Raw genomic sequence first — 45,426 nt, forward strand, 5'->3', positions numbered from 1 at the left:
GCCGGCCCGGCCGCCGCCGTCGCGGTGGCGGCGGGTGGCGTGCAGGGCCAGCACGACGATCAGCGGCAGCAGGACGGTCCCGACACCGAGCTGGGACATGGCGACGTCGGGCGCCTGCAGGATCAGGAACAGCAGCCCGAGCACCATCCCGTACCCCGACAGGACGATCGCCTGCCGGACGGTGCCGCGGGTCAGCACGACGGCGGTGGCCATCAGCGCGGTCAGCGCGAGGGCGGCGCCGATGAGCGCGTCGGCGAGCGGCCCCGACAGCGCACTCGAGGACAGGGCGTTCGAGGACAGGGCGTCCAGGGAGGAGGTGGTCACGGCGGGTTCACTCCGATCCGCCGGCGGCGCGCTCGACGGCCTGCCCGGCGGTCACCAGCGCGGGCGGGCCGGTCGCGGCGAGCAGCACGGCGATGACGGCGAGCTTGGCGACGTCGTGCCAGGACGACCAGGGCCGCAGCGCCGTCCCGGCGATCAGCAGCGGCGCGGCCAGGACGGTGACGGGCGCGACGGCGTGCAGGCGGGCGGCGGCGCCGCGGGTGAAGGGCAGCCGCAGCCCCGCGGCGACGGCGACGGCGGTCCCGGCCCACGTCAGCGCGTCGGCCAGCACGTCAAGGCTCATCGGGCGTCCTCCTCGACCGTGGGCTTCACAGGGTCCGGCTCAGGAACCGGGCGAACACCAGCGACCCGGCGAACGACAGCAGCGCCAGCACCAGCGCCACGTCCAGGTAGGCGGGGCGTCCGTAGGCGGCGGCCAGCAGCACCAGCACGAGGGCGACCAGCGGCCCGGTGACGATGAGCCCGGCGAGCCTCCCGGCGGGGCGGCCGCGCAGCGTGGCCAGCAGCGCCGGCAGCAGCCCGCCGGCCATGACGGCGAGGGCGGGGACCGCGGTGTTCAGCACGTCGGCCGTCACGGCGCCTCCCCGGGACCGCCGACCAGCCCGGCGGCGCGCAGGCCCCGCTCGAACGGGGACGGGGCGGCGACCAGCCGGTGGACGCGCAGCAGGCCCCGCCCGGGATCGACCCCGCCGGCGTAGGTGCCGGGCGCGACCGACATCAGCAGCGTCGCGGTACCGCGCGCGGTCGGGCCGGGGGCCACCGGCAGCGGCGTCCAGTCCCCGCCGGACGCGCCGCGCACGGTGATCCGGGCGGTGTCGGCGGCGACCTGGCCGGGCAGCCGCGCCATCGCCGCCGCGAGCCGGACGCCGGAGGGCCCGCGTCCGTGCCGGGGTCCGTGCCGGGTTCCGGGTCGGGGGCCGGGTCGGTGGGGGGTGCCGGTGAGCAGGGCGCGGCGCCCGGCCACCGCGGCGGCGGCACCGGCCGCGGCGGCCAGGGCCCCGACGGTGGTCTCGGTGATGGAGATCGTCGACACCAGGCCCAGGTACACCGCCAGCAGCACCGTCCACCAGGCCAGCGGCTCGGCGGCGCGGCGTGCGGGCCGCCGCGGGCGGCCCGGGTGCGGCCGGTCGGCACCGGGCCCGTGGTCGCGTCTTGGGGCGGGCATGACCTTCGCCATACCCGGACCGACGACTTCAACCGTCCCGCCCCGCCACCGTCCCGCCCCGCCGCCGGCGACCGCCCCGGCCATGTTTGCCGGGTTCCGCGCGGGTAGGGCGCGATACGGGCCGGTTCGTCCTCGGCGCCGGGACGGGCGCGTTCCTCGACGAGCACATCTGCCCGCCTGCCGGGCGGGGCCGGGCGGCTGCTGCCGCGGCCGCGCCGGTTCCGGCAGCCGGCCACCGCGACGTGTGACCGCCGGCCCGCACGATTCCCCGATTGGAAGGACGCACCGATGGACACCCCCTCGATCCCCGGCGACGGGCCGGGAAAGGCGAGCGGCGGCGCCGGCAAGGCCGGCCGATCCGCCGGCAAGGCGGCCGGGGCGGCGGCGGAAGGCGCGGAGAGCGCCGGGCGGGACACCGCCGGGGCCGCCGCCGGGACCGCGCAGGCCGGCGGGCACGCCGCCGGGCGGGCCGGCGGGCTGGTCGCGGCGCTGCCGGGACGGGCCACGGCCATGGCCCGGCTGGTGACGCTGCGGCGGTTCCTGCGCGCGGCGCCGGTCGCGGCCGCCGCCGTCGCCGGCGTCGTCGTGGGCCGCCTCACCGCCCGCTCCCGCAAACGCTGACCCCCGGCCACCGCCTCCACCGGCGACCCCGGCGGCGCCCCTCGTCCCACGCGGGGGGCGCCGCCGCATGCCCGCACCCCGCCGCGCCCCTCCCTCGCGCCTTGACCGGCCGGTGACCGAAACCGGGCCGCCCGTTTAGAGAGATCGGTGTGGGTACACCGGGGTGCGTGCCGAACCCCCGGACAAACCCCCTGAACGAGGAGATGACATGACTGGGCCGATCGCCCAGCAGACTGCGGGCAGCAACCAAGTCCAGCGCGGCCGATCCGGCAGCAGCCTCGCCGACGTCGTCGACCTGATCCTGGAAAAGGGACTGGTCATCGACGTGTACGCGCGGGTGTCGCTCGTCGGGATCGAGATCCTCACGGTCGACGTGCGCATCGTCGTGGCCAGCGTCGACACCTACCTGCGGTTCGCCGAGGCCGTGAACCGGCTCGACATCGCCCACGACGGCACCTCCCAGGGCCTGCCGCAGTTCGTGGAGGGCATGCAGGAGTCGGGCGCGAAGAAGAAGACCCGCGGCGCCCTGGAGGGCGCGCAGGAGCGGCTGAAGGAGACCTTCGGCGGCGATTCCGACGATTCGGAGGAGGAGAAGCAGCCCGCGCGGCGCCGCTCGTCCCGCAAGAAGGAGGACGAGGAAGAATGACCACGCCGCAACCCCCCGCCGCGGCGGCGCCGGGTGACCGGGCCCCGCAGTACGTGTACGGAGTGATCCGCGCGGACGCCGAACTGCCCGCCGACGTGGCGGGCCTGGACGACCGTCCGGTGTCGCTGGTCCGCGACGGCGGCGCGTGCGCCGCGGTCGTCAGCGACCTGCCCGCCGACCGGCCGCTCGGCGAGCGCGCCGACCTGGTCGCGCACCAGCGGGTGCTGAACGCGCTGGTGGACGCCGGCACCGTCGTCCTGCCGTTCCGGTTCGGGGCGGCGCTGGCCGACCGCGACGCCGTGGAGAAGGAACTGCTCGCCGGGAACTCCGAGCGGCTCGGGCAGGTCCTGGACGGCCTCGACGGCCGGGTCGAGCTGCGCCTGAAGGCCACCTACGTCCAGGACGAGGTCCTCGGCGAGATCATGGCGGCCGAACCGGAGATCGCCGAGCTGTCGCGGCGGCTGCGGGAGGTCCCGGCCGACGCCGCCGACGCCGTCTACTACGACCGCATCCGGCTCGGCGAGCTGATCGCGCAGGCGATGGAGCGGCGCCGCGAACACGACGGGCGGGTCCTGCTGGACGCCGCGGCCCCGGCGGCCGAGGCGTTCGCGCGCAAGACCCCCGCCCGGGAGGAGGACGTCCTGGACGCCTCGTTCCTGGTCCGCGCCGACCGCCGCGACCGGTTCGAGCAGGCCGTGGACGAGCTGGGCCGCGCGCACGGCGACCGGATCCGGATCCGGGTGATCGGGCCGCTGCCGCCCTACGACTTCGTTCCGGAGGCGTGAGGGCGATGGGACTGTTCAGCGGGCTGGTGACGCTGCCGCTCGCGCCCGTCAAGGGCGTGGTGTGGCTGGCCGAGACCCTCACCGAGCAGGCCGAGGCGCAGCTGTACGACCCGGGGCGGATCGCCGCCGAGATGCAGGAGGTCGCCGACGAGGCCGCCGCGGGCGAGATCACCGAGGACGAGGCCGCGGACCGCGAGGAGGACCTGATCCGCCGCCTCAACGAGGGCCGCGCCCGCGGCTACCGGCCGGGCCCGTAGGGAGGCCGCCGATGATGTCCGCGTCCGAGGCCGCCAAGAGGGCGGTCGAGCACGTCACCGCGATGACCGGCCGCAGCGCCGAGAGCGTGGTGGGGATCGAGCGCGCCGGCGAGGACGGCTGGCGGGTCACGGTGGAGGTCGTGGAGACGCGCCGCATCCCCGACTCCGCCGACATCCTCGCCTGCTACGACACCGAGGTGGACGCGGACGGCGACCTGGTGGCCTACCGCCGTGTCCGCCGCTACCCGCGCGGACGAGTGGAAAGGGACTGACCCGAGTGAGCGAGATCTCCTGGACCGGCGACCGGTCCCCGGCACGGTCGATGGCCGGCGAGCGGACCTCGGCCAACCTGGCGGACCTGCTGGAGCGCATCCTCGACAAGGGGATCGTGATCGTCGGGGACATCCGGGTGAACCTGCTCGACATCGAGCTGCTGACCATCAAGCTGCGGCTGCTGGTCGCGTCGGTGGACCGGGCCAAGGAGATGGGCATCGACTGGTGGGAGCACGACCCGTCGCTGTCGTCCAGGGCCCGGCAGGACGACACCGGCGGCGAGCGGGACGCCGACCGCGAGCTGCGGGAGGAGAACCGGCGGCTGCGCGAGCGCCTCGCCGCCCTGGAGGCCGGCGAGACGGGCGAGACCGGCGGGGCGGGCGGGGACGCCGCGGCCCGCCCGGCACGGGGGAAGGAGTCGACATCATGACCGGCACCGAAGCCGGCACGGAAGCCGCCGGCACCGAAACGGCCGTCTACCTGTACGGGGTGGCGCGCGGCCTGGACCCGGCCGCGCTCGGCGGCGCCCGCGGCGTGGCGGGTGCACCCGTCCGCGGCGTCCTCGCCGCCGACCTGACCGCGCTGGTCAGCACCGTCGCGCTCGCCGAGTACGGGGAGGCGGCGCTGCGCGCCAACCTGGAGGACCTGGCGTGGCTGGAGGCCACCGCCCGCGCCCACCACGACGTGGTGGACCTGGCCGCGCACGCCGCGCCGACCGCGCCGGTGCGGATCGCGACGATCTACCGCGACGACGCCCGCGTCGCCGAGGTCCTGGCCGCGCAGGGCGGCCGGTTCACCGACATCCTCGACCTCATCGCCGGCCGGTCGGAGTGGGGCGTGAAGGCCTACGCCGACCCGGAGACCATGCGCGGCGACACCCCCGCCGGCGAACCCGCCGACACCCCGGCCGACGCCTCCGCCGGCGGCCCGGCCGGCGGCACCGATCCCGGTGGGGGGCTCGCGCCCAGGGCCGAGCCCCTCACCGGCCCACGGCCCGCCGCCCCCGCGAGCGGCTCCTCCGGCGCGGGGGCGGGGACGGCGTACCTGCGGCGCCGGCAGGAGGAGCGCCGCCGCCGCGCCGACGCCGGACGCCGGGTGAGCGAGCAGGCCGGCGCCGTGCACGCCGAGCTCGCCGACCACGCGGTGGCGTCCCGGCACCATCCGCCGCAGGACCCGCGCCTGTCGGGCCGGCCGGGCACCCAGATCCTCAACACCGCCTACCTGCTGGACGAGGAGCAGGTCGCGGGCTTCCTGGCGGTGACGCGGGCCGCGGGGGAGCGGCTGGCGGGCATCGAGGTGGAGGTGACCGGGCCGTGGCCGCCCTACTCCTTCATCGACACCGCCGGCGCCGCGGCCGCCCGCGTCCCGGGGGACGCGTGACGGCCGTCCTGGACCAGGGCGGCGACGCCCCGATGGAGCGGATCGCGCTGGTCGACCTGCTGGACCGGCTGCTGGCGGGCGGCGTCGTCATCACCGGCGACCTGGTGATCTCGATCGCCGGGGTCGACCTGGTGCAGGTGTCGCTGCGGGCGCTGATCACCACCGTCCGCGACGAGCTGCTGCCCGAGGAGGAGACCCCGTGACCCGATCCGACCGCGACCCCCGCGACCGTGACGCCCGCGACCGTGACCGTGACCGCGGCGGGGAGGCGGTGACGGGGGAGGTGTCGGTGCGCGACCCCGCCGTCGGCGACCCGTTCACCGGCGACATCCTCGCCGGCCGCACCGGCGGCGACGCCGCGGCCGCACCGGTGCGGGCCGCGCCCGCCCGCGAGCGGGACCTGCGGGAACGCTCGTCCCGGACGATGCAGCGGCTGCGGTCCGACCCCGAGACCGTCGAACGCGACCTGGTCAAGCTCGTCCTGACCCTGGTCGAGCTGATCCGGCAGCTGATGGAGCGGCAGGCGCTGCGCCGCGCCGAGGGCGGCGACCTCACCGACCGGCAGGTCGAGGACCTCGGGCTGGCGCTGATGCGGCTGGAGGAGGCCATGACCCGGCTCAAGGACCACTTCGGCCTCGACGACCACGACCTCAACCTCGATCTGGGCCCGCTCGGCCCGCTCCTGCCCGACGACTGAGCGCGGCCCGCCCGCGGCTCACGCGGGGGTTCACCCGGGGTTCACGGCGGTCGCTTTGAAGAACGTGTAGTGGAACGTCCCGTCCGCCCCGGCGGCGCGGCGCAGGCCGGCGACGCCGCGGTCCCAGTCGGCGGGCGTGGTCAGCCCCGCCGCGACCGCGTCGCCCCGGACCGCCGCCACCATCGCGGTGAAGGTGCCGAGCGTGAACGCCTCGGCCAGCGCCGGACGGTCCGCGTCGGTGTACACCGTGCGGGGCCCGGCGGCGATCCCCGCGTATCCGGCGGCGGCCAGCAGCGGCCGCAGCCGCCGCCCGATCAGCGCGTCCCCGCCCGCCGCGGCCTGCAGCGCCGCCAGATGCGCGATCGCGGCGCGGGCGTGGGCGCTGTCGGGGTGCAGGAACGCCGACCCGTGGTCGCCCTCGACCACCGTCAGCGTCCCGCCCGGCCGCAGCACCCGCCGCAGCCCCGCCAGCGCACCGCCCGGATCCCGCAGATGCTCCAGCACGAAGCAGACGAACACGTGGTCGAACGCGGCATCGCCGAACGGCAGGTCGTACAGGTCGGCCCGGCGCCATTCCACGCGCGCGCCGGGACGTTCCGCCGCGACCCTCGCGCGGGCCTGCGCGAGCGACGCCGCGGACACGTCCACCGCGGTCACGTGCGCGCCGGGGGAGCGGGCCACCAGATGCACCGTCTGCGCGCCGACCCCGCAGCCGGCCTCCAGCACCCGGCTTCCCGCCGGATAGGACGTCCCGGCGTGCAGCAGTTCGGCGAGCGCGTCGGCCTGGTCGCCGAGCCGCCGCGCCTCCCGCCCCGAATACCCGTGCACATACCCGGCGTTCGCCGCGGTCGCGTTCGCCGCGGTCGCGTTCGCCGCGGTCGCGTTCGTCATCTCCATGGGATCACCCTGGGGTCCACAATGGTCCGGTGCACAGGTCCAATGGCGACGAACCCGACCGGGCCATAACCCGGGGGTCGGACTTCCTGCAGCTCGACCCCGCCGACGCCCCGCCCGGCGGCCTGTCGGACTGGCTCGCGCGGCGGCTCCGCGACGCCATCGCCGACGGCCGCCTGCCCGTCGGCGGCCGCCTCCCGCCGACCCGCGCCCTGGCCGCCGAACTGCGCGTCTCGCGCGGCGTCGTCACCGAGGCCTACCAGCGGCTCGTCGACGACGGCCACATCGCCGGACGCGGCCGCGCCGGCACCGTCGTCGTCGCCGCCCCCGCCGCGCCCGGCCCCGGCCCCGCCGAGGGCGTCCCGCTCACCCCGCCCGCGGCCGCCCCGTTCCCCGGCGAGCCCGGCGCCGACGCCTTCGACGCCCTGCGCGCCGCGCCCGCCCGCATCGACCTGACCCCCGGCGTCCCCGACCTGTCGGCGTTCCCCCGCGCCGCCTGGCAGCGCGCCGAACGCACCGTCCTGTGCGACCTGCCCGCCGCCGGCCTCGGCTACGGCGACCCCCGCGGCGCCCCCGCGCTGCGCACCGCCGTCGCCGGCTGGCTCGCCCGCACCCGCGGCGTCCGCGCCGACCCCGCCGGGATCGTCGTCGTCGCCGGCACCGCGCAGGCCCTCGGCCTGATCACCCGAGTCCTGGCCCGCACCGGGATCGGCGCGGTCGCGGTCGAGGACCCCGGCTCCCTCGGCGTCCGCCAGCACCTGCGGCACGGCGGCATGGACACCCCGCCCGTGCCCGTCGACGCCGGCGGCGTCCGCGTCGACCGGCTCCGCGCCACCGGCGCCCCGGCCGTGCTGCTCACCCCCGCCCACCAGTTCCCGACCGGCGCCGTCCTCGCCGGAGACCGCCGCCGCGACCTCATGCGCTGGGCCGCCGCCGGCGGCCTGATCATCGAGGACGACTACGACGCCGAGCACCGCTACGACCGGCCGCCCGTCCCCGCCCTGCGCGCCATGCTCACCGACCGCGTCTTCCACGCCGGCAGCGTGTCCAAGCTGCTCGCCCCGGCGCTGCGGACCGGCTGGCTGCTGCCCCCGCCCGCGTTCCTGGACGCGATCGTCGCCGAGAAGCGGTTCGCCGACCTCGGCAACGCCGCCCTGCCCCAGCTCGTCCTCGCCGAGCTGATGGCCTCGGGGGAGATGGAGCGCATCCTGCGGCTGCTGCGGCGCCGCCACCGCCGCCGCCGCGACGCCATGATCGACGCGATCGCCGCGCACCTGCCCGGCGCGGCCGTGCACGGCGCCGCCGCCGGCCTGCACCTCACCATCACCTTCCCCGGCCCCGCGTTCACCGGCCTCGACGACGCAGCGCTCGCCGCCGCGGCCCTGGACGAGGGCGTCAAGGTGCAGCCGCTGTCGTGGCACGCCCAGCGGCCGGGACCGCCCGGCCTCGTCCTCGGCTACGCCGCCGCGGGCACGTCCGCCATCGCCGACGGCGTCGCCGCCCTCGGCCGCGCCCTCACCACCCGGCCGGTCAGGCGGTGAGGAGCTCGGCGTCCCGCAGGTCGCGGTAGGCGCCCGGCACCGCCAGCAGGTCGGCGTGCCGGCCCCGCTGCACGATCCGGCCCCGGTCCATCACCACGACCTCGTCGGCGGCCTCCAGCGCCGCGAGCCGGTGCGTGACCAGCAGCAGCGTCCCCCCGCCCGGCGCCTCCAGCAGGTCCCGGGTCAGCGCGTCCGCCGTCACCGGGTCGAGCGCCTCGGCGGGCTCGTCCAGCAGCAGCACCGGCGGGTCGGCCAGCAGCGCCCGCGCCAGCAGCAGCCGCTGCCGCTGCCCGCCCGACAGGCCCCGCCCGCCCGCGCCGACCACCGTGTCCCACCCGTCCGGCAGCGCCTCCACCACCTCCGCGAACCGGGCCCGCGCCGCCGCCGCCCGCAGCTGCTCCCCGCTGGCGTCCGGGCGGGCCAGCAGCAGGTTCGCGCGGACCGTCCCGGCGAACACGTGCGCGTCCTGCGCCAGCCCCCGCACCGCCGCCCGCACGTCCCCCGGCGCGTACCGGGCCAGCGCCCGGCCTCCCAGCAGCACCGCACCCGACACCGCCGAGACCTGCCCCGACACCGCCGCCAGCAGCGTGCTCTTCCCCGCGCCGCTCGCCCCCACGACCGCGACCCGCCGGCCCCGCTCCACCCGCAGGTCCACCCCGTCCAGGGCGACGCTCCCGCCGTAGGACACCCCGACGCCGAGCAGCTCCACCTCCAGCGGGCCCCGCGGCACCGCCACCGGACGCGACACCGCCAGCTCCGGGGGAGCGGCCAGCACCGCACCGACCCGCCGCACCGCCGGCCACACCTCCCGCAGCCGCTGCGCCGCCCCCGCCAGCGGCAGCACCGACTCCACCGCCACCAGCGCCGTCAACGCCAGCACCGCCGCCCCGACCTCGTCCACCCCCGCCCGCAGCCCGACCCACGCCACCGCCGCGACCGTGACGCCCTGGACCGCGAACCCCGCCCCGGCCACCAGCGCCGCGAGCCGCGCGGCCGACCGCTCAGCACGCTCCAGCCGCCCCGCCGCCTCGCCCGCACGCGCCGTGAACCGGGCGGAGGCACCGAACATCGCCAGGTCCGCCGCGCCCTCCAGGACGTCCAGCGCCCGCACCGCCAGCTCCTCGCGCGCCGCCGCGGCCCGCGCCGCCGCACGGCCCCCCGCGGCCGCCGCCACCACCGGCAGGACCACCGCCGCCACCAGCAGCCCCGCCCCCAGCACCGCACCCGCCGGCGCGTCCACGGCCGCGCACACCGCCACCCCCGCGCCGCCGCACGCCACCGCCGCCACCGCGGGCAGCGCGCACCGCAGCAGCAGGTCCTGGACGGCGTCCACATCCGACACCATCCGCGTCAGCGCGTCCCCGTCCCGCACCTGCCCCCGACCGCGCCCCCGACCGTCGTGGCCCTGATCGTGCGCCTGATCGTGCGCGGGGGGCCGCGCCGCCGCCAGCGCGTCGAACACCCGGCCCCGCAGCTCCGCCAGCGCCCGCAGCGCCGCGTCGTGCCCGGCCAGCCGCTCCACATACCGCAGCGACCCCTTCGCCAGCGCGAACCCCCGCACCGCCACGATCGCCAGCGACAGCGCCGCCAGCTCCGGCCGCTGCGACGCCCGCGCGATCAGCCACGCCGCCGCCGCGATCAGCCCCAGCCCGCACAGCTCCGCCGCCGCACCCGCCAGACCCGCGCCCACCAGCCGCGGCAGGTGCGGCCGCACCGCACCCCACACGCCCCGCACCGCGCCCCTGTTCACGCCGCCTCCATCCCGGCCGGCTCGGCCACCCGGCCGCCCTCCAGCCGCACCACCCGGTCCACCGCCCGCAGCAGCGCCGGACGATGCGCCACCAGCACCGCCGTCCGCCCCACCAGCAGCCGCGCCGCCGCGTCCACCAGCACCCGCTCGCTGTGCAGGTCCAACCGCGCCGTCGGCTCGTCCAGCAGCATCACCGGACCGCCCGCCAGGAACGCCCGCGCCACCGCGAGCCGCTGCCGCTGACCCGCCGACACCCCCGCCCCGCCCTCGCCCAGCACCGTCTCCAACCCCCGCGGAAGCTCCTCGACGAACCCGGCAGCGGCCGCCCGCACCGCCGCGCCGACCTGCGCGTCACTCGCATCCGGCGCCCCCAGCCGGACGTTGTCGGCCACCGACGCCGCGAACAGGTGCGGACGCTGCGGCACCCAGCCCACCCGCGACCGCCACCCCGCCGCGTCCAGATCCGCCAGATCGACCCCGTCGACCAGCACCCGCCCCGCATCCGGGGAGACCAGCCCCGCCAGCACCAGCAGCAGCGTCGACTTGCCCGCACCCGACGGACCCGTCACCGCCACCCGCTCACCCGGCCCCACCCGCAGCGACACCCCGTCCAGCGCCGCCCGCTCCGCACCCGGATACCGCACCGTCACCCCCTCCAGCACGATCTCCGGCGCCGACCCGGCGACGGCGACCCCGCCGCGCGCCGCGGGAACGGGCGCGTCCAGCACCGCGAACGCCGCCTCCGCCGCCGCCACCCCCTCCGCACTCGCGTGGAAACGCTGCCCCAGCGCCCGCAGCGGCAGATACACCTCCGGCGTCAGCACCAGCACCAGCAGCCCCGTCGCCAGCACCATCCGGCCCTCCAGCAGACGCAACCCCACCGGCACCGCCACCAGCGCCACCGACAACGCGCACACCAGTTCCAGCACCAGCGACGACAGGAACGCCACCCGCAGCGCCCGCACCGACGCGCGGCGGTGCTCACCCGCCAGCTCCCGCACCACCCGCGACTGGTGCTCGGTCCGGCCGAACGCCCGCAGCGTCCCCAGACCGGCCAGGACGTCCCGGAAATGCCCGCCCAGCCGGTGCAGCAGCCCCCACTGCCGGCCCGTCAGCGCCGCCGTCCGCATCCCCACCAGCGCCCCGAACACCGGAACCAGCGGCAACGTCACCGCCACCACCAGCGCCGACGCCCAATCCGCCGCCACCAGCCGCGCCAGCACCAGCGGCGGCACCACGCACGCCGCCAGCAACTGCGGCACGTACCCGGTGAAGAACGGATCGACCGCGTCCAGCCCCCGCGTCAGCAGCGTCACCCGCGACCCCGCCGCACCCGCCGGACGCTCCAGCAGCCCCGCCCGCAGACCGCGCTTCACCCGCGCCGCCGCACGGCCCGCCGCCAGTGCCGCCGCCCACGCCAGCACCGCCCGCCCCGCCACCGCACCCGCCAGCCACGGCAGCGGACCCGCGTCCAGCCCCGCCACCGCCCGCACCAGCAGCTCCGCCTGCACCACCAGCAGGACGCCCTGCCCCGCCGCCAGCACCCCCAGCAGCACGCACACCCGCCGGGGAAGCAGCCCCAGCAGACGCCGCTCGACCACCCGCACCGCCGCCCCCTACAGGTACGAAGGGGCCTGGACCCGGCCCCGGAACGTCCACCACACCAGCGCCTGCGACGCCAGCAGGAACGGCAGCACCACCACCGTCCCCACCACCGTCAACGCCAGCCCGCCGCCCTCGGCCACCACCCGCGACCACGGCACCTCCACCCCCGCCACCACCGGCGCGCACCCCATCACCAGCGCCGACAACCCGTACCGGGACGGAACCCGGCGCGCCCGCGCCGCCAGCTCGGCCGGCAGCCGCCACCGCGCGAACCCCGCGCCGTGCCAGGCGAACAGCACCGCCAGCGGCAGCCCCGCCACGCTCCCGGCGTTCAGCCCGCCGCCCGCCAGCACCGACCCCAGCACCGAGCCCCACGCCAGCGCCAAAGCCCAGCTGCCCGCCACGATCGCGCCGTCCCACACCGACCGCCACGCCGCCGCGTCCACCCGGCCCCGCAGCCACAGCCCCATGTCCCGCATCACCCAGCCGATCAGCAGCACCACCACCAGCGGGTACAGCTCCTCCAGCAGCCGGTGCTCCAGCCCCGGGAACGCACCCGCCACCAGGCCCACCGCCGCCACCAGCCACACCTCGTTGCCCAGGAAGAACGGCGCGAACGAGGCGATCACCAGCCGCCGCTCCCGCTGGTCCCGGCCCAGCCACGGCAGCAGCATCCCCACCCCGATGTCCGCGCCGGCCAGCACCAGATACCCGCCGGCGAACACCGCCAGCAGCACCATCGCGAGCACATCCATCATCAAGCTCCTGTCGAAACGCCGGGCAACGGAAGATCGGACATCGCGATCACGGGCAACGCGATCACGGCCATCGAGATCACGGGCATCAGAACGTCGGGCTCAGCGCCGGCGCCGCCGGCTCCACCGGGGGAGAGGCGCCCAGCCCCGCCCCCTCCGGCCCCCGCCGCGCGAACCGCGCCAGCAGCCACGCGTTCACCGCGAACAGCGCGGCGAACAGCACCGAGAACGCCGCGAACGACACCGCGACCGTTCCCGCCCCCACACCCGGCGACAGCGCGTCCTCGGTCTTCAGCACCCCGTAGACCATCCACGGCTGCCGCCCCACCTCCCGGAACACCCAGCCCGAGACCATCGCCACATACGGCAGCGGCACCGCCGCGATCATCAGCACGTGGAACACCCGGCCCCGCACCAGCCACCGCCCGAACGGGAACTTCACCAGCGCGACCATCGCGACCAGCACCATCAGCGACCACATCGACACCATCAGCGCCTCACCGGCCCCCGCCAGCCCCGGCGGCATGTAGTCGTCCGGCCCGAACCGCGCCGTGAAGTCCGCCACCGCCGCCGCCGCACGGTCCCCGCCCGTCTTCGTCGGCTGCGCGTACTCGAACTGCATCCCGCCGAACACCACCACCGGCATCACCGACACGATCACCGTCAGCAGCCCGATCCGCATCGACCGCCGGAAGAACTCCACCTCCGCCGTCCGCCGCAGCAGATGGAAACCGCTCACCCCCGCCATGAGGAAACCCGCCGTCAGCAGGCCCCCGAACAGCACGTGGAAGAACGCCAGCAGCGCCGTCGGATTCGCCAGCAGCGCTCCCGCGTCGGTGAGCCGCGCCGTGCCGTCCACCATCTCGAACCCCACCGGACGCTGCAGCCACCCGTTCGCCACTAGCACGAAATACGCCGACAGGTACGCCGTCAGCGTCACCACCCAGATCAGCGTCAGATGCACCCACCGGTTCAGCCGGTCCCACCCGAAGATCCACAACCCCAGGAACGTCGACTCCACGAAGAACGCGATGATCGTCTCCAGCGCCAGCGGCGCCCCGAACACGCTCCCCGACACCCGCGACAGCCCCGACCAGTTCAACCCGAACTGGAACTCCATCACCAGCCCCGTGACGATCCCCACCGCATAATTGATCACATACAGCTGGCCCCAGAACCGCACCATCCGCGCATGCACCGCACTGCCCGACACCGTCGCCCGCGTCTGCGTCAACGCCACCAGCGTCGCCAGCCCCAGCGTCAGCGCCACGAACAGGAAATGCGTACCGGCCGTCAACGCGAACTGCACCCGCGCCAGCATCAGCGGGTCCCCGCCCATCGCCCCACGCTCCAAGAATCGACCCGAAACCGACCCTCCGATCCTCGGCGCGCACCCACCGCCCGCGAATCAGGCGCGAGCGTTCAACCGCGCTGCGCCTTTCGCGTAGCCGGCCCCCGCCGCCTACATCTCCCGATGTACACGGCCCCGCAGCACCCCCGACCCGAGCACGACCGCCACCACCACGTACGGCACCGCCGCCGCCCCCATCAGCACCCCCGCGCCCGCCCACCGCGACCCCAGCGCCCACCCCGCGTACACCAGCACCGCCACCGTCTCCGAACCGAACCCCGCCACCGACGTCACCGTCGCCCGCGCCCCGTCACCGATCCGGTCCTGCAACCGCGCGTCCGCCGCCGCCATCGCCCACCGGAACACCCCGAACGCCACCGCCACCCCCGCCAGCCCGCCCGGACGCCCGCTCAGCGACCCCGCCGCCAGGCACACCGCACCCGCCACCAGCACCGGCGGCAGCCACCCGGCACGCCGCCCCGCCAGCCAGCCGCCCACCGCGTCCCCGACCGTCACCACCAGCACCAGCAGCGGCACCGCCGCACCCGCCACCCCGGTCGACCGCACCAGCAGCGGCACGTACTCGTCCAGCGACGTCACCCCCTCCAGCACCATCACCAGCACCAGCGCCCACCGCACCGCCGGGTCCCGCCGCACCTGCGCCCACCCCGCACGCACCACCGCACGCAGCGACGCCTCGGCCTCCGCCCCGCCCCGCGACTCCGGCAGGAACCACCCCGCCACCGCGCACGCGACGCACGCCGCCGCACTCGCCACTCCCAGCGCCCGGTACCCGCCGGCCGCCAGCACGGGCGACGCCACCGCCGACGCCGCGACCACCGCCAGCAGCGACACCGCCTCCGACCGCCCGATCAGCCGCGCGTACGCCCCCGCCGCCCCGGCACGCTCCAGCTCCTCGTACACCAGCGCCTGCATCGTCCCCGACCGCAGCGCCGACCCCGCGCCCCACAACACGAAACCCGCGGCGAACGCCGGATACGACGGGAGCAACGCCCAGAGCGCGAAACCGGCCCCCGCCAGCAGGGGAGCGGCCACCAGCAGCAACCGGCGCGAGAACAGATCGGCCCACAGGCCGGACGGCAGCTCCAGCGAGAACGCCGTGACCGACCAGATCACGAACAGCGACGAGATCGCCGCGGGAGACAACCCGGTATCGGCGAACAGCACCGCGTAAACCGGATAAAGAAGGACGAAATCCTCAAGGAAGGCGTACGAATACAGCCTCCGCGCGAGCCCCGCCTCAGGTGAAGATCAATGTCGTCGGCGCATACCCGCACCCTAACCGCCCGCCCGCAGCCCACGCACCCCCGAGACCGCCGGGGGAGGGGAGCGCCCCAAGCAACCGGATCACGCCGGCCGGATCACGCGGCCGGATCACGCCCGAACAGCGCCAGCAGCCGCGCCTGCTCAGAGGCATCGCCCGCGACACCGACCTCCGACCCCACCATTCCCGCCGCACGCCCCCGCGGCGCCATCCGCTCCGCCGTCTCCAGAGCCGAACGCACCAGATCCCCATCGAACTCGACCGCCTGGCCGGTGGCGCGCGCCAGATCCCACGTATGCACCAGCAACTCCAGCGGATACCCCTCGAGCCACTCCCGCACCGTCATGTCCCCGAAAGCCAGCGGGACCGTCCGATCCAGCGCCTCAGGAGTCAACTCCGCCGTCATCCGGGCCCGCACCTCCCGCCAGGACGCCACCGGATCCGCACCCGCGACCTCCCGCCAATCCGGATCGTCCCGGGGGAGAGGCCGCCCCGCCGCCCGCAACTCGATCACCAGCAGCCCGGCCGTGACATGCCCCGCCACATCCACCGCCGCCCACCCCTCGCACGGCGACGGCGACGACCACCGATCCGCCGGCACCGCCGCCAGCACCGCCTCGAACCCGTCCAGCGCACGCACGAAAGGCTCAGGAACCACGCCGACACCACCCCAGGGGCCAGTCACCACCACGCGGACCCCACCAACGTAACGGCCGCCCCGGCCGCACGCCCACCGCTTTCCGGGCGGCCGGCGGACGGCTGACGGCTCAGCGCACCCGGTCGTAGACGAGGCACAACGTGCCGTGCTCACCCGCCGCCTCACCGGCGAGCCCCCACCGCCCCGCGGGCAGACCGTCCTCGAAGAGACGCGGCCCGCCACCGAGGAAGACGGGAAAGACCGTCAGCGCCAGCCGGTCGACCATGTCGGCCGCCAGCAGCGCCTTGATGACACTCGGACTGGACGGCACGAAGATGTCACCGCCCTCAGCCGCCTTGAGCTCCGCCACCACCTCGGCCGCCGGCCGGTCGACGACCGTCGTCCGCTCCCACGGCGCCTCGCCGAGCGTCGAGGAAAGGACCACCTTGTCGGTGCCGACCAGCCACTTCGCGAAACCCTCATCGCGCGGGTCGGCGCCCTCCATGCCGATCACGGTCGGCCAGAAGCCCAGGAAGCCCTCCGCGTTCACCCGCCCCAGCACGGCAGTCGTCGCCGGCTCCCACAGCGCCGTCAGGTGGTCGCGAGCGACGTCGGTGACCGCGTACGGCATCACCCACCCCATGTCCCGCGGGTCGCCCGGCTCGGCGTAGCGGCCGTCCAGGGAGACCGCGATATTGGTGACGACCCTGCGGCCGCCGGTCTGCTCCGTCACTTCGTGCTCCTTGTCCCGGTGTCTTCCGTGTCGAACGTGGCCACGAGCCTGTCGAGGCTCTGACCGAAACCGATCTCGATGCCCGCGATGAAATCCGCCGAATCGACCGTGCTGCCGGTGATCCGGTACTCGACGTCGAGGTCCGTGCCCGCATCGGTGCGCCGCAGATCGAAATCGAGATGACCGGTGAACGCGACACCACCGCCGGGCAGCAGAGGCGACAGCCGGTAGGCGAGACGCTCACCGGGCCGCACCGCCTCCACGACCCCCTCCGCACGTCCGGCCACCACGTCGGAACCGTCGGCGTCCTCGGCATCGCGGTACTCCTGGACGATCCGCCCACCCGCCTCCGCCTCGAAGACCAGCTCGGAAACACGCAGGTCATCGGGCGTCCACCAGCGCGCCAGCAGATCCGACTCGGTCAGATGGCGCCACACCACCTCGGGACGCCCCGCCAGCGACCGGCGGAACCTGAACGAACGCCCGTCCGCCCACCCCGGCTCCCGCGCGGCGGCCCGCTCCGCACCGAGGCTGAGCCCGTACCGCTCGAAGGTCTCACGCGGACCCCCGTCCCGCTCCGCCGTGTCGGCGAGCCGCCCGAGCACTCCCGCCAACTCCCGCAGGGGAGCGGACCGGAGCGCATAGACGCGCCGCTGGCCGGAACGGTGCGACGTGACGACCCCCGCGCGCTCCAGAGCCTGCAGATGCTTGGTCGTCTGCGGCTGCCGCGCCCCGGCGAGCCGCGCGAGCACCCCGACCGACCGAGGCCGCTCGGCCAACAACGCGACGAGCCGCCAGCGGACCGGATCGGCCAGCGCGGCAAGGACTGCCTCCATGCCGCAAAGTATTCTCCATAACGAATATTCATGTCAAGGAATACTTCACCGCCGAGCTCCAGACCGTGGGGAACCGGCAGCCGAAGATCATGGCGAGACGCGCACGACTGCCGGTGACGGCGGACGCCGCAGGCAGTACCGAGATGCCCACCCACCCCGGGCCGCCGACCTGGAGGGTGACCGAGAGGCCGCAGACAGGCTCGGGGGAGACGCAACCCGAGACGTGGGTGTGCCCGCGCGTGCAGGTCGCCGAGGAACCGCCCGGCTACGCGTGGTCGAGGCCCACGGCGATGGTGACGACGAGCCGCAGCGCGAGCGAACTGCATGTGCATCCGCGGACTGAGCCGCCGGGGGACGGGCTCTGGCGCCCTCAATCGGGGCTACTTAACATAATGTACATTATCGACCAACGTCCGGGCCGGCTGGAAGCGGGGCGATGCGGGTACCGCGGGTCGCTCCGTGCAGTCCGTGCAGTCGGGTCACCGGTCGCCGGGTTGTTGGCCGAGGGTGATCCAGTAGCGGTCTTCGCCGCGGATGCGGCCGTCGTGGACGCCGCCGTTCGCGATGATCACGCGGCGGGACGGCTCGTTCTCGGCCGCGCAGGTCAGCAGGACGCGCTGCAGGCCGAGCCGGCGGCACTCCACCAGTCCGGCGGCCAGCATCCGCGTCGCGTGGCCGCGCCGCCGCCAGGGCGTGACGACGTGGTAGCCGACGTGCCCGCCGACCTCGGCCAGTTCCGGTGTCAGGCGGTGCCGGACGATCAGCGTGCCCAGGTAGTGCTCGCCCGAGACGTACCAGAACGTCGTGCACGGGACGCCCCAGCGCTCCTGGACGCCGCGGCGTCGTGCGACGAACGCGCCGAAGTCGCGGTACGCCTCGTCCAGCCAGTCCGCCGGGCCGCCGTCCGCCGCCTGGTCGGCCCGCTCCCCGGCCAGGAACGACGCGTGCACCGCCGTGGTCGGCGCGGCCAGGCGCGGCGGCGGGACGAGATCGCTCACGTGCCCGATTGTGCCGGAATCCGATGAAACCGGTTCCGCGATCCGGGAGTCTCACCTCCTGTCCCCCGATCGACACGACGAAAGGTGACCGTGAGCGAGCACCTCGACCAGGTCTTCGGCCAGCTCGTCAACCGCAGTTGGCAGCGGTTCTCCGAACAGCTCCACACGCGCGAGATCGACGATCTGCTCGTCGGCGCCGTCATCACGGCGGCGGTCGCGCAGGGCAACGCCCTCATCGACCTGAACTCCGACGGGAACCACCACTACCTGCGCTTCCAGCACCGCGAGCGCAAGCACCGGCTGATGTTCCAGCTGACGCACCTGGCGGGCAGCGTCACCGCGGCCAGGACGCTGGGCCAGCACGCGTCGGTGACGATGGCCTACGGCGAGTACGTCCAGGACGCGCGGACGGTGTGGCAGGCGCTGAAGTCCGAGGTCAAGAGCGGTTTCCTCGACGTCGGCGAGCCGGGCGTGCTCACCGTCGACGCCGACCTCGGCACCGGGTACGTGTACGTCCAGGTCCCCCTGCTGCTGGACCTGGAGCCGTACTTCGCCGATCAGTACACGGTGAAGTACCCGGTGCTGCAGGAGCACATCGCCGCCGTCGCCCAGGCCTGTGCGAAGTACCTGCACGGCCGCATCGCCGCCTGAACCGGAGACCGCCATGCTTTCGATGATCAACAAGTTCAAGAACAACGCCGAGGCGCGGGAGAGCAAGGACGAGGCGCTCATCGGCGAGATGGTCTTCACGATGGCGCACCTGGGCTGCCCCGTCATCGGGATCAAGTCCGGCGGCGACCTGCAGTACGTGCGGTTCAAGCCGGTCAAGGACCCGGTCCTGTACAGCTTCACGATCGTGCTGGACCGCAAGACCGGCGACGGCGCGCTCCAGCAGGCGGTGCTCGGCAGTAAGGCGACGCTGACGTTCGTGGCCGAGGTCAAGAACCACATCGCCGACCCGGACGACCTGGTGGCGATGTTCCGCACCGACATGGCCAACATGCTGCGCAGCCCCTGGTTCGGCGACATCAAGCTCGACCACCAGCTCAACTCGATCACCGCGACAAAGAAGCAGCTGATCGACATCGACGACTACGCGGACGCCGACGGCGCCGACCGCGAGCGGCTCCGGCAGCTGCTCCAGGGCACGATGCAGGAGCTGCGCGAGAAGGTGGCCGCGTACAAGAAGTGAGGTCGGCGCGCGGCGAGTGCGGCCCCTCCTCCGCCGGGGCCGCACCGCTCCCCAACGGCAAACCGGACAGAAGCTGGATTCTGTCCGGTTTGCGTACTTTGTCACAGTTAGTCCGATGATGGGTGGTCTGGGGTGCCGCGTGAGGTCCGCGAAGCGGAGCGCGTAGCGGACGGCGGCGCCGCCCGGGTCGTTGTTGCGCAAGTAGAGCTGCAGCAGGAAGCGGCTGGCCTGACCGCCATGACGAAGCCGGGGCGGGGTGCCGGCGCGTCGCTGCTCGAACGCCTCGCGTCCGGGCAGCCGACAGACGGCATTGTTGTTCTCCACGGCGCCGAAGACCTCGCCGTAGCCATGCCGCCGGCGGCGCTGCGCCAGGCCGGGCGGGTGCAGGACGCCGTGCCAGTCGGCGTACTGCCTTCCCGATGTGCCGACGAGCATGGACCTCTCCCCCGCGCCGGGTGCTCCGTGCCGTGGTCATACCCCGCGGCGGACGGGTTCGAGGGCGCGGATGTAGTCGACGAGGCGGACGCCGATCTCGAACGGCAGGTCCGGGGCGTCCAGGTCGAGGTCGGGCCAGGTCTCGGAGACGCGGCGCCAGGTGGTGCGGCCGAGGAACGGGCCGGTGACGGGGTCCTCGCCGAGTTCGGCGCGCCAGCGGGGTTCGGTGGTGCGCAGGCGGGCGAGGACGGCCTGGTTGGCCGGCTCGTCGCGGTGCTCGGCGTGGAAGCCGATCTCGACGGCGTGGGTGCGGGCGCCGGGGGCGAGGTCGGCGGGGATGATCTGGGCCTCGTAGTGCTCGCGCTGCGGTTCGGGGTCGCCGAACCAGGCTTTGACGCCGTTGTGGCGCACCTGGACGTGCGGGCGTCCGAGGGCGGGCGGGGCCGATCCCCGGATGATCTCGCCGACCTGGTCGAACAGTGCGCGGTCCGTCATCGTGCCGATCTTACGGGCGCCGGCGGGTGTTCTGTCGGGGGCGGGCGGTAGCGTCCGGCGGGTGCGACCTTCCGATGTTCAGCGGTTGACGGTGGCCGAGTGCGTGGACCGTTACGGGGAGATGGTGCGGGCGAAGACGTCGACGGGGGCGCTGGCGCCGGCGTCGGCGGAAGTGTACGCGCGGGACGTGGTGACGTTCGCGGCGCTGGCGGGCGCCGGCCGGGTGCTGGACGATCTGACGGGTGAGGACGTCGATGAGGTGCTGCTTCGGTTCGCGCGCAAGCCCGATGAGCGGCGGCGGGTGCGGCCGCCGGTGGAGCCGGGCGGCGGGCCGTCGCAGAGTGCGGCGTCGCAGGCGCGGTTCCGGCGTTCGGTGTCGGCGTTCTTCCGGTACGCGGTGGTGGCGGGGTGGGTGCAGCTGAACCCGATGGACGTGGTGACGGTGCGGCCGAAGCAGCGGGGCGGGCTGCGGGCGGAGCGGCGGGCGCTGACGGTGGAGCAGGCGGAGGGGCTGCTGGGGGCGGCGCGTGAGCTGGCGGAGGGTCCGGCGGTGCGGGCGGGGCGGCGGGATCAGCGGACGGAGTTGCGGGACGGCCTGATCGTGCTGCTGCTGGCGGCGGTGGGGCCGCGGGTGTCGGAGTTGACGGCGGCGAACGCGGAGGACTTCTTCGTCAACGGGGGGACGCGGTACTGGCGGATCTTCGGCAAGGGCGGGCGGACGCGGGATGTGCCGCTCCCCCGCCCGGTGGTGGAGGTGCTGGACGCGTATCTGGCGGACGGGCGGCGGCTGCTGGACCGGGGGCGGGAGCCGAAGGCGCTGCTGCTGTCGTGGCGGGGGCGGCGGCTGGCGCGGGGTGATGTGCAGGGGGTGATCGACCGGGTGCTGGAGCGGGTGGAGCCGGTGCGGCGGCGGAGTGTGACGCCGCACGGGCTGCGGCATACGACGGCGACGCATCTGCTGGCGGCGGCGACGGACATGGACGCGGTGCGGCGGGTGCTGGGGCATGCGGACCTGTCGACGCTGGGGCGTTACCGGGATGAGCTGCCGGGTGAGCTGGAGGCGGCGATGCGGGTGCATCCGCTGCTGGGTCCGGTGGAGGGCCGGCGGGGCGGCTGACGCCCCGGCCCCGCCGCCCGCTCCCCCGCCGCCCGTCCGCGCGGGGTCAGGCGGGGGCGTGGAGGGTGCGGGCGAGGGTGTAGGCCTCGGCGAGGTCGGTGCCGCGGTAGTCGAGGGCGGCGATGTCGGCGAGGTGGTGGTCGGCGTTGACGGCGACGGTGTTGGCGAGGTGCCGGAACAGGGGCGCGTCGGACATGGAGTCGCCGTAGGCGGTGCATTGGGCGGGGCCGAGTCCGTGGCGGGCGCGGAGCCGGTCGGCGATGGCGACCTTGTCGGCGGGGGTGAGGATGCCGGCGGGGTCGAGGGTGCCGGTGAACGGCATCGGGGGGAATCGGGAGGCGATGACGTCGTCGAAGCCGAGGTCGAGGAGGTGGCGGGCGAAGAAGTCGGGCGACATGGTGATGACGGCGGAGTGCTCGCCGCGGGCGCGGATGTCGGCGCAGACGTCGGCGATGCCGGTGAGCCAGGTGGCGGCGGTGTAGGCGGTGGCGACGATGTCGGGGGTGAGGTGGCGCCAGAGCCGGTGGATCTCGGTGGAGAAGCCGCGGGTGTCGAGGGTGCCGGCGGCGAAGCGGGCCTCGAGTTCGTGGAGTTCGGGGAGGGTGCCGAGGTGGCGGGCTATTTCGAGGTTGGCGGTGGTGCCGGCGAGGAGGGTGCCGTCCATGTCGAAGATGTGCAGGTGTCCCACAGTGGGTGAAGTGTGCCGGACGGGTGCGGCGCGGCGCGAGCGGTTTTCGGCCGTCGTGTAGGGGCGACCGTCGTGTGGGGGCCGGACGGCGAGGGGGTGGCGGGCCCCTGGGCGGGGCGGTGTCGTTCCAGGTCGTGGGCCGCGGGTCGTCCTTCGGTAGGAGGAAGGGGTTGTCCATCGTTCGCAGGTCGCGGGTCGGGGACCCGCCGAAAGTCGGGGGTGGCGGTGGCCGTTCGCGGGATCCGCCGGAGGGTGGTCGTTTTCTAGCGTCGGGGCATGGACGGGATCTTGGGTCTGGTGGACACGGCGGTGACGTCGCCGTGGTTCTACCTGGTGTTGTTCGCGATCGCGGCGATCGACGGGTTCTTCCCGGTGGTGCCGAGCGAGAGTCTGGTGATCACCGCGGGGGTGTACGCGGCGTCGGGGCGGCCGGAACTGGTGCTGGTGGTGGTGCTGGCGGCGCTGGGCGCGTTCACCGGTGATCATGTGTCGTTCCTGGTGGGGCGGCGGGCGGGCGGCCGGTGGGTGCGGGGGCTGCGGCCGGGGACGCGGCGGCATGCGGCGTTCGAGTGGGCGCGGCGGACGATGGCCGATCGGGGCGGGCTGATCCTGGTGGTGGCGCGGTACGTGCCGGGCGGCCGGACGGCGGTGACGGTGACGATGGGCGCCGTGGGTTACCGGTTGCGGTGGTTCTCGCTGTTCGCGGCGGTGGCGGCGGTGTCGTGGGGGCTGTACGGGGCGCTGCTGGGTTATGTGGGCGGGGTGGCGTTCGAGGACGATCCGGTGAAGGGCGTGGCGGTCGGGCTGGGGTTGGCGTTGTCGGTGACGGCGGTGGTGGAGGGTGTGCGTTTCGTCCGGCGGCGCCGCGCGGCCGTGCCTGAGCCAGAGTCGGGGCCCGAGCTCGAGCCGGGGACGGGGACGGAGTCGCGGCGGGACGGGGATCGGGCGGCGCGGGTGGGGCCGTTGTCCGGCGGGTGATCGCGGGAAAGTGACAGGCTTCGCGCGGTGGTGGCCGTAGGGTGAACTTCGGCGGTCGGCCCGGTGTCTGAAGGGTGTCGGGCGGGGGCCGCCCGCGAGTGTGAGGGAGAGCATGGGAGCGCCGGATTTCAGCGCCGATCTGTACCGGGACATCACCGAGTTCGCGCAGGGCACGCCGTCCTGGGTGCATGAGGTCGCGGACGTGGGCACCGACGGGGGGCTGCTGCTGTTCGCCGTGCTGTTCGTGGCGGGCTGGTGGCGGGCCCGGGGCCTGGACGCGCGGGCGATGGGGCTGGCGCTGGCGGCGCCGTTCGCGGTGGTGGCGGCGTACCTGGTGAGCGAGGTGTCGAAGAGCTTCATCCAGGAGGAGCGTCCGTGCCGGGCGGTGGCGGGGGCGGTGCACATCGCGGCGTGCCCCCCGCAGGGCGACTGGTCGTTCCCGAGCAATCACGCGACGATCGCGGCGGCGTCGGCGGCGGCGATCGTGGTGGCGTGGCGGGCGATGGCGCCGCTGGTGCTGCCGCTGGCGGCGCTGATGGCGTTCTCGCGGGTGTTCGTGGGCGTGCACTATCCGCATGACGTGGCGGCGGGGTTCCTGGTGGGGGTGGTGGTGGCTCCGCTGGTGGCGCTGGTGCTGGTGCGGGTGCTGCGTCCGCTGGTGGACGGGTTGCGGGGCGTGGCGGCGGGCGCGGTGCTGCTGGGTGCGCGTCCGGCCGCTGCGGGGGGCGGCGCGGGTTCGCCGGGTGCGGCTGTGCCGGTCGGGGGTCCCGCTGCGGCGCCGTATGCGGGCGCGGGTCCGGCGGTGGGTGCCGCTCCCGTGGCCGCCCCGATGCGCGCTCCGATGGACGATGCGGCGGTGACGATGCCGGACGTGATGGGCGGGGTGACGCGCCGCCAGGGTCCCCTCCCCTAGCAGGAGCGGGCCGGTCGGGCCGTCGTCGGTGGTGCCGTGGTGGCACTGCCGGTGGCGGCCCGTCGGCGTCTTCTCCCCCGGGCGCGGGTTCATGCCGCCGTTATCGGGGCGGGTGCTGGACGGTGGCGGAGTTCTCCGCCGCGCATGAGGCCGGACGCCCAGCCGGACCGGATCCGGCGGCCGGGCGACGCGATCAGGTTCGCCGGCTCGGTGGTGGGGCCGTCCGCGGTGATGCCCGCCGTGACCTTACGCAACAGTTTCGAGAGGCCCGCCGGATCGGGGACGGCCGCGAACGCAGCGCGGTCGTTCGCCGTCGGCGTGCGCGGCTGACGTGTCGGCTCGCCGGCAGCCGTCTGCGGGGTCAGCGGGTGTCGGGGGTGGCGTCGACGAGGCCGGCTTCGTGGGCGAGGACGGCGGCCTGGACGCGGTTGCGGACGTCCAGGCGGGTGAGGATGGCGCTGACGTAGGCCTTGACGGTGCCTTCGACGAGGTGGAGGCGGGTGGCGATCTCGGCGTTGGACAGTCCGGCACCGAGGAGGGTGAGGACGTCGCGTTCGCGGGGGGTGAGGGTGTCGGTGCGGCGGCGGGCGCGGGCGCCGCCGTCGAGGCGGCTGCCGGCGATGTGGGTGATGACGCGGTGGGCGACTTTCGGGGACAGGTAGGCGGCGCCGCCGGCGACGGCGTGGACGCCGGCGATGAGTTCGTGGGGGTCGCCGGATTTGAGCAGGAAGCCGCTGGCGCCGCCGGCCAGGGCGCGGGCGATGTAGTCGTCCTCGCCGAAGGTGGTGAGCATGATGATGCCGGTGGCGGGGGCGGCGCGGCGGAGTTCGGTGGCGGCGGCGAGGCCGTCGAGGCGGGGCATGCGGATGTCGAGGAGGGCGACGTCGGGGCGGTGGCGGAGGGTGAGGTCGATGGCCTCGTGGCCGTCGGCGGCCTCGGCGACGACGTCGATGGCGGGGTCGGCGGTGAGGATGGCGCGGACGCCCGCGCGGATCATCGTCTCGTCGTCGGCGAGCAGGGCCCGGATCACTCGTTCTCCTGGTCGGTGCGGTGTTCGGCGCTGAGGCGCTGGGTGTCGTAGCTGTTCTTGGCGGTGAGGCGGCCGCCGGTGAAGCAGATCCGGTAGATGTGGTTGAAGCCGAGGATGTTGGCGTCGGGCCGGTAGTAGCGGCAGTCGGCGCCGGGTGGTTCGGGGACGGCGGCGCGGACGGTGCCGGTGTCCAGGGTCTCCATGGGCGGCAGGGTCTTCTCGGCGCGGTCCTGGGGGGTGCCGATGGTGAGGGCGGCGTAGCCGGCGGGCGGCAGGACGGAGTTGAGGGTGATGAAGACGTAGTAGCCGGCCATGACGGTGCCGAGGGCGGCCATGAGGGCGGTGGGGACGGCGATGGCGGTGATGAGGCCGCGGCGGACCTGGAGGCGTTCGCGGGCGAGGTGGCGGGCGGATTCGGAGGGCCACTCCCCCGGTGTGGTGCGCGGTGGGGGTGCGGCCGGTGCGGGTTCGGTGGGCGGGTCGTCGGTGTGCGGGGTGGCGGGGAGGTCGGCGGTGAGGGTGAAGCCGCCGCCGGGTGCGGGTGCGGCGTGCAGGGTGCCGCCGAGGAGGCGGACGCGTTCGGTGAGTCCGGTGAGTCCGCGTCCGCCGGCGGGGTGCGGCGGCGGGTGTCGGGGCGGGGGTTCGTTGGCGATGGTCACGGTGACCGTGCCGCCGGCGCCGTCTTCGGCGTTGTCGTCGTTTCCGTCGTTGTCGCCAATGGTGAGGGTGACGGTGATGGGGGCGCCGGGGGCGTGCTTGGCGGCGTTGGTGATGGCCTCTTGGACGACGCGGTGGGCGGTGAGCGCGGTCATCGGCGCGAGGGCGGGCAGGGCCGCGGTGCCGGTGAGGTGGACGGGGATGCCGGAGGCGCGGGCGCGGTCGACGAGGTCGGGGATGCTCTCGCGGGCGGGGCGGACGGGTGCCGGGTCGTCCCGGGTTCCGTGGCCGGTGTCCTCGCGGAGGACGCCGATGATCTCGCGGAGGCGGTCGGTGGCGTCGGCGGCGCCGGTGCGCAGTTCGGCGGCGGCGGCGCGGTGCCGGTCGTCCAGTCCGGGGGCGACCTGGAGGGCGCCGGCGCGGACGGCGATGAGGGCGAGTTCGTGGCCGAGGGAGTCGTGCATGTCCTGGGCGATGCGGGCGCGTTCGCGGAGGCGTTCGCGTTCGGCGATGATGCGCTGCTGGTGTTCGAGGCGTTCGGCGTGTTCCCATCCGGCGTGCAGGAGTTCCTGGTGCTGGCGCCAGTAGCGGCCGACGAGCCAGGGCAGGACGCCGAGGAGGACGAGCCAGACGGTGGAGGGGAACCAGGCGGTGACGGCCAGGCCGCGGGCGACCGACAGGAGGGTGCCGCCGATGAGGACGGCGGTGAGTCCCCACAGGACGGGTTGGGCGCGGCGGGTGCGCAGGCCGGCGAGGTAGGCCATGACGGGCATGGCGAACACGAAGTTGCCGTGGACGGCGGTGAGGGAGATCGTGGCGAGCAGCGCGGCGGTGGGCCGGGCGCGGGACATCGCGATGGCGGCGGCGAGGACGGCGAGGCCGGCTCCTTCCAGCCACCAGGAGGCCCGGCCGGGTTCGAGGGGGGTGATCAGGCCGGCGGCGACGGGGAACGCCAGGACGGTGTAGAGGGCGGTGTCCTTGGCCAGGGCGGCGCGGTTGGGGCGGCGGAGCGCGGCGCGGAGGGCGGCGGGGCGCAGTGCCCGTCCGGTGCGGGCGAGGGTATGGGTGGTGGCGTCCGCCATGGTGCGGTAGGTGGTGCGGGCGGCGGCGCGGCGTGTCCGGGGGGTCGCGGCGCCGCGGTCGCCCTGGTGGGGGCCGGTGGCCGCGGAGTCGTTCACGGGTTCCACGCTACTGGCCGGTGGAAAGGCGCTGTTACTGCCGAAAGTCAGGGTGCGGGGTGGTGAAGATCGCGGGGCGGGGTGCGGCTGAACTACGGTTGGGCGGGTGACGGCGCCCCCGATGCGGTTCCCGGTCCGCCGGCTGCGTGGTCTGGCGCGCGGTCCGGCGGGTGACGCGGCGTTCGCGGCGGCGGCGCTGGTGGCGACGGTGTGGCTGAGCGCGGCGGCGGCCAGGCCCGGTGACCGGTCGCTGTGGCCGGGCGGGCTGGCGCTGATCGCGGTGGCGGCGGTGGCGCTGGCGTGGCGGCGGCGTGCTCCGGTGGCGGTGCTGGTGGTCGCGGTGGTGGTGCCGCCGCTGTACTACCCGATGGGGTATCCGGACGGTCCGGTCGCGGCGGTGCTGTGGGTGGCCCTGTTCAACGCGGCGGTGGAGTGCCGTCTGGTGGTGTCGCTGGGTGCGGTCATCGTGGTGAACGCCGGGTTCCTGGCGGTGTCGTTCGCGCGGGGCGGGGACGGCGGCGATCCGGACGCGATCACCGATGCGCGGGGGGTGGCGTCGCTGTCGCTGGGGCTGCTGGTGACGGTGGCGCTGGGGCAGTACGTGCGCAGCCGGCGGGACCGGGCGGAGGCGGCGGAGCGGCGTGCGGCGGAGGCCGAGCGGGACCGGGAGGCCGAGGCGCGGCGCCGCGCGGTCGCCGAGCGGCTGCGGATCGCGCGGGAGCTGCACGATGTGCTGGCGCACCAGATGTCGCTGATCAACGTGCAGGCGGGTGCGGCGCTGCACCGCCGGGACGACGCGGAGCGGGCGTATGCGGCGCTGGAGGCGATCAAGGCGGCGAGTAAGGAGACGCTGCGGGAGCTGCGGGGGGTGCTGGGTGTGCTGCGGCAGGTCGACGAGTGCGACGGCGCCGCGGAACCGGGCACAGAGCCCGGCGCGGAGCTCGGCGGGCCGGTGGCGCCGTCGCTGGCGCGGGTCGGTGAGCTGCTCGACCGGGCCGCCGGGGCGGGTCTGGCGGTGCGGCGGGCGGGTGACCTGCCGGCTCCGGGGGCGGCGGGTACCGGGGCGCTGGAGGCGGTCGCGGCGCCGGTGGGGGCGGCCGGGTACCGGATCGTGCAGGAGGCGCTGACCAATGCCGTCCGGCATTCGGGGGCGGCGGTGGTGACTGTGGAGGTGCGGTGCCTGCCCGGTGAGGTGCGGGTGCTGGTCGAGGACGACGGGTCGGGGCCGGGGCCGGGACGGGGCGGTGCGGTCGTGGAGGGGAACGGGCTGCGGGGCATGCGGGAGCGGGCGGCGGCGGTCGGCGGGGAGCTGACCGCGGGTCCGGGGCCTGCGGGCGGGTTCCGGGTGGCGGCGCGGCTGCCCCTGGACGGCGCCGGCGGCGATGATCGGGCGGGGAACGGCGAGAACATGGAGGAGAGCGCGTGATCCGGGTGATGCTGGCCGACGACCAGACGCTGGTGCGGGCGGGGTTCCGGTCGATCCTGGAGGGCGAGGACGACATCGAGATCGTCGCCGAGGCCGGGAACGGGGAGCAGGCGGTGGCGCGGGCGGGCGAGCTGCGGCCCGATGTGGTGCTGATGGACATCCGCATGCCGGTGCTGGACGGGCTGGAGGCGACCCGCCGGATCATCGCCGATCCGCGGCTCGCGGACGTCCGGGTGGTGATCTTGACGACGTTCGATCTGGACGACTACGTGTACGGGGCGATCAAGGCGGGTGCGAGCGGGTTCCTGGTGAAGGACACCGAGCCGCCGGAGCTGATCCACGGGGTGCGGGTGGTGGCGCGGGGGGACGCGCTGCTGGCGCCGACGGTGACGCGGCGGCTGATCGCCGAGTTCGCGTCCCGGATCACCGCGCCGCCGCCCGCGGTGGAGTTGAACGCGCTCACCGACCGGGAGCGGGAGGTGCTGGAGCTGGTGGCGGCGGGCCTGTCGAACGAGGAGATCGCCGGGCGGCTGGTGCTGTCGCCGGCGACGGCGAAGACGCATGTGAGCCGTATCCTGGCCAAGCTGGGGGCGCGGGACCGGGCGCAGCTGGTGGTGCTGGCCTACGAGATGGGCGTGATCCGTCCGGGCTGGCTCGGCTGAGCCCGCCGGGGGGCCGCAACCGGGTGGGGTGCGGTGGTGTTGAACGGATGTGACGGTTACGGACGAGACTTCCCTCCGCCCCCCGCCCGGCGCCCGCGACGGCGCTCGCGACGGTGCCGGTGCCGGTGAGGGCGGCGGTGAGGGCGGCGGGGTGCCCGACGCGGCGGGCGCGCAGGTCGCCGCGGAGCTGGCGCGGGATCTGGACGCCGGGTTCGCCGACCTGTACGAGGCGTACCGGGGCGCGGTGTTCTCCACCGCGCTGCGGTTGTGCGGGCGGTGGGCCGAGGCGGAGGACCTGTCGGCGGAGGCGTTCCTGCGCGCCTACCGGGCGCTGGCGGGGTACGGGCCGGACCGGATCGCCGAGCTGCGGCCGCGGGCGTGGCTGCTGATGATCGTGACGAACGTGTGGCGCAACAGCCTGCGGTCGGCGGCGCGGCGCCCGGTGACGGCGGGCCCGGTCGAGGACGCCCCCGATCCGCCCGATCCGGGCGAGGGGGTGGAGGAGGCCGCGGCGCGCCGTGAGACCGGGCGGGAGCTGGCGGAGCTGCTGGCGGAGCTGCCGGAGGCGCAGCGGGCCGCAGTGGTGCTGCGGCACGTGACCGATCTGCCCGTCGCCGAGGTGGCGGCGGTCCTGGACCTGCCGGAGGGCACCGTGAAATCGCACGTCTCCCGGGGGCTGGCGCGGCTGCGCAGGCTCCGCGCCGCCCGGCAAGAACAGCAGGAGCAGCAGGAGCAGCAGGAACAGCGAGAACAGTGGGAACGACAGCCGGAAGGAGGGCCGCGATGACCGGCACCGATGCCGCCGGAGGGGCGGCCGACCCGCTGGCGCGGGAGCTGGCGGGGCTGGCCGCCGACGCGCCGCCCGCCCTGCTCGACCGCATCGCCGCGCGGCGCGTCCGCGTGGCCGGGCCGGTGGAGGACGGGCCGCTGGGCGACCTGCAGGTCGCCTTCACCGACCACGGCGTCGCCTACCTGCGCGCGGGGATGGGCGAGCGGGAGTTCGCCGCGGCGTTCCGGGCCCGGTTCGCGCGGCCGCTGCTGCCGGCGGCGGGTCCCCCGGCGGGGCTGCTGCCGGCGCTGCGGCGGGGGCGGCCGGGCGGGCTCGCGCTGGACCTGCGGGGGCTGAGCGAGTTCGAGGCCGCGGTGCTGGCGGCCGCAGCGGAGATCCCGCGCGGGCAGACCCGCCCGTACGCGTGGGTGGCGCGGCGGGCGGGGCGGCCGAAGGCGGTCCGGGCGGTGGGGTCGGCGCTGGGCCGCAACCCGGTCCCGCTGCTGATCCCCTGCCACCGGGTGACCCGGTCGGACGGGTCGCTGGGCGAGTACGTGTTCGGCGCGGACGCCAAGGAGCGGCTGCTGCGCGCCGAGGACGTGGACGTGGAGGAGGCCGCGGAGCTGGCGCGGCGCGGGGTGCGGCTGGTGGGTTCGGACACGACGGGGATCGTGTGCTATCCGACGTGCGGGGACGCGCGGCGGATCACTTCCGGGCACCGGCGCGGGTTCGGTGATCTGGCGGCGGCGCGGGCGGCCGGGTACCGGCCGTGCCTGCACTGCCGTCCCGCCTGACCCTCCCCTCCTCTCCCCCTCGCCGGGGCGGCGGGCGGGGGCGGGGCATACATCGGCGCAGTCCGGGAATGTGGCGTCCACCTGCGGGGGCGCGGTCGCATGCCCGTCCCGCACCGAGGACCGCCGACGAGGGGGGATCGCCATGCGCGTCGTCGTCACCGGCGCCACCGGCAACATCGGGACCAGTACGCTGCGCGCGCTCGCCGGGGACCCGGCCGTCACCGCCGTCACCGGCCTGGCCCGCCGCGAGCCCGGGCCGGGCGCGGCGCGGGAGGCCGACCCGGATGGGACCGGGAAGATCGAGTGGGCGGAGGCCGACGTCACCGACAGCGACCTGGTGCCGCTGCTGCGCGGCGCCGACGTCGTGATCCATCTGGCGTGGCTGTTCCAGCCGACGCACCGGCCCGCGGTGACGTGGGACGCCAACGTCGTCGGCAGCGGCCGGGTGTTCGACGCGGTCGCCGAGGCGGGGGTGCCGGCGCTGGTGTACTCCTCCTCCGTCGGCGCCTACTCCCCCGGCCCCAAGGACCGGGCGGTCGACGAGTCGTGGCCGACGCACGGGTGGCCCGGTGCCGCCTATTCGCGGGAGAAGGCCTACGTCGAGCGGCTGCTGGACGCGTTCGAGTCCGCCGATCCGGACTGCCGGGTCGTGCGGATCCGGCCGGGGTTCGTCTTCGAGCGGCAGAGCGCGGGCGAGCAGCGGCGGTTGTTCGCGGGGCCGCTGCTGCCGGGGCGGCTCGTCCGGCCCGGCCGGGTCCCGTTCGTGCCGGACATGCCGGGCCTGAGGATGCAGTTCCTGCATTCGGCCGATGCGGGGCGGGCGTTCGGGCTGGCCGCGACCCGTGACGTGCGCGGCGCGTTCAACATCGCCGCCGACCCGGTCATGGACGCCGCCGAGCTCGCCGGCGTGCTGGGCGCACGCACGGTCCGGGTGCCGCAGCGGGGGGTGCGGGCGGCGATCGCCGCGGCGTGGCACCTGCACCTGGTGCCGGCGTCGCCGGGCCTGTTCGAGCTGGCCATGCAGATCCCGGTCATGGACACCGGGCGGGCCCGCGCCGAGCTCGGCTGGACGCCCCGGCACAGCGCCCGCGAGGCGTTCGCGGAGTTCCTGGACGGGCTGCGCACCGGCGCGGGGCGCGACACCCCGCCGCTGGCGCCGGGGGCCGGCGGGCCGGGCCGCGTCCGCGAGTTCGCCTCCGGCGTCGGCCGCCGCCCCTGACCGCACCACCCTTGACCGCACCACCCCTGGTCGCACCGTCCTGACGGGGTCTCCCGTCGTCCACCGCTTTCCTGGAGGTCACCCGATGCCGACGATCACTTCCGACCACCTGCACACCCTGCTGGCATCCGCCGACCGCGACGCCGCGCTCGTGGTCGTCGGGGGCCGCGCCACCGTCGTCCCGGGCGATCCGAGCGCGGGCGACGGCCCCGAGGACGCCTTGGTGATCACGACGCGGGACGCCGTCATCGCCGAGCTGGACGCCGGCGCCAACGAGGAGCAGATCGAGGCCCTGGCGCAGCGTCTGGAGGTCGCGCTGGAGAGCCTCGGAAGCTGACCGCTCCGGGCTCCCCTCGGGGCCTTCGCCTCACCCGGCGCCGGGCCGGCCGGTGCCGGGTGAGGGCGTGTCGGGGGACGTGCGGGCGCGGCGGCGGTGGCTGGTGTCGCAGAACGGGTAGGAGCGGCTGCGGCGGCACGCGCACAGCGCCACCAGCCAGCGGTCCGACACCGCCGTGGAGCCGTCCTCCAGGACGACCTCGACGGGGCCCTCCACCAGTATCGGGCCGCCCGGCACGATCCGGACGCGGCGCCGGTCCCCGGCGCCTCCGTCAACGGCGGCGGCACCGTCAACGGCGGCGCCTCCGTCAGCGGGGGCGGTCCCGGGCGGGGGGTCAGGCGGGCTGGTGTTCGCGGGCATGTCCCCCACCGCCGCCGCCGGGCCCGGTCCGCGCCGCGATCAGGTCGGCGCGGACCACGACCAGGTCCTCGTGCCGCTGCCCGGGCCCCAGCAGACCCCGCGCCGCGAGCCGTCCCGCGCGGCGCCGCATCACCGGCCCGAACGGTTCGCGGTGCCGGGCCACCACCGACGCCCGCATCCCGGCGGCGCGCAGCGACACCAGCGTCGCCGCGACCCCGTTCAGCGCCGAGTGGACCAGCAGCAGCGTCCCCGACGGCGCCAGATGCCGCGGGGCCCGCGCGCAGATGCGGTCCAGCAGCGCGCGGCCGTCGGGTCCGGCCTCCCAGGCGCGGGCGCGGCCGCGCACCGCCGCCGGGTCGGCGTCCCCCGCCACGTACGGGGGGTTGGCGACGATCACGTCGAACACCTCGCCGGCGACCGGCGCGAACAGGTCGCCGCGCAGCACCCGGACCGGCAGGCCCCGCACCAGCGCGTTCATCCGGGCGGTCAGGACCGCGGGCGCGGACACGTCCACCGCGACGACGTCGCAGCCGGTGCGTGCCGCGGCCAGCGCGACCGCGCCGGTCCCGGTGCCGAGCTCCAGCACCCGCGCGGCCGCCGGGCCCCCGGTGCGGGCGAGGGTCCGGCTCAGCGCGCCGGTCAGCAGCGAGGTGTCGGACTGCGGCCGGTACACCCCGGGCGGTCTCAGCAGCATCATCGCCCCTCCTCTTCTCCCCCGCCGGCGGCTGCGCCGGGCGGTGTTCCGGGCGGTGCCTCGGGGGGTGTTCCGGGCAGGGGGCGGCGCAGTGCCGTCCGGCCGGCCCGCCAGCGGTCCAGCAGGCGGGCGCCCAGGCGGTCCTCCAGCAGCCCGGTGGCCCGTACGCCCAGTGCCACGTCCGCGGCCAGGTCCGGTTCGCCGGCCAGCAGCGCGCCGACCACGTCGTGGCGCAGCACCTGCTCGTGGACGGCGTCGGCCTCGATGTGCTCGGTGTAGAACAGCAGGGCGCGGGGGCCGGCGCCGGCGCGCTCCAGCGCGGCGGCCATCCGCCGCGCGGACGGCGCCGTGGTGATCTCGGCGGCGGCGAAGTGGCCGACCAGCGCGCCGCGCAGGGACCGGTGCAGCCCGAACAGCGACATCATGTTCACGGTCGCGAGCATCTGCGCGGGGGCGGCGTCGACGTAGGCGCCGTAGGAGGGGTCCAGGCCGAGGTCGTCCAGCAGGCCCGCGTACAGGCCCTGGTGGATCATGTGGGGGCGGCCGCCGCCGAACTCGTCGTTCTCGACCGCGACCAGCGCGGTCTTGGCGCGGCCGTGCAGCCGCGGGATCACCCAGGCGTGCGGGTCGGCCTCCTTCAGGTGGTACACCGACCGCAGTGCGGCGTGCTCGCGCAGCTGCCACATCGGGGCGCCGTCGCGCAGGTGGTGGGAGACGCCGCGGGCGTCCACCGGTTCCACCAGCAGCTCCCGCAGGGCGCCGTCGACGTCGTCGCCGGCGGGGGTGTCGCGGCGCAGGGCGTCCAGGAACACCGTTTCCAGGGCGCCGCGCAGCCGCAGCAGGCCGGGGTCCCACTCCCAGGCCGGGTCGACGCCGGCGAAGCCGCGGTAGTGCAGTTCGTAGCAGGTGTGCAGGGCCAGCTGCAGGTCGTCGCCGTAGGGGTCGGCGGACGCGGCCTCGGCGGTGCCGGGGAGGCGGGCCGGGTCGCCGGGCGGCGGGCCGGCCGCCAGGGCCGCGGTCACGGCCCGGGACAGCGGGCCGCGCGGCGGCGGTGCGGGGGCCGTGTCCGGGGCGGGCTCGGCGGGCGGAACCGCCGGGTGCGCGGTCCCGGAGCGTGCGCGGGCCCGGGCCGGGGCCTGCGGAGCGGTCATGTGTCCTCCGTGGTGAGGGTGGCGTCCGGCTCCGGTACCCGCTCACGCGCGTCCCATACGCCCGTTTTCTCCCCAGGGGTCTCGTCGGGCGGCGGTGCCGGCTCCGGAGGCGCGTCCGCCGGCCCGCCCGGTGGCCGGCCCGATGGTTGGCCGCCGGGCCCGGCGAGGCCGCCCGACCGGGTCTGGCGGGCCAGCATCTCCACCACCGCGCGGGGCCCGCCGCGGCGGGCCGCGCGGCGCTGCCGGTCCGCGCCCGTCCCGGCGCCGCGCAGCGCCTCCAGCAGCGCGAGCACGGTGCCGAGGTCGCCGGTGCCGGCCAGGGCGGGGGCGGCGCGGGCGACCAGGTCGTCCACCAGCCGCCACGCCGGGACGGCCCGCCGCGCGACCGGGTCCACCAGCGTGCCGCGCAGGCCGTGGCGGGCCGCGGTCCACAGCGCCGCCGCGCACACCTGCGCGTCGGCGCGGGGCGCCTCCCGGCCGGCCGCCAGATCGGCCAGCGCGGCGCCGACCAGGCCCCGCACCAGCGCCGCCTGCAGCACCGCCTCGTCCGCGGTCGCCGCCGCGTCGGCCGCCCGCACCTCCACCGTCGGCCACCGCGCGGACGGCCGCGCCAGCCAGAACGTCATCGCCGTGTCCACCAGCACGCCCGCCTCCACCAGCGCCGCGACCCGCGCGTCCCAGTCGGCGGCCGACGCCGACCACGGCGGCACCCCCGCCCCCGGGAACCGCGCCATCTCCGCGATCCGGCGGGCCGCATGGCCGGACGGGCGGCCGCGGTCGAACGGCGAGTTCGCCGACAGCGCCAGCAGCACCGGCAGCCACGGCTGCAGATGGTTCACCACCGCCACCGCGGCCTCCCGGTCGGGGACGCCGACGTGGACGTGGCAGCCGCACGCCTGGTAGTCCTCGGCCACGTCGCCGTAGGCCCTCATGATCGCGGCGAACCGGTCGCCGGGCGCGGGCGGCGGCGGGGGGCCGTCCAGTACCGGCGTCCCCGACGCCACCAGCAGCGCGCCGTGCTCCCGCGCCGCCGCCGCCAGCCGCGCCCGCCCGAACCGCAGCTGCTCCCCCAGGCCCGCCAGGTCGCGGCACACCCCCGTCGCCGCCTCCACCTGCGAGGTGAGCAGCTCGGCCTGGAACGACCCGCCCGACCCGGCCCACCGGTGCGTCCCGGCGGCCGCGAGGACCTTCTCGGCGGCCGGGACGCACTCCCCCGACACCGCGTCCACCAGCAGGAACTCCTCCTCCACGCCGACGCTCGGCGCCGCCGCGCCGCGACCGGCCGCCCGCGGGGCGCCCGCGTGCGGACCGCCGGCGCCGTGGCCGCTCGCGCCGGGACCGCCCGTGCCGTGCACGCCCATGTGCTGCCCCCCTCGATCGTGCGCACCCCGTCCCCCGGGGGGATGCCCGTCCAGGACGTCCCCTCCCCCCGCCCGCCAAGATCCTTTCCGCCCGGGCGCTCCCGGGCGGTGACCGGATCGTTCCGCGGCGCGCCGCGATCGTGCCTGCCCCGGCGGGCCCGGACCGGCCAGGATCGAGGGCATGAACCGAGCGCTTCTCGTCATCGACGTCCAGGAGTCCTTCCGCCGGCTGCCGCTCTGGGAGGCGGTGTCGGCGCCCGGCATCGCCGGCCGCGCCGCCCGGCTGGCCGCCGCGGCCCGCGCCGCCGGCGACCTGGTCGTGTGGATCCTGCACGCCGAACCCGGGACCGGCGGACCCTTCGACCCCGACCTCGGCCACGTCCGCCTCATGGACGGCCTGGACCCCGGGCCCGGCGAGCCCGTCCTCACCAAGACCTCCCGCAACGCCTTCACCACCACCGGCCTGCAGCAGCTGCTCACCGCCCGCGGCATCGGCGAGGTCGCCGTCTGCGGGATCCAGACCGAGCAGTGCTGCGAGACCACCGCCCGGCTGGCCGCCGACCTCGGCTACCGCGTCACCTTCGTCACCGACGCCACCGCCACCTTCCCCATCCCGCACCGCGACGCCCCGCCCGGCCGGTCCCCCGCCGAGATCCTCGCCGACCCCGCGACGCTGCCCGCCGACCAGGTCATCGCCCGCACCGAGTACGCCCTGGCCGGCCGCTTCGCGGCCATCGCCGCCCTCGACGACCTCGCCCCCGCCGCCCCGGCCGCCGAGGCGGGCGCGGCCGCCCCGGCGGGCGGGGCGCGGTAACCTGACCGGATCGTGAACCGCATCGCCTTCCTGCTCGTCCCCGGGCTGCACCTGCTCGACCTCGCCGGGCCCGCCCAGGTGTTCTCCACCGCCGCCGCGACCGGCCTGCCCTACCGGCTCGCCTACATCGCCGACCACGACCCGGGCGGCGGACCGGGCGGCGGGGACGCGGCGGGCGACGGCCTGGAGGTGCCCACCGCGCAGGGGCTGCCGCTGCGGGCGCCCGCCGCCTGGCCGGACCTCACCGCCGCCGACACCGTCCTGGTGCCCGGCTGGCGGTGGGGCCCCGACCCGGCGCACGCCCCGCCCGTCTCCGCCGGCGCCGCCGACCGCCTGGCCGCCCACCACGCCGCCGGCGGCACCGTCGCCAGCGTCTGCGCCGGCGCGTTCGCGCTCGCCCACGCCGGGCTGCTGGACGGCCGCCGCTGCACCACCCACCACGAGCTGCAGGACGTCCTCGCCCGCCGCCACCCCCGCGCCACCGTCGTCCGCGACGTCCTGTACGTCACCGACGGCCGCGTCGTCACCTCCGCCGGCATCGCCAGCGGCATCGACCTGGCCCTGCACCTGGTCGCCGTCCGGCACGGACCCGCCGCCGCCGCACGCGTCGCCCGCACCATGGTCGTGTACGCGCGCCGCAACGGCGACCAGCCGCAGGCCGGCGCCATGCTGCGGCACCGCTCCCACCTGTCCGACCCCGTGCACCGTGCCCAGGACCTCATCGACGCCGGCTACACCCGGACGCTGCCGCTGCACCGCCTCGCCGCCGCCGCGGGCGTCAGCGAACGCACCCTCACCCGCCGGTTCACCGCCGCGACCGGGCTCACCCCGCTGCGCTACCAGCAGGAACTGCGGCTGGAGCACGCCGGGCAGCTCCTCGCGCAGGGCGCCACCGCCGACGCCGCCGCCCGCGCCGTCGGGTTCACCGACGCCCGCATGCTCCGCCGCCTACGCGCCCGCCCCTGACCCCGCCACCCGCGCCCCGCGCGCCCCCGTCCGGCCGTGCCCCGTGTTCACCGAGTACCCCGGGGTTCAGCGAGTACCCCGGGGTTCAGCGAGTACCCCGCGGCACAGCCATGCCTCGGGTCCGGCCGTAACCCGAGCTCTGTCGTAACCCGAGCTCAGTCATGTCCCGGGGTTCAGTCATGTCCCGGGGTTCAGCCGTGAGCCGGGGTTCAGCCGTGAGCCGGGTCCGGCTGTCGCCCCACGTTCAGCCACGCCCCCCCCGTGTTCAGCTGTGACCGGTGTTCAGCCGTGGACCGTGTTCAGCCGCGGCGCGGGGGGCGGGCGCGGCGCGGGGGTCAGCCGTGTAGGGCCACGTAGGGGGCCAGGGCCAGCAGGCTCAGCACCAGCGCGCTCTTCAGCGCCGCCGCCGGGACGGCCCGCGCGATCACCCATCCGGCCAGGACGCCCGCCAGTTCCGGGACGCCCACCAGCGCCGCCAGCGGCCAGTCGACCGCGCCCGCCGCGACGTATCCGGCCGTCCCGGCGGCGGCGATCACCACCGACTGGGCCTGCGCCGCCGCCAGTGCGGGCAGCACCGGCATGCCCAGCGCGATCAGCAGCGGGACGCTCAGCAGCGGCCCCCCGACCCCGAACATCGCGCCGACCACGGCGACGCCCGCGCCCACCGCGACGGCCACCGGCCATCCGATCCCGCCGCCCGCCCTATCGGCGGGGGTGTCGCCGGGGCGCCGCCACAGCACCAGTACCGCGACCAGCGCGAGGAACGCTCCCAGCAGCATCCCGAAGACCCGGCCGGTCACCAGGCCGTTCGCCAGCACGCCCAGCGGCGTCCCGGCGACTGCGCCGGCCGCCAGCAGCGCCGCCGTCCGGCGGGTCTCCGGCTCGCGCAGCTGCCCCGACCGGGTGTAGACGGCGGTGCCCAGCAGCCCCGTCGCGACGTTGGTGACGATCGCCGTGCCCGCGACCTGCGCCGGCGACAGGTCGGTGAACGCGAACAGCCCCACCGTGACCAGCACCCCGCCGGGCCCGACGGCGGTGATCCCGACGCCGGCGGCCAGCCCGATCAGTGCCAGTCCCGCCAGCACCCACGGCTCCAGCCCCGTCACCGCCCACGCACCTCGCCTTCGCCGGCCGTCCGCGCCTCAGGCTATGCCGCCGGGCCCCGGGCCGGGCGGCGTCACCCGTCCGGCGTCCGGCGGGGGCGGGGCCAGCGCCCCGGACAGGAACAGGGTGGTCGCGGCGGCGCCGGCCTCCTCCACGTCCAGGCGGTGGCGGATGACGCGCGTCACCACGCCCTCCAGGAGGCTGAAGTACATTTCGGCGAGCGTGTGGACGGGCAGGTCGCGGCGGAAGTGGCCGCCGGCGGCGCCGCGCTCGAACACCGCGCGCACCGGGACCGCCAGGCGCCGCTCGATCCGCCGGGCGTCGCGCGGCGCGTCCTCCAGCAGGCCGAGCACCCGGTGCCGGCAGGCCGCGGCGATCGTCGCGCGGGTCATCCGGGCGACGGCCTCCTCGATCGGGACGCGGTCCAGGCGGGCGCTCTCCAGCCGGGACGCCAGATCGGCCAGGGCGGCCTCGTAGAGGGCGTGCAGCAGGGCGTCGCGGCTGGGGAAGCAGCGGTCGAGGGTCGCGCGCTCGACGCCCGCGGCCGCGGCGATGTCGGCCATGCCCGCCGACCCGCCCCGCTCGGCCAGCACCGCGGCGGCGGCCTGGAGGATCCCCGCCCTCACCGGGTCGCCGTCGACCGTCCCCCTGCTCATCGCGGGAAAGGCTACACCGCCGCGCCGGGCGCGGGCGTGGTGACCGCGGGCGGCGGGTCTGGCATCGTGGGCCGCCGGGCGGGGCCGTCCCGCCCGGCGGGCAGGGGGAGACGCGTGCGCTACGTGCTGATGATCTGCAGCGACGAGACCGCCGGGGCCGATCCCGAGCGGGCCGCCGCGACCGGCTGCGGCGGCTGGTCGCAGGAGATGGCCGACCGCGGCGTCATCCGCGGCGGCGCCGGGCTCGCGCCCGCCGACCGGGCCGCCACCGTCAAGGTCCGCGGCGGCGAGGTGCTGCTGACCGACGGGCCGTTCGCCGAGACCAAGGACCAGATCGGCGGGTTCTCGGTCATCGAGTGCTCCGGGCTGGAGGAGGCCGTCGAGATCGCCGCCCGGCACCCGTGGGCCGAACTCGGCCAGATCGAGATCCGCCCCGTCGAGGAGCCCGGCGCCGCGACCGGATGACCCCGCTCGCGGCGCCCGGCGGCGGGAATCGTCCGCGCGGAGTGTCGGGTCGCGGCGCGTCCCGTTCGTCGGTGGGGTGGAAACCGGCCCGCCGAGGCCGCCCCGATCTGGGAAGGACACCCTCATGGAAACCGTGTACTCCAAGGACGGAACGCCGATCGCCTGCGAGCGGACCGGGAGCGGACCCGCGCTGGTCTGCGTGGGCGGGGCGCTCAATGTCCGCGGCTCCGCCGCCGCCCTCGCCGGGCTGCTGGCCGGCCGGCACACCGTCCTGGCCTATGACCGGCGGGGCCGCGGCGACAGCGGCGACACCCCGCCCTACGCCGTGGACCGCGAGATCGAGGACCTGGCCGCGGTGCTCGACGCGGCCGGCGGGTCCGCCGCGGTGTACGGGATGTCGTCGGGCGCGGTGCTGGCGCTGCGGGCCGCCGCGGCCGGGCTGCCCGTCACCCGGCTGGCGCTGTACGAGCCGCCGTTCCACGCCGGCCACGACGACCGGCTCACCCGGTCCCGCGCCTACAACACCGAGCTGACCGGGCTGCTGGCCGACGGCCGCCGCGGCGACGCCCTCGCACTGTTCATGGGCAGCGTCGGGATGCCCGCCGAGGTGGTGGCGCAGGCGCGCAGCGCGCCGATGTGGCCGGCGCTGGAGGCGGTCGCGCCCACCCTCGCCTACGACTCGGCGGTGATGGACGACGCCCGCGGCGGCGCGCTGCCCGCGGGCCTGGTCGGCCGCGTCGCCGTGCCCGCGCTGGTCCTGGCCGGCGGTGACAGCCCCGCGTGGATGCGTGACACCGCCCGCCGCGTCGCCGCGCTGCTGCCCGCCGGGACCGACCGCGTCCTGGACGGCCAGACCCACGACGTCGCCCCCGAGGCGCTGGCGCCGGCCCTGGCGGAGTTCCTCGCCTGACGCCCGGGGCTGCCCCGCCCGGCGCAGGGGGCGGGGCGGGGGTCAGGTCACCGGGACCTCGATGTGGCCGGGTGCGCCGCGCCGCAGCGACGCGCGCCCGGCCGTGACCTCCGCGGCCCACGCCTGGAACGCCGCCAGGTCCTCGGCGGGCACCGCGACGTCGGCCTCCACGGCCGTGCCGTAGCGGACGTCGCCGGGCTGGTGCCCGCGCGCGTGCAGGTCGCCGAGGAACCGCCCGGCCAGCGCGTGGTCGACGCCCACGGTGACGGTGACGACGGGGCGCAGTTCCACGACCCCGACCGCGTCGATGGTCTCGGCGACCGCCTGCGTGTAGGCGCGGACCAGGCCGCCCGCGCCGAGCTTGACCCCGCCGAAGTAGCGGGTGACGACCGCCGCGGTGCCGGTGAGGCCGCGCCGCACCAGCACCTCCAGCATCGGGACGCCCGCCGTCCCGGCCGGTTCGCCGTCGTCGCTGCTCCTGGTGATCTCGCCGTGCTCGCCGACGACGTAGGCGGTGCAGTTGTGGGTGGCGTCGCGGTGCGCGCGGCGGTGCGCGGCGATGAACGCGGCCGCGTCGGCCGCGTCGGCGGTGCGGGCGAGGGTGCAGACGAACCGGGACCTGCGGATCTCCAGTTCCCGGGAGCCGCCCTGTCTGATCATGCGCATGGCGCCTCCGAGTCTAGGTTCGGCCGCGGGCGCCGCCGGGAAGGACGGCCGTCATGGATCCACTGGACGCGCTGTACCGGCGCTGGCTGTTCGAGGTGTGGCAGGGCGACTACGCGGTGGCCGGGGAGATCCTCGCGCCCGGTTTCACCGGGCACTGGCCCGATCTGGAGGTGCACGGCCCCGCCGAGGCCGCCGCGCAGGTCCGCCGCTCCCACGGGTACTTCACCGACGTCCGCACCACCCTGGACGCCGGCCCGGTGGTCTCCGCAGCGGGGGACGGCATGGTCGCCGCCGCGTGGAGCTTCCACGGCTCCTACCGGGGCGGGATACCGGGCGCGACCGCCGCGCCGGGGACGCGCGTGTCGTTCCGCGGGCAGGACGTCTTCCGCGCCGAGGACGGCCGGTTCGCCGAGTACTGGGTGGTGTCGGACGCGCTCGGCCTGATGACCGCGCTCGGCGCCCTCGGCTGACCCCGCTTGCCGCACGGCCCGGGCGCGCCGGGTCCGCCGGGCGGTCGGACGGGCGGTCAGACCAGGTCGATGAGGTCGGCGATGGAGGCGACGACGCGGTTCGGGCGGAACGGGAACCGGGCGATCTCGTCCTTGCGGGTCACCCCGGTCAGCACCAGGATCGTCTCCAGCCCCGCCTCGATGCCGGCGACGACGTCGGTGTCCATCCGGTCGCCGATCATCGCGGTCGACTCGCTGTGGCCGCCGACCACGTTCAGCGCGGTCCGCATCATCAGCGGGTTCGGCTTGCCGACGAAGTAGGGCTCCACCCCCGTCGCCCGGGTGATCATCGCGGCGACCGCGCCGCAGGCGGGCAGCGATCCCTCCGGGGACGGGCCGACCGGGTCGGGGTTGGTCGCCACGAACCTGGCGCCGCCCTCGATCAGCCGGATCGCGCGGGTGATCTGGGAGAAGCTGTAGGTGCGGGTCTCGCCCAGCACGACGTAGTCGGGGTCGATGTCGGTGAGGACGAAGTCGGCCTCGTGCAGCGCCGTGGTCAGCCCCGCCTCCCCGATCACGTACGCCGAGCCCTCGGGCCGCTGGTCGGCCAGGAACCGGGCGGTGGCCAGCGCCGAGGTCCAGATCGCCTCGGGCGGGACCCGCAGGCCGGCGGCCGCGAGCCGGGCCGACAGGTCCCGGGGGGTGTAGATCGAGTTGTTGGTGAGGACGAGGAACGGCGTGCCGGCCGCCGACAGCCGGCGGATGAACTCCTCGGCGCCCGGCACGGGGCGGCCCTCGTGGACCAGGACCCCGTCCATGTCCGACAGCCAGTACTGGATCGGCCCGCGTTCGCTCATGCCCCCATTGTCGCAGGTGGGGATCTTCGCCGGGACCGCGCCGCCGCGGCCGCCGTTCCGCGCGGGGGCGTTGACCTGCGGGTGACGTGGATCATAGATTTTCGGGACGGCGCACCGAATCGTGTTCGGCGGTCGGGCCGCGCGGCGGCGCGCCGTCCACCCCGCGGGAGGCGCGCTGTGCAGGACCGCAACAGGCAGGACGGTGACGTGCAGGACCGGGACGTCCGGGATCAGGACGTGCGGGACCGGGACGTGCGGGAGGGCGGGCTGCCGGGTATCGCCGAGGTCCGGGCGGCGATGACCGCGCCGGGGAGCCTGTTCGAGATGGACGAGGTCGAGATCCGCGGCGTGCGGACCCGGGTGTGGAAGAACGCCCCGCCGACGCTGCGCGAGATCCTGGAGGTCTCCCGCGCCCACGGCGACGCCGACTTCCTGGTCTACGGCGAGGAGCGGCTCACCTTCGCCGCGCACTACGCGGCCGCGGCGGCGTTCGCGCGGCGGCTCGTCGACCGCCACGGGGTCGGCAAGGGCGACCGGGTCGCGATCGCGATGCGCAACTACCCCGAATGGTCGGTGGCGTTCTTCGGCGCCGCCGTCGCGGGGGCGGTGGTGGTGCCGCTGAACGCCTGGTGGAGCGCCGCCGAGCTGGAGTACGGGCTGGCCGACAGCGGTGCGAAGGTCCTGATCGCCGACGCCGAGCGCGCCGAGCGGCTCGCCGCCGTCCTGCCGGGGCTGGGGGTCGCGTGCCTGGTCGCGCGCCCCGACGGGCCCCTCCCCGAAGGCGCCGAGCCGTTCGGCGGCGATTCCGGCGACCCCGGCGTCCTTGGAGACTCCGGTGACCCGGGCGCGGCGTCGCTGCCGGAGGTGGCGATCGGCCCCGACGACGAGGCCACCATCTTCTACACCTCCGGCACCACCGGACGCCCCAAGGGCGCCCTCGGCACGCACCGCAACATCGCGACCAACCCCGTCAGCCTCGCCTACGGGATCATGTCGGCGGGGGTCCGGGCGGGCCGGACGGTCCAGGAGCTGACCGCGCCGCAACCGCGGGTGACGCTGCTGAGCGTCCCGTTCTTCCACGCCACCGGCTGCCATTCGGTGCTGGTGACCAGCGCGCTGCAGGGCGGCACCGTCGTGCTGATGTACAAGTGGGACGCCCGCCGGGCGCTGGAGCTGATCGAGCGGGAGCGGGTCACCGGGTTCGGCGGCGTCCCCGCGATGGCGTGGCAGGTGCTGACCGCCCCCGAGTTCGGCGAGTACGACACCTCCAGCCTCACCGGTGTCAGCTACGGCGGCGCCCCGGCCGCGCCCGCGCTGGTCGACACGATCCGCGAGCGGCTGCCCGAGCGGGTCCCCGGCAACGGCTACGGGCTGACCGAGACGTCCTCGGTCACCACCTACAACGGCGGCGTCAACTACCTGGAGCGGCCCGAGAGCGTCGGCCCGCCCGTCGCGGTCTGCGACGTCAGGGTCGTCGGCCCTTCCGGGGAGGAACTGCCGGCCGGCGAGGTCGGCGAGCTGCTCATCAAGGGCCCGAACGTCATCAAGGGCTACTGGAACAAGCCGGAGGCGACCGCGCGGGCGTTCACCGGCGGCTGGTTCCATAGCGGCGACCTGGCCCGCCTGGACGCCGACGGGTTCGTCTACATCGTCGACCGCGCCAAGGACATGCTGATCCGCGGCGGCGAGAACATCTACTGCGCGGAGGTCGAGGCCGCCCTGTACGAGCATCCGGCGGTCGCCGACTGCGCCGTCATCGGCGTCCCCCACCAGGTCCTCGGCGAGGAGGTCGGCGCGGTGATCGTGCCGCGCCCCGGGCACGCGGCGACCGCGGCGCAGGTGCGGGAGTTCCTCGGCGGCCGGATCGCCGCGTTCAAGATCCCGCAGCACCTGTGGTTCCAGGACGAGCCGCTGCCCCGCAACCCCGGCGGCAAGATCCTCAAGACCCGCCTGCGGGAGCGGCTCCTCGGCTGACCGCGGGCCCCGCCCGGTAGGGTGATCTTGTGACGAGCAGTGATCCGCGGCCCGGCGTCCGGCAGGTCGAGGCGCCCGGCCTGGCGCCCGGCCACGGCTACAGCCACGCCGTGTCCGTCGACGTCCCCGGCCGGCTGGTGGTGGTCAGCGGGCAGATCGCCCTGGACGCCGCCGGGAACCTGGTGGGGCCCGGCGACCTGGAGGCCCAGACCCGGCAGGTGTTCGCCAACCTGCAGGCCGCGCTGACCGCCGCCGGCGCCCGCTGGGAGCACGTCGTGCGGCTCGGCTACTTCCTGCGCGACGCGGGCGGCGTCGGCGTCGTGCGGGCGGTCCGCGCCGAGTTCGTCCCCGCGGACGTGGCCCCGGCGGCGTCGCTGGTGGAGGTGTCCCGGCTGGTCCGCGACGACCTGCTCGTCGAGATCGAGGCCATGGCCGTCGTCCCCGCCGCCTGACCCCCTCCGGAATCGAGTAGGAGGGCCGGGTCGCCCGGCCCTCCTCTCACACCACCGGACATGCGGGCCCGCATCCGGCGGTTCGTCAAGCCGTTGATCTGAGCCT

55 protein-coding genes and 1 pseudogene are annotated in these 45,426 nt (G+C 76.0%); 29 read left to right on the forward strand and 27 right to left on the reverse strand.

The genetic code is table 11. From position 1 onward, the window contains the following. From ABZ806_RS32280 to ABZ806_RS32295, 4 genes are all read right to left on the reverse strand, one after another. Positions 1-324, reverse strand: a 324-nt coding sequence (locus tag ABZ806_RS32280) for a Na(+)/H(+) antiporter subunit B (protein ID WP_500221229.1), incomplete at its 3' end; no start/stop codon positions are given. A gap of 7 nt (positions 325-331) precedes the next feature. Continuing rightward, on the reverse strand, positions 332-625 hold the full coding sequence (locus tag ABZ806_RS32285) for a monovalent cation/H(+) antiporter subunit G (protein WP_500221230.1): 294 nt from the start codon (positions 623-625) through the stop codon (positions 332-334). Positions 626-650: 25 nt separating this feature from the next. Continuing rightward, positions 651-917 carry a monovalent cation/H+ antiporter complex subunit F gene (locus ABZ806_RS32290; protein ID WP_500221231.1) on the reverse strand — a complete coding sequence of 89 codons (267 nt, stop codon included), beginning with the start codon at positions 915-917 and terminating at the stop codon, positions 651-653. Beyond that, positions 914-1,507, reverse strand: a complete 594-nt coding sequence (locus ABZ806_RS32295) for a hypothetical protein (protein WP_500221232.1) — start codon at positions 1,505-1,507, stop codon at positions 914-916. Before ABZ806_RS32295 ends, ABZ806_RS32290 begins: the two co-directional genes overlap by 4 nt. Before the next feature lie 288 nt (positions 1,508-1,795). Here ABZ806_RS32295 and ABZ806_RS32300 point away from each other — a divergent pair, with 288 nt between their 5' ends. The 9 genes from ABZ806_RS32300 to ABZ806_RS32340 all read left to right on the forward strand — a co-directional run bounded on the left by ABZ806_RS32300 (position 1,796) and on the right by ABZ806_RS32340 (position 6,166). Further along, the gene (locus ABZ806_RS32300) at positions 1,796-2,128 is read left to right on the forward strand and encodes a hypothetical protein (protein ID WP_500221233.1); all 333 of its coding nucleotides are present in this window, start codon (positions 1,796-1,798) and stop codon (positions 2,126-2,128) included. 208 nt (positions 2,129-2,336) lie between these two features. Further along, a complete protein-coding gene (gene gvpJ, locus ABZ806_RS32305; RefSeq protein ID WP_500221234.1) occupies positions 2,337-2,774 on the forward strand; it encodes a gas vesicle protein GvpJ in 438 nt (145 codons plus the stop codon). Next, positions 2,771-3,559, forward strand: a complete 789-nt coding sequence (locus tag ABZ806_RS32310; protein ID WP_500221235.1) for a GvpL/GvpF family gas vesicle protein — start codon at positions 2,771-2,773, stop codon at positions 3,557-3,559. Before gvpJ ends, ABZ806_RS32310 begins: the two co-directional genes overlap by 4 nt. A 5-nt stretch (positions 3,560-3,564) precedes the next feature. After that, entirely contained in the window at positions 3,565-3,816 is a 252-nt protein-coding gene (locus tag ABZ806_RS32315) for a gas vesicle protein GvpG (RefSeq protein ID WP_500221236.1), read from the forward strand. A gap of 11 nt (positions 3,817-3,827) precedes the next feature. Beyond that, positions 3,828-4,088: a gas vesicle protein GvpO gene (gvpO, locus tag ABZ806_RS32320; RefSeq protein WP_500221237.1), complete on the forward strand. Its 261-nt coding sequence runs from the start codon at positions 3,828-3,830 to the stop codon at positions 4,086-4,088. Positions 4,089-4,093: 5 nt separating this feature from the next. After that, the gene (locus ABZ806_RS32325) at positions 4,094-4,519 is read left to right on the forward strand and encodes a gas vesicle protein (protein WP_500221238.1); all 426 of its coding nucleotides are present in this window, start codon (positions 4,094-4,096) and stop codon (positions 4,517-4,519) included. Continuing rightward, positions 4,516-5,469 carry a GvpL/GvpF family gas vesicle protein gene (locus ABZ806_RS32330; protein ID WP_500221239.1) on the forward strand — a complete coding sequence of 318 codons (954 nt, stop codon included), beginning with the start codon at positions 4,516-4,518 and terminating at the stop codon, positions 5,467-5,469. The genes ABZ806_RS32325 and ABZ806_RS32330 overlap by 4 nt, the downstream gene beginning before the upstream one ends. Then, positions 5,466-5,672, forward strand: coding sequence for a gas vesicle protein (locus tag ABZ806_RS32335; RefSeq protein WP_500221240.1), 207 nt, complete (start codon positions 5,466-5,468; stop codon positions 5,670-5,672). The genes ABZ806_RS32330 and ABZ806_RS32335 overlap by 4 nt, the downstream gene beginning before the upstream one ends. Then, a complete protein-coding gene (locus ABZ806_RS32340) occupies positions 5,669-6,166 on the forward strand; it encodes a gas vesicle protein K (RefSeq protein ID WP_500221241.1) in 498 nt (165 codons plus the stop codon). Before ABZ806_RS32335 ends, ABZ806_RS32340 begins: the two co-directional genes overlap by 4 nt. A 30-nt stretch (positions 6,167-6,196) precedes the next feature. Here ABZ806_RS32340 and ABZ806_RS32345 read toward each other — a convergent pair whose 3' ends face one another. Next, positions 6,197-7,063 carry a class I SAM-dependent methyltransferase gene (locus ABZ806_RS32345; RefSeq protein ID WP_500221242.1) on the reverse strand — a complete coding sequence of 289 codons (867 nt, stop codon included), beginning with the start codon at positions 7,061-7,063 and terminating at the stop codon, positions 6,197-6,199. Between the two features lie 29 nt (positions 7,064-7,092). Between ABZ806_RS32345 and pdxR the strand changes: the two genes are divergently transcribed. After that, positions 7,093-8,601 carry a MocR-like pyridoxine biosynthesis transcription factor PdxR gene (gene pdxR, locus ABZ806_RS32350; RefSeq protein WP_500221243.1) on the forward strand — a complete coding sequence of 503 codons (1,509 nt, stop codon included), beginning with the start codon at positions 7,093-7,095 and terminating at the stop codon, positions 8,599-8,601. On the opposite strand, the gene cydC is transcribed toward pdxR, so the two are convergent. The 9 genes from cydC to ABZ806_RS32395 all read right to left on the reverse strand — a co-directional run bounded on the left by cydC (position 8,591) and on the right by ABZ806_RS32395 (position 18,551). Next, entirely contained in the window at positions 8,591-10,351 is a 1,761-nt protein-coding gene (gene cydC, locus ABZ806_RS32355; protein WP_500221244.1) for a thiol reductant ABC exporter subunit CydC, read from the reverse strand. The genes pdxR and cydC overlap by 11 nt on opposite strands. Next, positions 10,348-11,958 (reverse strand): thiol reductant ABC exporter subunit CydD, encoded by a 1,611-nt coding sequence (cydD, locus tag ABZ806_RS32360; RefSeq protein WP_500221245.1) that lies wholly within the window; start codon positions 11,956-11,958, stop codon positions 10,348-10,350. The genes cydC and cydD overlap by 4 nt, the downstream gene beginning before the upstream one ends. A gap of 9 nt (positions 11,959-11,967) precedes the next feature. Beyond that, complete coding sequence (locus tag ABZ806_RS32365; RefSeq protein ID WP_500221246.1) at positions 11,968-12,714, reverse strand: cytochrome d ubiquinol oxidase subunit II; 747 nt, start codon at positions 12,712-12,714, stop codon at positions 11,968-11,970. A gap of 85 nt (positions 12,715-12,799) precedes the next feature. Continuing rightward, positions 12,800-14,050, reverse strand: a complete 1,251-nt coding sequence (locus ABZ806_RS32370) for a cytochrome ubiquinol oxidase subunit I (RefSeq protein WP_500221247.1) — start codon at positions 14,048-14,050, stop codon at positions 12,800-12,802. A 123-nt stretch (positions 14,051-14,173) separates the two neighbouring features. Beyond that, positions 14,174-15,250 (reverse strand): MFS transporter, encoded by a 1,077-nt coding sequence (locus ABZ806_RS32375; protein ID WP_500221248.1) that lies wholly within the window; start codon positions 15,248-15,250, stop codon positions 14,174-14,176. A 194-nt stretch (positions 15,251-15,444) separates the two neighbouring features. Then, a complete protein-coding gene (locus ABZ806_RS32380) occupies positions 15,445-16,038 on the reverse strand; it encodes a TIGR03086 family metal-binding protein (RefSeq protein ID WP_500221249.1) in 594 nt (197 codons plus the stop codon). Between the two features lie 76 nt (positions 16,039-16,114). Continuing rightward, entirely contained in the window at positions 16,115-16,717 is a 603-nt protein-coding gene (locus ABZ806_RS32385; protein ID WP_500221250.1) for a dihydrofolate reductase family protein, read from the reverse strand. Beyond that, positions 16,714-17,553 (reverse strand): metalloregulator ArsR/SmtB family transcription factor, encoded by an 840-nt coding sequence (locus tag ABZ806_RS32390; RefSeq protein WP_500221251.1) that lies wholly within the window; start codon positions 17,551-17,553, stop codon positions 16,714-16,716. Before ABZ806_RS32390 ends, ABZ806_RS32385 begins: the two co-directional genes overlap by 4 nt. Before the next feature lie 479 nt (positions 17,554-18,032). After that, positions 18,033-18,551, reverse strand: a complete 519-nt coding sequence (locus ABZ806_RS32395) for a GNAT family N-acetyltransferase (RefSeq protein ID WP_500221252.1) — start codon at positions 18,549-18,551, stop codon at positions 18,033-18,035. A 90-nt stretch (positions 18,552-18,641) separates the two neighbouring features. On the opposite strand from ABZ806_RS32395, the gene ABZ806_RS32400 reads away from it, so the two are divergent. Together ABZ806_RS32400 and ABZ806_RS32405 are read left to right on the forward strand one after the other, a co-directional pair. Then, positions 18,642-19,202, forward strand: a complete 561-nt coding sequence (locus ABZ806_RS32400; RefSeq protein WP_500221253.1) for a hypothetical protein — start codon at positions 18,642-18,644, stop codon at positions 19,200-19,202. Between the two features lie 13 nt (positions 19,203-19,215). Beyond that, positions 19,216-19,743, forward strand: a complete 528-nt coding sequence (locus ABZ806_RS32405) for a hypothetical protein (protein WP_500221254.1) — start codon at positions 19,216-19,218, stop codon at positions 19,741-19,743. Positions 19,744-19,974: 231 nt separating this feature from the next. Here ABZ806_RS32405 and ABZ806_RS32410 read toward each other — a convergent pair. After that, positions 19,975-20,178: pseudogene (locus ABZ806_RS32410) on the reverse strand (DUF72 domain-containing protein); the annotation flags it as partial. A gap of 36 nt (positions 20,179-20,214) precedes the next feature. Beyond that, on the reverse strand, positions 20,215-20,673 hold the full coding sequence (locus ABZ806_RS32415) for a hypothetical protein (protein WP_500221255.1): 459 nt from the start codon (positions 20,671-20,673) through the stop codon (positions 20,215-20,217). A 61-nt stretch (positions 20,674-20,734) separates the two neighbouring features. Here ABZ806_RS32415 and ABZ806_RS32420 point away from each other — a divergent pair, with 61 nt between their 5' ends. After that, entirely contained in the window at positions 20,735-21,790 is a 1,056-nt protein-coding gene (locus tag ABZ806_RS32420) for a tyrosine-type recombinase/integrase (RefSeq protein WP_500221256.1), read from the forward strand. Positions 21,791-21,836: 46 nt separating this feature from the next. On the opposite strand, the gene ABZ806_RS32425 is transcribed toward ABZ806_RS32420, so the two are convergent. Beyond that, positions 21,837-22,478, reverse strand: coding sequence for an HAD family hydrolase (locus ABZ806_RS32425; protein ID WP_500221257.1), 642 nt, complete (start codon positions 22,476-22,478; stop codon positions 21,837-21,839). A gap of 276 nt (positions 22,479-22,754) precedes the next feature. On the opposite strand from ABZ806_RS32425, the gene ABZ806_RS32430 reads away from it, so the two are divergent. From ABZ806_RS32430 to ABZ806_RS32440, 3 genes are all read left to right on the forward strand, one after another. After that, positions 22,755-23,456 (forward strand): DedA family protein, encoded by a 702-nt coding sequence (locus tag ABZ806_RS32430; RefSeq protein ID WP_500221258.1) that lies wholly within the window; start codon positions 22,755-22,757, stop codon positions 23,454-23,456. A gap of 112 nt (positions 23,457-23,568) precedes the next feature. Then, positions 23,569-24,369, forward strand: a complete 801-nt coding sequence (locus tag ABZ806_RS32435) for a phosphatase PAP2 family protein (RefSeq protein WP_500221259.1) — start codon at positions 23,569-23,571, stop codon at positions 24,367-24,369. 144 nt (positions 24,370-24,513) lie between these two features. Further along, positions 24,514-24,699: a hypothetical protein gene (locus ABZ806_RS32440; RefSeq protein ID WP_500221260.1), complete on the forward strand. Its 186-nt coding sequence runs from the start codon at positions 24,514-24,516 to the stop codon at positions 24,697-24,699. 31 nt (positions 24,700-24,730) lie between these two features. On the opposite strand, the gene ABZ806_RS32445 is transcribed toward ABZ806_RS32440, so the two are convergent. Both ABZ806_RS32445 and ABZ806_RS32450 read right to left on the reverse strand, forming a co-directional pair. Further along, the gene (locus ABZ806_RS32445; RefSeq protein ID WP_500221261.1) at positions 24,731-25,399 is read right to left on the reverse strand and encodes a response regulator; all 669 of its coding nucleotides are present in this window, start codon (positions 25,397-25,399) and stop codon (positions 24,731-24,733) included. Next, positions 25,396-27,234, reverse strand: a complete 1,839-nt coding sequence (locus tag ABZ806_RS32450) for a sensor histidine kinase (protein WP_500221262.1) — start codon at positions 27,232-27,234, stop codon at positions 25,396-25,398. The genes ABZ806_RS32445 and ABZ806_RS32450 overlap by 4 nt, the downstream gene beginning before the upstream one ends. Before the next feature lie 106 nt (positions 27,235-27,340). Here ABZ806_RS32450 and ABZ806_RS32455 point away from each other — a divergent pair, with 106 nt between their 5' ends. The 6 genes from ABZ806_RS32455 (at position 27,341) to ABZ806_RS32480 (ending at position 32,441) form a co-directional block, all read left to right on the forward strand. Then, on the forward strand, positions 27,341-28,660 hold the full coding sequence (locus ABZ806_RS32455; RefSeq protein WP_500221263.1) for a sensor histidine kinase: 1,320 nt from the start codon (positions 27,341-27,343) through the stop codon (positions 28,658-28,660). Then, complete coding sequence (locus tag ABZ806_RS32460; protein ID WP_163062350.1) at positions 28,657-29,322, forward strand: response regulator; 666 nt, start codon at positions 28,657-28,659, stop codon at positions 29,320-29,322. Before ABZ806_RS32455 ends, ABZ806_RS32460 begins: the two co-directional genes overlap by 4 nt. Positions 29,323-29,371: 49 nt before the next feature. Further along, positions 29,372-30,109 (forward strand): RNA polymerase sigma factor, encoded by a 738-nt coding sequence (locus tag ABZ806_RS32465; RefSeq protein ID WP_500221264.1) that lies wholly within the window; start codon positions 29,372-29,374, stop codon positions 30,107-30,109. Then, positions 30,106-30,885: a methylated-DNA--[protein]-cysteine S-methyltransferase gene (locus ABZ806_RS32470; protein ID WP_500221265.1), complete on the forward strand. Its 780-nt coding sequence runs from the start codon at positions 30,106-30,108 to the stop codon at positions 30,883-30,885. The genes ABZ806_RS32465 and ABZ806_RS32470 overlap by 4 nt, the downstream gene beginning before the upstream one ends. A gap of 142 nt (positions 30,886-31,027) precedes the next feature. Continuing rightward, positions 31,028-32,104, forward strand: a complete 1,077-nt coding sequence (locus ABZ806_RS32475; RefSeq protein ID WP_500221266.1) for an NAD-dependent epimerase/dehydratase family protein — start codon at positions 31,028-31,030, stop codon at positions 32,102-32,104. 85 nt (positions 32,105-32,189) lie between these two features. Further along, on the forward strand, positions 32,190-32,441 hold the full coding sequence (locus ABZ806_RS32480) for a hypothetical protein (protein ID WP_500221267.1): 252 nt from the start codon (positions 32,190-32,192) through the stop codon (positions 32,439-32,441). Between the two features lie 30 nt (positions 32,442-32,471). Here the strand turns inward: ABZ806_RS32480 and ABZ806_RS32485 are convergent, their stop codons facing one another. From ABZ806_RS32485 to ABZ806_RS32500, 4 genes are all read right to left on the reverse strand, one after another. Next, on the reverse strand, positions 32,472-32,681 hold the full coding sequence (locus ABZ806_RS32485) for a CDGSH iron-sulfur domain-containing protein (protein ID WP_500221282.1): 210 nt from the start codon (positions 32,679-32,681) through the stop codon (positions 32,472-32,474). Between the two features lie 94 nt (positions 32,682-32,775). Then, positions 32,776-33,498, reverse strand: a complete 723-nt coding sequence (locus ABZ806_RS32490; protein ID WP_500221268.1) for a HemK2/MTQ2 family protein methyltransferase — start codon at positions 33,496-33,498, stop codon at positions 32,776-32,778. Next, positions 33,495-34,646 carry an iron-containing redox enzyme family protein gene (locus ABZ806_RS32495; protein ID WP_500221269.1) on the reverse strand — a complete coding sequence of 384 codons (1,152 nt, stop codon included), beginning with the start codon at positions 34,644-34,646 and terminating at the stop codon, positions 33,495-33,497. The genes ABZ806_RS32490 and ABZ806_RS32495 overlap by 4 nt, the downstream gene beginning before the upstream one ends. Further along, positions 34,643-36,007 (reverse strand): carboxylate-amine ligase, encoded by a 1,365-nt coding sequence (locus ABZ806_RS32500; protein WP_500221270.1) that lies wholly within the window; start codon positions 36,005-36,007, stop codon positions 34,643-34,645. The genes ABZ806_RS32495 and ABZ806_RS32500 overlap by 4 nt, the downstream gene beginning before the upstream one ends. Positions 36,008-36,188: 181 nt before the next feature. Here ABZ806_RS32500 and ABZ806_RS32505 point away from each other — a divergent pair, with 181 nt between their 5' ends. Next, positions 36,189-36,821, forward strand: coding sequence for a cysteine hydrolase family protein (locus ABZ806_RS32505; protein WP_500221271.1), 633 nt, complete (start codon positions 36,189-36,191; stop codon positions 36,819-36,821). 12 nt (positions 36,822-36,833) lie between these two features. After that, positions 36,834-37,787: a GlxA family transcriptional regulator gene (locus ABZ806_RS32510; protein WP_500221272.1), complete on the forward strand. Its 954-nt coding sequence runs from the start codon at positions 36,834-36,836 to the stop codon at positions 37,785-37,787. 335 nt (positions 37,788-38,122) lie between these two features. On the opposite strand, the gene ABZ806_RS32515 is transcribed toward ABZ806_RS32510, so the two are convergent. Both ABZ806_RS32515 and ABZ806_RS32520 read right to left on the reverse strand, forming a co-directional pair. Next, positions 38,123-38,893: a sulfite exporter TauE/SafE family protein gene (locus ABZ806_RS32515; protein WP_500221273.1), complete on the reverse strand. Its 771-nt coding sequence runs from the start codon at positions 38,891-38,893 to the stop codon at positions 38,123-38,125. Positions 38,894-38,929: 36 nt separating this feature from the next. Further along, complete coding sequence (locus tag ABZ806_RS32520) at positions 38,930-39,547, reverse strand: TetR/AcrR family transcriptional regulator (protein WP_500221274.1); 618 nt, start codon at positions 39,545-39,547, stop codon at positions 38,930-38,932. Positions 39,548-39,661: 114 nt separating this feature from the next. Here ABZ806_RS32520 and ABZ806_RS32525 point away from each other — a divergent pair, with 114 nt between their 5' ends. After that, entirely contained in the window at positions 39,662-40,012 is a 351-nt protein-coding gene (locus ABZ806_RS32525; protein ID WP_500221275.1) for a YciI family protein, read from the forward strand. Between the two features lie 124 nt (positions 40,013-40,136). Then, positions 40,137-40,922, forward strand: a complete 786-nt coding sequence (locus tag ABZ806_RS32530; protein ID WP_500221276.1) for an alpha/beta fold hydrolase — start codon at positions 40,137-40,139, stop codon at positions 40,920-40,922. A 42-nt stretch (positions 40,923-40,964) separates the two neighbouring features. Here ABZ806_RS32530 and ABZ806_RS32535 read toward each other — a convergent pair whose 3' ends face one another. Then, positions 40,965-41,588, reverse strand: a complete 624-nt coding sequence (locus tag ABZ806_RS32535; protein ID WP_500221277.1) for an IMPACT family protein — start codon at positions 41,586-41,588, stop codon at positions 40,965-40,967. Between the two features lie 53 nt (positions 41,589-41,641). On the opposite strand from ABZ806_RS32535, the gene ABZ806_RS32540 reads away from it, so the two are divergent. Further along, positions 41,642-42,058, forward strand: a complete 417-nt coding sequence (locus tag ABZ806_RS32540; RefSeq protein ID WP_500221278.1) for an ester cyclase — start codon at positions 41,642-41,644, stop codon at positions 42,056-42,058. Between the two features lie 56 nt (positions 42,059-42,114). Here the strand turns inward: ABZ806_RS32540 and ABZ806_RS32545 are convergent, their stop codons facing one another. Next, on the reverse strand, positions 42,115-42,894 hold the full coding sequence (locus tag ABZ806_RS32545) for an HAD-IIA family hydrolase (protein ID WP_500221279.1): 780 nt from the start codon (positions 42,892-42,894) through the stop codon (positions 42,115-42,117). 177 nt (positions 42,895-43,071) lie between these two features. Here ABZ806_RS32545 and ABZ806_RS32550 point away from each other — a divergent pair, with 177 nt between their 5' ends. Together ABZ806_RS32550 and ABZ806_RS32555 are read left to right on the forward strand one after the other, a co-directional pair. Then, entirely contained in the window at positions 43,072-44,868 is a 1,797-nt protein-coding gene (locus tag ABZ806_RS32550) for a class I adenylate-forming enzyme family protein (RefSeq protein WP_500221280.1), read from the forward strand. Positions 44,869-44,897: 29 nt separating this feature from the next. Next, positions 44,898-45,320, forward strand: a complete 423-nt coding sequence (locus ABZ806_RS32555; protein ID WP_500221281.1) for a RidA family protein — start codon at positions 44,898-44,900, stop codon at positions 45,318-45,320. Positions 45,321-45,426: the final 106 nt, after the last annotated feature.

This window comes from Spirillospora sp. NPDC047418 (genome assembly GCF_040643275.1).
Taxonomy (GTDB): Bacteria; Actinomycetota; Actinomycetes; order Streptosporangiales; family Streptosporangiaceae; genus Spirillospora.

Excerpts from the sequence above, each read along its gene's own strand:
- ABZ806_RS32285 (WP_500221230.1), bottom strand. The coding sequence starts at position 625 with ATGAGCCTTGACGTGCTGGCCGACGCGCTGACGTGGGCCGGGACCGCC.
- ABZ806_RS32295 (WP_500221232.1), bottom strand. The coding sequence starts at position 1,507 with ATGCCCGCCCCAAGACGCGACCACGGGCCCGGTGCCGACCGGCCGCAC.
- ABZ806_RS32300 (WP_500221233.1), top strand. The coding sequence starts at position 1,796 with ATGGACACCCCCTCGATCCCCGGCGACGGGCCGGGAAAGGCGAGCGGC.
- gvpJ (WP_500221234.1), top strand. The coding sequence starts at position 2,337 with ATGACTGGGCCGATCGCCCAGCAGACTGCGGGCAGCAACCAAGTCCAG.
- ABZ806_RS32310 (WP_500221235.1), top strand. The coding sequence starts at position 2,771 with ATGACCACGCCGCAACCCCCCGCCGCGGCGGCGCCGGGTGACCGGGCC.
- ABZ806_RS32315 (WP_500221236.1), top strand. The coding sequence starts at position 3,565 with ATGGGACTGTTCAGCGGGCTGGTGACGCTGCCGCTCGCGCCCGTCAAG.
- gvpO (WP_500221237.1), top strand. The coding sequence starts at position 3,828 with ATGATGTCCGCGTCCGAGGCCGCCAAGAGGGCGGTCGAGCACGTCACC.
- ABZ806_RS32330 (WP_500221239.1), top strand. The coding sequence starts at position 4,516 with ATGACCGGCACCGAAGCCGGCACGGAAGCCGCCGGCACCGAAACGGCC.
- ABZ806_RS32345 (WP_500221242.1), bottom strand. The coding sequence starts at position 7,063 with ATGGAGATGACGAACGCGACCGCGGCGAACGCGACCGCGGCGAACGCG.
- ABZ806_RS32365 (WP_500221246.1), bottom strand. The coding sequence starts at position 12,714 with ATGATGGATGTGCTCGCGATGGTGCTGCTGGCGGTGTTCGCCGGCGGG.
- ABZ806_RS32370 (WP_500221247.1), bottom strand. The coding sequence starts at position 14,050 with ATGGGCGGGGACCCGCTGATGCTGGCGCGGGTGCAGTTCGCGTTGACG.
- ABZ806_RS32390 (WP_500221251.1), bottom strand. The coding sequence starts at position 17,553 with ATGGAGGCAGTCCTTGCCGCGCTGGCCGATCCGGTCCGCTGGCGGCTC.
- ABZ806_RS32405 (WP_500221254.1), top strand. The coding sequence starts at position 19,216 with ATGCTTTCGATGATCAACAAGTTCAAGAACAACGCCGAGGCGCGGGAG.
- ABZ806_RS32415 (WP_500221255.1), bottom strand. The coding sequence starts at position 20,673 with ATGACGGACCGCGCACTGTTCGACCAGGTCGGCGAGATCATCCGGGGA.
- ABZ806_RS32430 (WP_500221258.1), top strand. The coding sequence starts at position 22,755 with ATGGACGGGATCTTGGGTCTGGTGGACACGGCGGTGACGTCGCCGTGG.
- ABZ806_RS32435 (WP_500221259.1), top strand. The coding sequence starts at position 23,569 with ATGGGAGCGCCGGATTTCAGCGCCGATCTGTACCGGGACATCACCGAG.
- ABZ806_RS32440 (WP_500221260.1), top strand. The coding sequence starts at position 24,514 with ATGAGGCCGGACGCCCAGCCGGACCGGATCCGGCGGCCGGGCGACGCG.
- ABZ806_RS32470 (WP_500221265.1), top strand. The coding sequence starts at position 30,106 with ATGACCGGCACCGATGCCGCCGGAGGGGCGGCCGACCCGCTGGCGCGG.
- ABZ806_RS32475 (WP_500221266.1), top strand. The coding sequence starts at position 31,028 with ATGCGCGTCGTCGTCACCGGCGCCACCGGCAACATCGGGACCAGTACG.
- ABZ806_RS32480 (WP_500221267.1), top strand. The coding sequence starts at position 32,190 with ATGCCGACGATCACTTCCGACCACCTGCACACCCTGCTGGCATCCGCC.
- ABZ806_RS32490 (WP_500221268.1), bottom strand. The coding sequence starts at position 33,498 with ATGATGCTGCTGAGACCGCCCGGGGTGTACCGGCCGCAGTCCGACACC.
- ABZ806_RS32495 (WP_500221269.1), bottom strand. The coding sequence starts at position 34,646 with ATGACCGCTCCGCAGGCCCCGGCCCGGGCCCGCGCACGCTCCGGGACC.
- ABZ806_RS32500 (WP_500221270.1), bottom strand. The coding sequence starts at position 36,007 with ATGGGCGTGCACGGCACGGGCGGTCCCGGCGCGAGCGGCCACGGCGCC.
- ABZ806_RS32505 (WP_500221271.1), top strand. The coding sequence starts at position 36,189 with ATGAACCGAGCGCTTCTCGTCATCGACGTCCAGGAGTCCTTCCGCCGG.
- ABZ806_RS32520 (WP_500221274.1), bottom strand. The coding sequence starts at position 39,547 with ATGAGCAGGGGGACGGTCGACGGCGACCCGGTGAGGGCGGGGATCCTC.
- ABZ806_RS32530 (WP_500221276.1), top strand. The coding sequence starts at position 40,137 with ATGGAAACCGTGTACTCCAAGGACGGAACGCCGATCGCCTGCGAGCGG.
- ABZ806_RS32535 (WP_500221277.1), bottom strand. The coding sequence starts at position 41,588 with ATGCGCATGATCAGACAGGGCGGCTCCCGGGAACTGGAGATCCGCAGG.
- ABZ806_RS32540 (WP_500221278.1), top strand. The coding sequence starts at position 41,642 with ATGGATCCACTGGACGCGCTGTACCGGCGCTGGCTGTTCGAGGTGTGG.
- ABZ806_RS32545 (WP_500221279.1), bottom strand. The coding sequence starts at position 42,894 with ATGAGCGAACGCGGGCCGATCCAGTACTGGCTGTCGGACATGGACGGG.